The organism is Thalassolituus sp. UBA675 (assembly GCF_002297765.1).
In the GTDB taxonomy this organism is placed as follows: Bacteria; Pseudomonadota; Gammaproteobacteria; order Pseudomonadales; family Oceanobacteraceae; genus Thalassolituus.
Window position 1 is genome coordinate 1 of the sequence record NZ_DBNJ01000001.1, and the last position, 57,671, is coordinate 57,671.

The following is a 57,671-nucleotide window of genomic DNA, read 5'->3' on the forward strand; positions in this document are numbered from 1 at the left end:
AAAACTGTGGGACAGCAGTGCCGCCGTTACGGCTTTTATAGTCGGATAAACTCAGTGCTTACCAAGCTTCTCACGGATCTGATGACCACTGTACGCCGGTCGCAGCTCAGCTGCGTTTCAGCAGACATAAAAAAACCCGCCGGAGCGGGTTCTTTGTGATCCGATAAAACTCAGTGTTTACCAAGCTTCTCGCGGATCTGCTGAATCGTACGCAGCTGTGCTGCCGCTTCAGCAAGCTGAGACATTGCGCGGGAGTAATCAAAGTCTGCACCCTGATTTTCCATCGCCTGTTCAGCGTGTTTCTTCGCCTCCAGTGCCGCGGCTTCATCGATGTCGTTTGCACGAACAGCGGTGTCGGCCAGGATGGACACTGAATTTGGCTGTACTTCGAGATAGCCGCCAGAGACGTAGACAATCTCTTCCTCGCCGCCTTGCTTAACAATGCGGACAGGACCCGGCTTGAGCGGAGTCAGCAGGGCTGCGTGGCCAGGCTCAATACCCAGGTCACCCAAAGCACCAGCCGCGATTACTCGCTCGACCAGACCAGAGAAGAGCTTCTCTTCAGCGCTGACGATATCGCAGTGGACGGTCATTGCCATGTTCTATTCCTCTGTTCAGAGGAGGCAGAGCGCTGCACAAGTACAGCGCCTGCCCGCCCATTACATGTTGTTGGCTTTCTCGATGGCTTCGTCGATAGTACCGACCATATAGAACGCTTGTTCTGGCAGGTTATCGTAGTCGCCATTCAGAATGCCCTGGAAACCACGGATGGTTTCTTTCAGAGACACGTACTTACCAGGCGCGCCTGTGAAGATCTCTGCCACATGGAATGGCTGAGACAGGAAGCGCTCGATCTTACGTGCACGGGCAACCAGCTGCTTATCTTCGTCGGACAGTTCGTCCATACCCAGAATCGCGATGATGTCTTTCAGCTCTTTGTAGCGCTGCAGAACACCCTGAACGCCACGAGCGATGTCGTAGTGTTCGTTACCGATAACCAGTGGGTCCAGCTGACGAGAGGTGGAATCCAGTGGGTCGATCGCTGGGTAAATACCTTTAGACGCGATATCACGTGACAGTACAACAGTAGAGTCAAGGTGCGCGAAGGTGGTCGCTGGAGACGGGTCAGTCAAGTCATCCGCAGGTACGTATACCGCCTGGATCGAGGTGATCGAACCAGTCTTAGTAGAAGTAATACGCTCCTGAAGAACACCCATCTCTTCTGCCAGTGTAGGCTGGTAACCTACCGCAGATGGCATACGACCCAACAGTGCAGATACCTCAGTACCAGCAAGGGTGTAACGATAGATGTTATCAACGAACAGCAGTACGTCTTTGCCTTCGTCACGGAACTTCTCAGCCATGGTCAGACCAGTCAGTGCTACACGCAGACGGTTGCCTGGTGGCTCATTCATCTGGCCGTATACCATGGCTACTTTAGACTGTGCTTTGTCGTCCAGGTTTACAACACCAGACTCAGCCATCTCGTAGTAGAAGTCGTTACCTTCACGAGTACGCTCACCAACACCTGCGAATACAGACAGACCGGAGTGTGCCTTCGCAATGTTGTTGATCAGCTCCATCATGTTTACGGTTTTACCAACACCGGCACCACCGAACAGACCAACTTTACCACCCTTAGCGAATGGGCAGATGAGGTCAATAACCTTGATGCCGGTTTCCAGCAGGTCAGTGCTGTTCGCCTGCTCATCAAAAGATGGAGCATCACGGTGAATTTCGTAACGCTCTTCTTCGCCGATCTCACCACATTCATCGATCGGGCGACCGAGAACGTCCATGATACGACCCAGAGTTGCATTACCAACTGGTACACGGATAGGTGCGCCAGTGCTAGTTACTGGAAGGCCACGCTTAAGACCTTCAGTGGAGCCCATCGCAATAGTACGGACAACACCGTCGCCCAGCTGCTGCTGAACTTCGAGGGTGGTCTCAGTACCATCTACGGTCAGGGCGTCGTAGACCTTAGGTACATCTTCGCGTGGGTATTCCACGTCGATGACGGCACCGATGATCTGTACGATACGTCCGCTCATTTTCGGTTCCTCTTAACTTAAAACCTGTTCGCTGCCCGGCTTATACTGCCGCGGCACCGCTGACGATTTCTGAAATTTCCTGGGTAATAGCCGCCTGACGAGCCTTGTTATACAGCAAGTTCAGCTCGGTGATCATGTTGCCGGCGTTATCGGTGGCGTTTTTCATCGCCAGCATACGCGCAGCCTGTTCACAGGCATTGTTTTCTACTACACCCTGATAGACCTGAGATTCTACGTAACGCACCAGCAGACCTTCGAGGATCTCTTTGGCGTCTGGTTCGTAGATGTAATCCCAGTGACCTTTCAGTTCTTCGTCCTTTTGTGCCTTGAGTGGCAATAACTGCACCGCTTCAGGCGATTGGGTCATGGTGTTCACGAAACGGTTGTAGATGATGTAGAGACGATCGATCTTACCTTCATCGAACGCTTCCAACATTACCTTCACCGCACCGATCAGGCTGGCCAGCTCTGGAGCGTCACCCAAGTGAGACTGGGAGGCGACAACATTGCCACCGAAGCTGTTGAAGAACAGAGATGCTTTTGAGCCGATTGCACAGTAATCAACTTCAACACCCTTTTCTTTCCACTCTCCGGCTTGCTGGGCGAGGCGCTTGAACATGTTGTTGTTCAGGCCACCACACAGGCCACGGTCGGAAGACACCACGATATAGCCAACACGCTTGACGTCGCGGTCCTGCAGATAACGATGACGGTATTCAGAAGTCGCATTGGCCAGGTGACCGATCACATCACGGATTTTATCCGCATATGGACGGCTCTGTTCCATGCGCTGCTGAGCACGACGCATCTTACTCACAGCAACTTTTTCCATTGCTGAGGTAATTTTCTGCGTGCTTTGTACGCTCGAAATCTGCTCTTTAATTTCTTTACCGACTGCCATAATGCAACCTTGTTAACTGAGTGAATCCAGCTGGCGATTCATAGAACCGCCAGCACCGGACTTACCAGGTCTGAGTGCTCTTGAATTTCTCAATACACTCTTTCAGACCTGCCGCGATCTCGTCATTGAAGTCGCCCTTCACGTTGATCTTCGCCATCAGTTCAGCGTATTCGCTGTTGGCGTAGCTCAGCAGAGCAGCTTCGAATGCCTGAATCTTGGTCACTTCTACGTCTTCAAGGAAGCCTTCAGTAGCAGCAAAGATCGACAGACCCATGTCCGCAGTAGACATTGGAGCGTACTGACCCTGTTTCATCAGTTCAGTAACGGCTTTACCGTGCTCCAGCTGCTTACGGGTAGCTTCATCAAGGTCAGATGCAAACTGTGCGAATGCCGCCAGTTCACGGTACTGAGCCAGTGCCAGACGGATACCACCGCCGAGCTTCTTGATGATCTTGGTCTGTGCAGCACCACCTACACGGGATACAGAGATACCCGCGTTCATCGCCGGACGGATACCGGAGTTGAACAGGTTGGTTTCCAGGAAGATCTGACCATCGGTAATGGAGATCACGTTCGTAGGTACGAACGCAGATACGTCACCACCCTGAGTCTCAATGATCGGCAGAGCCGTCAGTGAGCCAGTCTTACCTTCAACACCGCTGACCTGCTTAACGTAGTCAGCGTTTACGCGACATGCGCGCTCAAGCAGACGTGAGTGCAGGTAGAAAACGTCACCTGGGTATGCTTCACGGCCCGGTGGGCGCTTCAGCAACAGGGAGATCTGACGATAAGCCCAAGCTTGTTTCGTCAGGTCATCGTATACGATCAGAGCATCTTCACCGTTGTCCAGGAAGTACTCACCCATCGCACAACCACCGTATGGAGCCAGGAACTGCATTGCTGCAGGATCAGCGGCGCCAGCGGCTACGATGATGGTGTGCTCCAGGGCACCGTGTTCTTCCAGCTTACGTACAACGTTAGCGATAGAAGACTGCTTCTGACCTACGGCAACGTAGATACATTTAACGCCAGTACCTTTCTGGTTGATGATGGCATCGATCGCCATCGCCGTTTTACCAGTCTGACGGTCACCAATGATCAGCTCACGCTGACCACGGCCAACCGGAACCATGGAGTCAACAGCTTTGTAACCAGTCTGCAGAGGCTGATCAACACCCTGACGTGCAATTACGCCTGGTGCAACGCGCTCAACAGGAGCGGTGGTATCAGTCTCAATAGGACCTTTACCATCGATTGGGTTACCCAGTGCGTCAACCACACGACCCAGCAATGCTTTGCCAGTAGGTACTTCAAGAATACGGCCAGTACACTTCGCAGTCTGACCTTCAGCCAGACCTTTGTAGTCACCCAGTACAACAGCACCAACAGAGTCACGCTCCAGGTTCATTGCCAGGCCGAATACGCCGCCTTCAAATTCAATCATCTCACCGTACATAGCGTCGGCAAGACCGTGGATTCGAACGATACCGTCGGATACAGATACGACGGTGCCCTCGTTCTGGGCTTGAGAAGTAACATCAAGGCTTTCAATACGCTTCTTGATTACTTCACTGATCTCAGATGGATTCAGTTGCTGCATGAATCGTCCCTCAAACTAGGATTTCATCGCTTCGGCTAACTTTGACAGTTTGCCAGTTAAGCTACCGTCTATAACCAAGTCCCCGGCACGGATAATGGCGCCACCGATGAGAGACTCATCGACTTCGCTGGTTACCCGTACGTCACATTGCAATTTGGCTTTTAAGGCAGCTGCCAGTTTCTCTGCCTGGGCATCGCTCAGCTCGTATGCTGAAGTGACGACAACATCTACTGCGTTCTGCAGTTTTGCCTTCAGTTCTTCATAGAGTTCAGCGATTTCAGGCAGTAATGCCAAACGCTTGTTTTCGGCCAATACGGCCACCAGGTTTTTGGCTGCTTCGTTCAGCTTGTCGCCACATACGTCAATAAGTGCCTGTGCCTGCTGTTCAGACGTCAGGGAAGGATGCACCAGTACCTTCGCCAGATCGGCGTCGGCTGCGAAAGCCGACAGGGTTGCCAGGTCATCAGACCAGGCGTCCAGTGCACTCTTCTCACTTGCTTCAGCAAACACTGCCTTTGCGTATGGCCGAGCGAGAGTTGTTAATTCAGCCATGGAAAACCTCGCTTAGAGTTCTTTGGCCAGTGAATCCAGCAGCTCATCGTGAGCTGTTGCATCTACTGATTTGCCAAGGATTTTCGCTGCACCGGCTACTGCCAGTTCAGACACCTGCTTACGCAGAGCTTCTTTAGCGCGGTTTGCCTCTTGCTCAACTTCAGCTTGAGCAGCAGCTACGATGCGCTCACCTTCGGAACGAGCATTATCTTTTGCTTCGTCCACGATCTGGTTCGCACGTTTGTTCGCCTGTTCGATGATTTCAGCAGCTTTCTCTTTTGCTTCACGCAGCTGGTCCGCGGCTTCTTTCTGAGCCAGTTCCAGATCACGTGCAGCGCGGTTAGCTGCGTCCAGACCATCGGCAATTTTCTTTTCGCGTTCTTGCATAGCCGTCAGCAGGTGAGGCCATACAAACTTCATGCAGAACCACACGAAGACGCCAAAAGTGATGATCTGGCCGATCAGAGTCAAATTTAAGTTCACGCCAGAGCCCTCATGTTCGTTGATTAAGGAAGTTCGTTAAGAAATGAACCCTTAAGCTGCGAACATCAGGTACAGGCCCAGACCAACGCCGATCATAGGTACGGCGTCAAGCAGACCAGCGATCAGGAACATTTTACCCTGAAGCATTGGACCCAGTTCAGGCTGGCGAGCAGTACCTTCCAGCAGACGACCACCCAGCAGACCAAAACCGATAGCTGTACCCAGAGCACCCAGACCAATCATCAGAGCCGCAGCCAGGAATACCAGACCTTGTTCCATAATTTTCTCCAAATAGAAGTTAAGTTAGTTAAGTGAATTTAAGGTTTAAAAATTAATGATCTTCGTGCGCCATGCTCAGATACACGATGGTCAACATCATGAAAATGAACGCTTGCAGTGTGATCACCAAAATGTGGAATACCGCCCAGGCCCACTGCAGAACACCAGCCATCAGGCCCAGTGCAATACCCGCAGAGAACATCAGTGCGATAAGAATAAAGATCATCTCGCCGGCGTACATGTTTCCGAACAGACGCAGACCCAGAGAGATAGGCTTAGCGATCAGGGCAACGATCTCCAGGAAGAAGTTCACTGGGATGAAGATGGCCTGAACGACAGGATTTTTAGCGCTGAATGGCTGCAGCGTCAGCTCAGCAACAAAGCCGCCGATGCCCTTGATCTTGATCGAGTAGAAGATCATCAGAGCGAATACGAAGATTGCCATACCCAGCGTGACGTTAACGTCAGTTGACGGTACGACCTTCATGTAATCGATACCCACGGCCATGGCCAGAGTAGGCAGAACGTCAACCGGGATAAGGTCCATGAAGTTCATCATGAAGACCCAGGTAAAGATGGTCAGAGCCAGCGGTGCGACGAGCGCGCTGCGGCCGTGGAAAGATTCTTTTACGGTGTTGTCGATGAATTCAACAATCATTTCAACGAAGTTCAGGAAGCCGCTTGGCACGCCTGTGGTCGCTTTCTTAGCCATACGCCAGAACAGGAACATAATCAGGGCGCCCAGACCAAAAGACCAACCCAGTGAATCAACGTGAACCGCATTGAAACCCATTGCAGACGCTTCAGCGCCGCCGTGAGCGAAAGTCCAGGTTGCTTCAGTCAGCTCAGTGGTTGTGCCGTCTTCGTTTTCACGAACATAGCCTGCTGGCAGCTTGCCATAGGTCAGGTTCGTAAGGTGGTGCGAAATATACTCTTGGGAGTTACCAGCCATCGTACACTCTCAGATTTTAAGGTTTATAAATTGGCGATTCTTGCTGAGGCGATGTGCCCCAGCTGCACTGTTATGAAACCAGCAAACAGTGCCAGAACATTCAGAGGCTCAACGCGTTGGAAGATGACACCAAAACACAACGCTGTGAGCACAAACTTCCAGGATTCACCCTGGTAAAACGATTGCACCACCTGAGTGGCTGCCCTTGCACCGGTGTAGCGGAACGCTCGCCAGATAAAGTAGGCATTCGGGAGGGCGCATGTCAGTCCTCCGAGCAATGCCGATTTGGCGGCCACATCGCTGTGAATCCAGGCCAGAGCTGCAGCTATCAGGGTCAGGACCAGCTGTAAAATAATGATCCTGTAAACCGGTGGACGCGGTATCGAAGACAACCTGTGCTCCACTTCTTTGATGCTGAATTTGCAACGCTCTGTTTGAGCAACCCATTTTCAGGGCGCGAGGATTATAGGGGCTACGGCCCCGCGCATCAACAGCAAGCAGGCCGATTCAATGAGATATTTGTAAGACAGGGCCGACATGGCCGCAGATGATGGGCTGACTGCTGAAATCAACCCCTATAACCGCAGTTAACGAGGGGTGATCTGCACAGAAACCCCTTTCGACGGTAAGGGCATTGAGGTAGGAATAGATCCCGGAGTCACTACCGGAAGCTCACTGCGCACATCTGGCTTCGGCGCTGCGCCGGTTTCCGACTCTTCTTTACCGGTTTCTTCATTCGTTCTCTGTTGTTCCAGACCGGTAAGGTAGTCGACCCGGGTGTTACCCAGAGACGAATCATCGAGCATCATCATGGGGCGTGGTGTCGCCACCGCGGTCGCCGAAAGCAGCAGGGCGCTGCACATCAGAATTTTCATAGGCAAGTCCTCTGTTACTAACAAGTTTAGTAAGCAGAGGCTCGCCTGCAGGGAAGTGTCAGTTAAGGCACGGCATTTAAGGCCGACCGTGGCGTTTACTGAATGTGATCGAGAATACCGTCCAGCTCATCAAGGCTGGTGTAGTTAATGACCAGCTTACCTTTGCCTTTCGCTGAGTGCTGAATTGCCACTTTTGCCCCAAGGCGTTCGCCTAACATACGTTCGAGGCGCTGAATATCCGGATTCACCAGCTGCTTACCGTCGGCTTTCTGGTCTTTGCCATCCAACAGATTACGCACCAGAGCTTCGGTCTGGCGTACAGTCAGAGCACGGGCCACAACATCGGCTGCAGCGCTGCTCTGTTGCTCAACGGGCAAACCAAGCAGCGCTCGGGCGTGACCCATTTCGATATCGCCGTGCTCAAGTAATACTTTGACGTCGTCGTTAAGATTCATCAGGCGCAGCAGGTTGGCCACTGTCGCGCGGTTTTTGCCCACGGCTTCTGCCACTTCCATCTGAGTCAGTTCAAACTCATGCTGCAGGCGATGCAACGCCATAGCCTCTTCCATCGGATTGAGGTTTTCACGCTGGATGTTCTCAATAAGCGCCATGGCGATGGCTGCTTCATCGGGTACGTCACGGATCAGCGCCGGAACCCTATCCAACTGCGCCAGCTGACTCGCGCGCCAGCGACGTTCACCGGCGATAATTTCGAAACGATCAGTCTGCCCAGGCAGCGGGCGCACAACGATCGGTTGCATAAGGCCCTGCGCCTTAATAGAAGCGGCCAGCTCTTCCAGTGCTTCTGGCTGGATATCACGGCGTGGCTGATAGCGGCCCGGCTGAATCCACTCGACCGGAAGGTGGCGCAACTCACTCTGAGCAGAAGAGCTGCCCGTTGGTGAGCTGGCTTCGCTGTTTTCAGCTGTGCCGACCTGCTCGTCTGCTTCTACCGAGTCACTGACAGGGACTGCCGCACTGTTGGAGCTTGCCAGCAGTGCATCGAGACCACGGCCTAAGCCACGTTTTTTCTTTGTTGCCATCTATCGTTTCCATCTGCCCTGAGGGCGGTAATTATTTGCTCGCGGTCATACGCCGGTTAAGTTCACCCGCCAAAGCCAGATAGGCCAGAGCGCCTTTTGATGCCTTATCGTACATCAACACCGGCAGACCATGACTCGGCGCTTCCGCAAGGCGCACATTGCGCGGAATAACGGAGGTAAAGAGCTTATCGCCAAAGTGTTCTGTCAGCTGATCAGATACATCTTTGGTCAGGCTGTTGCGCGGATCGTACATGGTGCGGATCAGACCGGTAATCTCGAGCTGCGGATTTGGACCAGACTGAATCGAGGTAATGGTCTGCATCAGTGCGCTCAGTCCTTCCAGTGCGTAATACTCACACTGCATCGGAATCAGAATGCCCTGCGCGGCGACAAGCGCATTCAGCGTCAGCATATTCAGTGAAGGCGGGCAGTCGATCAGGATATAGTCGTACTCTGGAAGCAGCGCCTTGAGCGCGTTATTCAACTTCTGCTCTCGTCCAGTCACTTCCATCAGCTCAACTTCTGCCGCCGTCAGGTCGCCATTCGCAGGGAGCACATCGAAATTGGCTTCTGGCGCCGAGGTTAATGCCTGCCCAGCACTGCAGTTAGACACCAGAACGTCGTACATGGAACGTTCGATTTCGTACTTATCCACACCACAACCCATGGTGGCATTTCCCTGCGGATCGAGATCAATCAGCAACACCCGGCGCTTAGTCGCCGCCAGCGACGCTGCCAGGTTGACCGCCGTCGTCGTTTTACCAACACCACCTTTCTGGTTAGCAATAGCAAAAATGTGAGTCACGCTGTTGATCCTTATGAGACAACCGGTAGCAGGCGCAGCAGATGACGCTCGCCGTCCACGCCCGGTATTCGAAGTTCGGTGACCTGAGTAACCTCAAACTGGCCTTTCAGGTCATCTATTTCCTGCTGTGGATATTGTCCTTTCATGGCCAGAAAACAACCATGGTCAGCACGCAGATGCTTACACCAGCCGGTCATATCAGCGAGTGAAGCAAAAGCACGGCTGACAATCATATCGAAAGGTTCAGGGGGATGATATGCCTCGACTCTGTCATTGACGATAGTGACATTTTCGAGTGACAGAGAGGTCTTTGCCTGAAACAGGAAGCGCGTCTTTTTGCCGTTGCTGTCGAGCAGGGTAAACCGTTTCTGCGGATTCATAATCGCCAGAACGATACCCGGAAGGCCCGGGCCGGTGCCTACATCAATAATGTTATCCGCATCCTGAACCGCCGGATGGACCGCCAGACTGTCGAGCAGATGCAGCGCCACCATGCCGGACTCATCGCGGATGGCGGTCAGGTTGTAGGCTTTGTTCCACTTTTGCAGAAGCGACAAATAGCCGAGCAGGGCAGTGAACTCTGCATCGGTTACGGCAATGCCGAGCGCGTCAGCGCCAGCACGGAGCTGCTGTTCAGATGTACTCATGACCGGTTTATTCAGCAAGGAAGAAAGGGCGCGAGTTTATCACAGGTTAGCGATCAGTCAGACTGAGCAATGATAAATCCGGACGAATGAGCAATGCGCTTACTTGCTGTGCACGCAGCCACTCCTCTCCGGCTTCTTCCTTCAACATGGCGATGGTCGAGAGTGTACCCGCCAGCAGGCAGGACGGCGCAACCACAGTCACAGATGCCCAGTAATCCACCGGAAACCCACTTTCAGGATTAAGAAGGTGACAATAGCGCTTGCCGTCTTTTTCGAAGAAGCGCTCGTAGTCGCCGCTACTTGCCATACCGCCCTGATATACGGGCAAAGATGCGATCGCGTTTTCCGTGTCACGCGGATGACGCACGCCCAACTGCCAGGGGCTGCCATCTGCATGCGGCCCGAGAACGCAAAGATCGCCACCCAGATCGACCACACCGCGGTTAATGCCTGCCTCGCGAGCGATCGCGGCTGCGGCATCGACTGCGTACTCTTTACCGATACCGCCAAGATCCAGCTCCATATCAGGCGGCATCGTCAGGTGCGCCTCTGATATTTCAATGCGGCTTAGTCCGATCCGCGGGAGTAACCGCGCCAGCGTGGCCTCTGAAGGTAACTGCCCTGCGCGGAAATCCCAGGCCTGACGCAGAACCCCAGAAGAAATATCAAACAGGCCATCACTCTGCTCGAAGCAGGCACAGGCATAGTTAATCAACCAGAGCGTTTCGTTATCCAGGCCCACTGTCTGGCCTGCGCGCTGGTTAATCTCCGAAAGAACGCTGTCATCGCGATAGCGACTGTATTTGGCTTCGATACGACGGACCTCTGCCTCCATGGCGTTGATCACATCAGTTGGTGTGCCGGCCGGGAGATGGAAGCAGCAGGGCGACGCCATGGCACGAAACTCATGTGCCAGATAGGTCGCTCTGGCGTCAGAGTGTTTTGTACTCAATCCCAAGGCTCACTATTGAATAGTCCACCAGCGCCGGCGCTTCGTCGTCAGGCGTCTGCAGCAACATCATATCTTCGGATGACATGTATTGCTGAATGTCGCCACTGATCTGCCAGCGCCCATAACCCACACTCGCTGCAAGACCGACGTTAAATGCGCCGTAGGAAGACAATCGATAATCCGAACTACTGTATTCACCGGCTTCAGCGGGCGTCAGCCGATAAAAACTGGCCTGCGTTTGCCGGTAGTAGCGTAACGAAGGGATCAGTTTAAAACTGAAGCGCCCGGCGTTCAGTGCCTGCGCCCAGCGGGTTTCCAGCGTGTTGGAATAAATGCCCCAGCTGTCGGTGTAAAAGCGATAATCAAGATGCAAAGCAGCACCGCCCCCCACCGCAAAGTAATGCCGCGCACGCGCATCAATCAGATACTGAGAGCGCTCACCCGGGCGGTGATCGTCCAGCTTATAAGGATCTGACAGATATCCGGAGAGTCGGGTGAATCCAGCGCCAACCTGTAAAGCCAGATTCTTATTGATCACCTGAGATACGCCCTCGTAAAGAGAAACGCTACGTTTCACCCGGCCATCGGCTCTGCGTCTGGCTTCTGACAGAAACTCATCCGTCGGTGCCAGTACGTCATACGACAAGGTCAGTGAACCCATCAGAGTCGTGTGTTTGTTCATCAGATTGAGGGAGCCTTCTGCGCCAACGGCCACCGAGTCGTAGTCATTCTCAGTCGAGATCGCCAGTAAGCCCCCCAGGGTGCCATCAACACTATCTTCGAAGTAGCGGGTAGGAGCGAGCTTCAGGTCAATCCTACTCTCATCAATGCTGGCACCGCTCATCAACACAGCACTCTGGCCTTCCGAGTTTTTGTAGGTCTGCATGGGCGATGCGCCTGACATCGTCTCATACTGCAGCTCGCTGTTCAGATACCACTGACCGGCTAATGGCCGGCGGTAGCCGAGCTGGTGAATATCAATACTGTACCGCGCCGTTTCATCAGAAAAGGTTCGCGACTCAGGTATATCGACTTCCTGATACTGGCTGAACCGATAACTTACTGCCTGCTCTGTAGGTACTGGCTCGGCCTGTCCTGCAAGTGGCGCCGCTGCCGCTGCCAGGGCCGCCAGAGAATTCATAGTTTTCTTCATCAGTTACAGCCGCAGCCGCCTCCTGCCGCTGCGCCCCCGCCGGACGAGCCTTCCTTAGAATGGTGAATGTGATTATCGAGTGAGGCTTTCAGCGGGTCGGCATCCCAGGCCATCACATCGTGCGCGAGGCGCCCGCGATCCCAGGGCTCAACGGCAGAGCAGCCCGAAAGAACAGGTAACAACATAGACAGCAGACCTGTAAACAACAGCGGCTTCATCCAAATATCCTGAAGTCAGGTACGTTAAGTGGGTAATTGTCAGCCAACGAGGAGCTGCCCACGCCCATCAGATTTCGTATGGCACGGTTAACATGCTGCGGCGTGAGAATCTCGCCTGCGGCATCCGGCTGCCCCGTCGTAAGATTCACCGGCTGAGACAAAAACTCGGTGGTTGATGCACCAAACACACGGCCGCCGCTCGATTCAGGCCGCAGAACCAGCATACTGGTCACTGGCCAGTGATCCTTCCCGTTACCTGAGTTGTAATAGGGCGTCCGGCCAAAGTCAGAGCCGACAACGACCGTCGTGCGATCGGCAATACCGGCGTACTGCAATGCCACCATCATAAAGTGAATGCCTTCGAGCAGGTCACCGAGGTCTGGGTAGGCATTGGCATCGTGGTTTCCGTGCGTGTCAAAACCACCAAAGTTCAGGTTGGCACTGGCAGTCAGACCCGCAGCCATTGAGGCAACGACCACCTCGGCCTGGCTCTTGAGACTGTTGGCGCGGTTAGTGTTCCAGTGATCATCGCGCAGGACATTCGCCTGAAGATCATCCAGACGCACCGTCAGCTCACCGAGATTGCTGTCAGTATTACGGATACCAAACAGCTGCTGTAGCTGTTTACGTCGTAATGGCAGTGGCTCGCTATCCAGCTGACGCTGTATGCGTGCCCGCTGTGCTGCCTCAATATGGGAATACTGATCCACCCCACGGTTAGCGGTACGGAAGTGAAAGCCGCGGTCATCGTAGTAGCTGTTCGGGTCAGCAACTTCACTGACAAACCCGGCGCTACTGGCACGGGCTCGTGCAACCAGTGAGTCTGTAAAGTCATACCCACCGTTACTGATATAAGCCATCGGCAGCGTCGGTGCGACCGATGCCGCGAAATACGCGGCCAGGCTGGGGTAGCCGGTCTCATCGTTACCCGACCAGACGAAACGGTTGCCCGTATCGTGATTGTTGGTACCGGTATCGATGCCGTTAATCACCGTCAGCTTATCGCCATGCGTGGTGAAAAAATCGTCGAACTGATCATTGATGCGCTGACGCACCAGTTCATCATTAGAGACCCCTTCAGGAATGGCGCTCCACTGAATATTCCCGAAGGTTTTATTACTGTCGAGATCAACCGAATTGGTTGAGCCTTCGTAGCGGTCTGAGCGATCCTGATAGGCTTGATTAAGCCCCTTGGGGTCGCATATCGATGTCGGGTCCCAGCCACCGCTGGCATTCACCACAATCAGAAAACGATCAGGCGCCGCCGCCTGTACTTTGGGTGCCCACAAAGGTGCCTGTGCAGTCAGGCCCGCGGCCGCCATCATCTGCAGAAAATTACGACGTTTCATAGCGGCCTCCTTATTCGTACACGAAACGGTAGTCAGACATGAGATAGGTCAGCACCGCCATCCAGGCACGGATGCTGTAGTGCTCATCCTGCTCAATGCGTTCTTCTGATGACAGGTCGCCATCTGTACGCCCGTCAGCCTGACGAAGCCAACGCGCCCGACACTCCCATTCAAGCCAGTCACTCGGTTGCGGATCATACTGCTCCCGGTTGGCCAGCATGGCCTGACCTTCATTCAGTACCGCCAGGAACAGGTCGTAAGTCGCCTGTTCTTCAACACTTCCCGCACTGATGTCTTCACCCAGTAGCACCCAATGCAGATAGCGGATGTTTTCTTTGATGCGATCAACGGCTGAGGGGTTAGCCGCTCCCTCGAGGTCGAAAGGCAGCGTCTCAATTTCTACATGCGGAAAGAGACGGCGTTGCGAGGACGCATTAAGGAAATCATACGCCGTTGAGCGGCACGCCATCTCGGTCGCCATACGATTCTGAATCGCGATAATCAGGCCGCCCGGCTCACGAATCCGCTCCGTCACGCTGTCCGAGTCCATACCACCGTACATAATGCGGTTATCTTCCCAGCGCAGTTCGTCCCAGCCAAAACCAAAGATCGCCTGCAATTTGGTCTGCATCTGTTCCGGACTGATGAACTGACTGGCACCAATATGATCGTTCACCGCCAGCTCTTCCGCATTAACGCTCGCGGCACGGTAGTAAGGGCTCATGATCAGGGCTTTTACTGCGGCCTTGATATCCCAACCATCCGCGACCATGGCATCCGCCACACTATTGAGAATGGCGCGCTGACTGTTATACGCCAGCTTTTCATCGTCGGACGCATCGGCCGACGGTGCGGGGAGCACCTCCTGGCCAATCATGCCTTCATAGAGCGTGCGTACCGTTGCGCGGGCAAATCTGGGATCGGCTGCAATCTCATTGCCCAGCCATTGCAGTAAAGTGCGGAACTGGCCTTCTGACCCTGAGAGTGGTGCCTGTTTGCCACCCAGCCCCGGTGGCTCAATATCCGAACCATCCCAGTCATTCACCGAAGAGCTGCCCGTTACGATATATCGCCCACGGTCTGTCCAATGCTGGAATGAAGAAGACACGGGGTCCATAACCTGATGGCAGGCGTAACACGCCGGATCGAGGAGAGTCGGGTTGCTGACGCCAGAACCAATACCGTCCTCAGGGCGATCCCCCTCGATGGCCAGAATGTCGGTATCCAGGAAGTAATCGAACACGATACGCGCGCGATGACGGTTTCGGTTGGTTCGCGTCGTCGGGTAGCGGTTCAGAAACATTGGAGAGGTGAGAACACCGGCATGAGGAATCCCCCCTAACTCGTATTCAAGCTGCTTTGTAACACGAGCAGGGCGGAAGTCACTCGGGTCATAGTAAATCTGCACGCCATCTTCATCACACACGGGCTCAGCCAGCTGACGGAATTCGCCGGACTCAACCAGCTCTGCTTCATACACCTGCTGACTGTACCAGTTCACCATCATGAAATCGGCGGTCATATAGAGAGTATGAGGAAGGTCATTCATCGCTGCGTATCGGATAAGCTCCAGAGGTTCGCGAGCCACGGAATCGTTGGTCACATTGCGCACGCAGCGACGGATACTGCTCTGCTCGTCCGCGGCATACACATCGTTGTACCATTTACGGTTCGGGTAATCGTCGCTGTCGAGCAGGTTGATGCCGCCTTCATTCAGATTACTGGAAAGGTACTTGTCAGTGAGAAGCTGCTCATTAAAAAAGCCCATCAGGTTGTCGTAAAAACCAGGCTCCAGCTGCATAGCGTCTAACGAGGTACTGAGACCGGTATCTGCACTCTCTGCAACCTGAGCTAACTCAGTTCCAGTAGGCAAACGCCCCACCAACTGAAGTGATGCTTTGCGCAAAGTCAGTGCAGCAGACTGGTTTTCCACACCCTGAATGGTGGCCAGCGCATCCGCGAGATTCTGGCCATTGAAAGCGTACAGGATGTATTCGGCGGTGTCCGAAGCACAGTCATCGACGCACGCTTCGACATCACCAATAGGCATCGTACGGCTGATTTCATCCGTTAACACCGAAAAAGAAGAGCAGGTCGCGCAGCCGACCAGAGAGGGGCCGACAGAGGTACCGTTACCATCCAGCCCGTGACAGGACGCACACATCTGCTGATAGTGTGCATGCCCGGCGGCGTTGTAGCCATCATCGGCAAGTTCACCGCTGTAGTTTTTATCGCACCCGGCCAGCCAGAGAATCGCCACCCCGACTGCCAATAATTTTAGGAGATTCATATCGTGTTCCGCGAGGCGTGCGCCCAGTTCCTGTTAACCGCCCGATGTTATAGCAGTGGCCCTGCCGAAAAAATGTGACCCGCTACGAAAAACCCTGTTTAGCACAGGGATACTTACTCTCCGATGACACAAATGCGCCAATCGCATCGATATGCCGTAATCCTGAGACGAATTACGCCGCTGGTAAGTTGAATAATGAACAGTGTGTTCATCCAAAGTCGGGATGCTCAGCCCAGGGCGCATCTATATACTGTCGGCCTTAGTAATGAGGACCGCCATGTCAGCCCGCAGCCCCTTCTGGCCTCTTGTCGCCGCCGCCACCACCCTGATCGTCGTTCATGGGTTTGGTCGTTTTATTTATACCCCTTTGATCCCACTGTTAGTAAGTGATGGTTTACTTACTCTTCAGCAGGCAGCACAGCTGGCTACCTGGAACTATGTCGGCTACCTCGCGGGCGCCATGGTCGCACTTTTTGCGTATCAGAGTGGTTGGGGACGGAGCGCCCTGCTTACCGGCGTGCTCGGCAACGCAGTCATTACACTGCTGCAGGTCGGCGGCGATTACTTCCCATATATGGCGGGCCTCCGCCTCTTCAACGGCATCACTAACGGAATTGTTTTTGTACTCGCGCCGGCACTGGTGCTGGAATGGCTGGCGGTGCGCAACAAGGCGACGTTAAGTGGTCTCATGTACCTGGGTGTTGGCGCAGGCCTGTTGCTCAGTAACCAGATCGTTGAAAGTACCGCTATCTGGCTACAAGGCAACGACCGCTGGATACCCGCCGCGATGATCAGTATTCCGCTGGCGCTCTGGTCCGGTATTTACCTGTTCCGCCTCAGCTCAGGCGATGCACCTGTCAGCCGCGATGATCACTCTGCTTTATGGGATAAACAGAGTACGCCATTGTTTTTATCCTACTTTGGTGCGGGTCTGGGCTACATATTACCGATGACCTTCCTGCCTGCGGTTGCTCAGGAGTGGAGTATCGACGTGACGCCCAGCCCCTGGCTGATCGCCGCGATCGCATCCGTGCCATCGATCTTTATCTGGAATTCTCTGGGCAATCGCCTGGGCGACCGTAACGCCCTGATCCTCAATTACGCAGTTCAGGCCGCGTCGATTATGGCGATTTTTATCCTGCCTGCGAGTGAAATGGGCCTCTGGCTATGCGCCGCATTAATGGGGGGCAGCTTCCTCGGCGCCGTCTTCCTGACCCAACGACTGGCCCGTGCAATGCACCCACATCAGGGGCCACGATTGAGCGCTGCCCTGATTGCACTGTATGGCGTTGCTCAGCTGCTCGGGCCTATCGTTGCCGAAGCGGGGATTCATATGGGAGCGACCTTATCGTCGACCTTTATCTGGGGCCTGGGCGCCTGTGTGTGGGCATTATTGCTTATGCTCAGAGTTCCGGTGCAGCCTCGCTAACCCCAACTGCAGCCCAAACAGTTTCAATAATTGGTTAACCGTCTGAATCGTCGGATTGGCTTCATCGGACTCAATCGCAACAAGGGTTCGCCTGGAAAGACCACATAGCTTCGCGAATTCTGCTTGATTCTGCTTTGCAATATTGCGGCGTAGCACCCGTATTGCGCCGCCCAGCGACAATTCACCAGCACCAACCGAGGTTTCAACCCAGTTCAGAACCTCTGTACGTGACATCGTTTTAAAATCGGGAATATTTTTTGTCATGACAAAAAAGTTCTCATAGCAGTCCCCAGCGCTTCAGGCGGTCAGGCACCGCATTCAGATTGAGGGCGTGTCGCTCAATGTTCATCACCTCTGCAGGCACTCCTGATTCACTGGCATACACAGGCAAATCGAAGAGTGTTAAGGCAAAATCTCGCAAACCAGCCCATAATCGTGCTGCGTTGAGATTGGTTGCAGCGGCTGCTTCGTCGCAGATTTCCCGCCAGCGAAAATTACCACCCACTTCATTGTCCACATGCCAACGGCTGGTACGGGTAATACCTGCTTCATCAAGTACCATAGGCGCAAGATCGTATACCGGAGCAAGGTAGACCCCGGAATTCTGCCGTAGCACAGACGTATTGCGACCGTGGTTATCACTATTGCCCAAAACCACATTGAGCAGGTCTCTGCGCAGGTATTCCTGCACCATGCTCTCTACTTCATCCGTCTGATCGTACTCATTCCACAGATGCGCAAGCTGCTTCAGGTAGGTCGAGTGCGCCACTGTCGCGCCCGGCTCAATTACGCCGGCGATAGAATAAAGAGATTCCACCGCACATCTTTCCATTCCATCGTGGCCTACAACCCGATCAAATCTCGGCATCCACAGGCTCGCTGTTTTGCTCTGAAGTCGACCCGATTCAACATATAAATCCGACGAGATAACATCGAATCCTAACCGTCCAGCCACTTGATAGTAAGCATGTTCGGTCTCCAGAATCAGGCGGTCGCTTTCCAGAGAATTCCCCTGCCTTGAACTGCGGCGCGGGAATTTTACAAGAAAATGCTCTCGAGCCTGCTCATCCGGCAGTGAACCATCGGGATAATAAAGACCGTCACTAGCGAGAGTCAGCTGGTATTTAGGCGCATCACCGCCGGCACCGGTAGCTCCACCCACCGCTGCTCCATACGACCTGGCGTAATCAAGAAATTCTGTTGCCTGCTCAAGCACTTCAGACATAGGAAATCCGATCAGTTGAAAATCAGAAGTGTCGGTCACGCTTTCTTTAATACGCAGATTGCCGACTGGGGCGCGGGTACAGTTGGCTAATAACTGAAAATCATATCCGGGCTGCTGGATGTCCGGCAGGTTGAGCTGCTGCCCCCAATAACGGCGGGCGGCTCCCATAGGTATAATATCCAGCAGAAACGCGGGCCAATGGGATGTCTCATGCGGGAAGAAGTCGAGCGGAAAACGGGCGCTAACCAGTGCAGCAGGGTTTCCCTGAAATCGTGCAACATATCCGGCGTCGTATTCCAACGTAACCGCACCATGACGGCCAGCCTCCGGATCACTAAAATAGAGTTCGCACGCATCCTGCCAGGCACCACTCAGATAGGTCTGAACTGTTAGTTGCGACATATTTCACCTATCCACAATGAGCATGATAATGCACTATTAATACAGAACCAGCATTAAATGTGCAATATATGACTCATTTGGTCCATTAGGCGCAGATAATGTGAATTATAGTGCTCACCATACTTATGCACTGTGTCATCCCAGCATATTCTCCTTCCCACACATAGGAGAAGACGTCGAAACTGATCAACAGAACAGCTGAACCGCAGGAGCATCCTGATGCTCCACGATCCAAGTATCATAAGTCGCGTGAAGGTTAATCCACAAAGCAACACCGGAGTTAACCCACCCGCTGAAGTCGCAGGCGATTAACACCGGAGGATACGAAAGAGAGGTGCAAGCTAAGCGCCCGGTCAGGCGCTCATTTTGCCTGCGAGATTACGCTTCTTCAGATGAATCAGAATCTGGCTGATCGCTGCAGGCGTAATGCCCGAGATACGTGATGCCACGCCCAACGTAGCGGGGCGCACGGTCGCCAGCTTCTGCTTCACTTCGTTCGAGAGACCACCGATAGCTTCATAGTCGAGGTCTTCTGGCAGCAGGGTGTTTTCGTAGCGACGCAGCTGCTCGATTTCTTCCAGCTGCCGGTTGATATAACCGTCGTATTTAGCCTGAATCTCAACCTGTTCTGCGACCTGAGGGTCAGCAACGGCGTCACCCTTAAGAGGCGCGACCTGTGAATAAGTCAGGCCCGGACGCTTGAGCAGATCGTGCAGATTGTATTCGCGGCTGATGGCCGCTTCGCCCATGCCTTCCAGCGCAGTAGCTTCTTCTGTCTTTGGCTGAACCCAGGTGGTTTTTAAACGCTGAGCCTCGGTTTCGATGGCTTCACGCTTGGCAGTGAACGCCGCCCAGCGCTCATCATCCACAAGACCGAGATCACGGCCAATTTCGGTTAGACGCAGATCAGCATTATCTTCACGCAGCACCAGACGATATTCAGCGCGGGAGGTGAACATGCGATACGGCTCTTTGGTACCCATAGTGATCAGGTCGTCGACCAAGACACCGATGTAAGACTGGTCACGACGCGGTACCCAGGCGTCTTTCTCGAGTGCGCGCAGTGCCGCATTAGCACCGGCCAGCAAGCCTTGCGCACCGGCCTCTTCATAACCCGTGGTGCCGTTAATCTGGCCCGCAAAATAGAGGTTATTCACAAACTTGGTTTCAAGGCTGTGTTTGAGATCCTGAGGGTCGAAATAATCATATTCAATGGCGTAACCCGGACGGGTAATGTGCGCATTCTCGAAGCCCGCCATGCTGTGGATAAGATCCAACTGCACGTCAAAGGGCAATGACGTCGAAATACCGTTCGGGTACAGCTCGTTGCTGTTCAGGCCTTCGGGCTCAACAAAAATCTGATGACTGGTTTTATCCGCAAAGCGCGTAACTTTATCTTCAATCGACGGGCAGTAACGTGGGCCGACGCCTTCAATCACGCCCGCAAACATGGGCGAACGGTCCAGATTCGCGCGGATAATGTCGTGGGTACGCTCGTTGGTGTGCGTGATGTAGCAGCTCACCTGTTCTGGGTGTTCATCCACAGAGCCCATAAAAGACATCACTGGCAGCGGTGTATCGCCCGGCTGCTCCTGCATCACAGAGAAATCCACAGAGCGACGATCAATGCGCGCAGGCGTGCCGGTTTTCAGGCGACCCACATTAAACGGCATTTCACGCAGACGTTTTGCCAGCGCAATCGCGGGCGGATCACCGGCACGGCCACCTGAGTGGTTTTCCATACCAATGTGGATAAGTCCGCCAAGGAAGGTACCCGCAGTCAGAACAACGCTGGTCGCATGAATACGCATATTGGTATTGGTGACCACACCCGCCACGGTCGAACCCACACCGTCACCCTGCATAATCAGGTCGTCACAGGCGGCCTGGAAGATATCCAGGTTCGGCTGGTTTTCCACAATATGGCGGATCGCACTGCGATACAGTGCGCGGTCAGCCTGGGCACGAGTAGCACGCACGGCCGGGCCTTTGCGGCTGTTAAGTGTACGGAACTGAATACCGGCTTTGTCGGTAGCACGCGCCATGGCACCACCCAGAGCATCAATTTCTTTCACCAGGTGGCTTTTGCCGATGCCGCCAATGGCCGGGTTGCAGGACATCACACCCACGGTGTCGGTGTTGTGGGTCAGCAGCAGTGTCTTCGCGCCGGTACGCGCCGACGCCAGCGCCGCCTCCGTACCTGCATGGCCACCACCAACAACAATCACGTCATAACGAACGGGATAATCCACAACACACCTCAATTCAGTTGTTCACATCTGCCGGGCAGATGAAAAAGGGCGCGCATTGTAACACCACTACACACCAGCCGATAGATACTGTTTGAATTTTAACCAAAGAGTTTATTCACACCGTACAATACCGCTGTATAGAACGGGATAAGGATTTCCACAGGTCAGGAATAATTTGACAAAACCCAGCAATAGCAAGGGTTATCAATGTGGATAATCCTGTACATTAATGTGGATATTTATTGAATGATTTATCAGATATTTTAGTTATCCAGAAGATTAAACATCTTTTCCTGAAACTTTATTCAGGTTTTCTACAGACTTATTCACAGCTACTCGGTGGGTTCAGCTGTCTCGTCGGTTGTTTCATCCGTTGCCGTATCAGTCGTGGTATCGGTAGTCGCTGTTGCCGAGGTGTAGCGCGCATACAGAAGCTCTTCTTCTTTGCGTATGAACAACTCCAGCTCGCCATTGGCGTTAACCGAGGCATAGCCCGGCGCGTTGGTGACGTTAAAACCGGGACAATTCTTACGCTCTGACAACTGAACGGTGTAGAGGTTAACCTCTTCATTGAGAATCCGGATCGTCCCACGCGTCGTGCAACCGGTTGCCGGGGTTGCAACACTGACCTCACGGAATGAAAGCTCATCGCCCACCTCTGTCAGGTAAAGCTCATAGCCGGTCGACATCCACTTGCCACGCAAGGTCGCCAGCCGCGAGTTCGTATCCCAGGTACCGTCGTTACTCAGTGTAAAGCCGCCCGGAGCCGTGTCGCTATCATAGTCACCAACAAGCGTGTCATCGGTTGTCGTCGTCGGATAAAGCAGGCCAGAAAGCGTGAAATCTTCCGGCGCGCCCCCTGCAACAAACTGGTTCGCTGCAGTGTCACTGGTGGTGTAGGAGTAACCACTCAAGGTCATTGTCGCTGTAGCACTATCGTTATCGAGTGCCACTGTGCCGTAAAATGCGATGGTTTCATCAAAGCCGAACACATTGCCGTTATACATCAGCATCCTCAATGCCCCGGCCTGATCAAGCTGACCATTCCACAAACCGTTCAGCCTCAATGTCGGATCAGAGACGCTATCGCCCTGATCGTTAACAATGTCGTCCGATTCCTCTTCCTCCAGGCAGCCAGTCGCAAACAGAGGTAGCAGTATGAAAATAAGCACGCGTAACATGGTCAGTCCTGATCGAGTCAATCTCACCAAAGCTTAGTTCATCTGCCGGATTTTTCCGGTAAAGAACGGGAGACAGGGAGGCACCATGTCCGAGACGCGCGCCCAGCTGAAACATATCGCTATCGACCAGATTCAACAGGCGAATCTGGCGGCAGCCAGCTTTCGTGAACTCGGCAAGGCAGCGGGCATCAAGTCCAGCTCTGTGCACTACCACTTTCAGAGCCGCGAGCGACTCCTCACTGAGCTACTGCAGGATTACGACCTCAAGTTCTTCAGCGAATTGGATGCTGCCACTGCAAGTACGCATCGCCCGCGCCAGCGTCTGGGCGCACTGATAGACGTGTTCGAGAGCTATCATAAACACCGTCGCCAATGCATGAGCCTGGCCTACGCCGCGTCACCTCATGAGCTCAGCGACGCCAGCCTTGGCGCTGTGAATACCTTCCTGGAGCACATGGAGCGCTGGGTCGAAGACGCCCTGCAGAAAGCCAGCCTGTTGCCCATCCCAAAAGACGAGCTCGCCTGCGTTATCGTTTCAGCACTCGAGGGCTCACTACTCTTCGACCGCCTGAGTGATAATCCACGACACCTCCACGCTGCACGCAGCTGGATTGCCTCACTCAGCAGCTACTGACTCTTTCTGGCACTTTTCGTGGCCCGAAACGACACATAAAACAGGGCAACTTTGTCCGAAGTCCACCTGTCACAAGCCTTATACAGCGACTATCGTGGTTAACAAATGCACAGATAATCACTGAGCTAACCGCAGTAAGGCAGGTAAATCATGACTAAGACAGCACGCGAAATCAGCGCTGATATTGAGTTTCCTGGCCGCAAAATGGACTTTGGCTTCGACTTTAAAGACTTGCCTCGTTACTGGAACGATAACGACGCATTCAAAACGCATTTTATGAACGCGCTGTCCTGTCTGTTTCTGGAAGGCGAGCGTATGTTCATCGATGCGGTGCGCGACAGCCAGCATCTCGTCAAAGATGAAAAGCTCCTGTCTCAGGTGAAAAGCTTCATCAAACAAGAAGCCATTCACGGACATGAGCACCACAAATTCAGTGAATATCTGGACTCCATGGGCTATCCGGCGACCAAAGTGGAAGACTTTGAGCGCAAAGAGAAGAAGCTCATGCGCAAATACATGCCTGCGCGCCGTCGACTGGCGATTACCTGTGCCGTTGAGCACTTCACCGCCATTCTGGCGCATCAGGTACTGACCAATCCGGAAGCCACTGAAGGCATGGACCCACGCTTCAAAGAAATGTGGACATGGCACGCCATCGAAGAAACCGAGCACAAAGGTGTATGCTACGACGTTTACGAACAAACCGGCGGCGGCTACTGGCTGCGCGTCTTTGCCATGTTTAACGTCACCTGGATGTTCCTGCTCCGCACAGCCATTGTGCAAGGCATCTTCCTGTGGAAAGACGGCAAGCTGTTTAAACCGTCTACCTGGAAATCAGGCTTCAACTTCTTCTGGAAGAAGCCCGGGCTGATCCCGAGCATCTGGAGCGACTACAAAGATTACTACCGCCGCGACTTTCACCCATGGGATCACGACAACCGTGAGCTGCTGGGTGAATGGCAGGCGGGCCACGATAATTATAAGACTGTATAAAACTATGACTGATAAACAAGCGACCGCCCGCAATGTGAGTGCGGGCATTGAATTTCATGGCCGTAAAATGGACTTCGGATTCGAATTCGAAGATCTGCCGCGTTACTGGTTCGGCAATGACGCCTTTAAAAGCACCCTGATGAACGCGCTTTCGTGCCTGTTTCTGGAGGGCGAGCGCCTGTTTATCGATGCAGTCCGTGACAACGAACACCTGGTGAAAGACGAACGCCTGCAGAAGCAGGTGAAGAATTTCATCAAACAGGAAGCGATTCACGGTCACGAGCACCATATGCTCAGCGAATACCTCGACACGCTCGGCTATCCGGCGACAAAGGTAGAGGCTCAGGAACGCGCAGTAAGACTCTTCCTCAAAAAACACGTCCCGGCGAAAGACCGGCTGGCCATTACCTGTGCGGTAGAACACTTCACCGCCATGCTGGCGCATCAGATGCTCACCAACAATGAGCTGACCGACGAGATGGACCCTCGCATCCGCGAAATGTGGAAGTGGCACGCCATCGAAGAGACCGAGCACAAAGGCGTCTGCTTCGACGTGTATGAAGCCATTGGCGGAGGCTACTGGAAGCGGGTTTTCCACATGGCCACCATCACCATGACCTTCGTCATGCGCCTCAGCACAGTACAGGCGTACTTCCTGTGGAAAGATAAGCAGCTGTTCAAATGGTCGACATGGAAATCCGCGTTCCGCTTCTACTGGAAAACGCCTGCGCTGATCCCGACCATCTGGAAAGAATACAAAGACTACTACCGTCGCGACTTCCACCCATGGGAGCACGACAACCGCGAACTGCTCGAAGGCTGGGAAGCCGAGCACGACAACTACAAAGCGGTGTAAATCAATTCGGCGGCTACCTCAAAGTGGCCGTCAATGTCTTACCTTATTTGCCTTTACCAGACACCCGTTTTAGACTCGCTGCAACCGGGCCAGAACCCGGCACCTCACATGGAAGTATGGATATCCCAGCGTCATGGCCGATTTCGAACTAGAAGACCTTCAGGGCAACCGTTACCGACTCCGACGCGGCTCAGGCCCCGGTCTGTACCACCCAGAGAACCTCTGCACGGGTGGCAACTTTGATGCCGAACGTCTGCTTGGCCACTTCAGCACAAGCAATATCGACGACAGCTTTAATCACTTCTATTTTGACGTACTGTCAAAGTTGGATGACCGTCCGTCATGCCCGCGGCAAGCGCTGACCAAAGCCATCGCGGCCAACTACCTGACGCTCGAAAAAATCGATACCGCTCGCGCAGTCGACGACGAAGTACCCGATGATCGTCCATTCCTGCGTGTGCAGATAGAAAACGCCCTGCGTCAGATCGTCGAAGGCGAACGCCGTGAAGCCGCCATGCACCAGCGCCAGATGGATAAAGAATCCACCGTAATGAAAGGCCTGATCTACACAGGCGCCTTCATGACTGGCATCGGCTCATCCGCCTGGGGCCTCGCAGTACAGGTAAAAGAGCTCAGCGACGTCATCAACCCATTTAAGAAAATGGAACACCATGCCAAAGCACTTCGTGCCGCATGGGAGTCAGATGACTTCGCAGATACCTACGCCGAAACTTATCTGAGCGGCGAAAAACGCGAACTCGTTGAAGCCATCGGCTTCGACCCAAGCCAGATCACCCAGCAACAGATCGACGAAGCCATCGCCATGACCGATCTGGTGCTCAACGACGAAGCCCTGCGCGACATTTTATATCGCTTCGTCAAAGACTACGCCGAAGCCCAACACGCTATCGAAATCACCGAAGTCGCAGGCTCCGGCGCCTTTGAATTAATCCTGACCATCATCGTTGCTGCCGTCACCGGTGGTGCAGGTGTGGTTGCCGCCGTTGGCAGCAAGATGCACCTGGTGCGTAAGTTCAACAAAGTCGGTGACCTGTTAGCTGATTTTGCGAAAGCAACCAAACGCATTAAGAACCATAAAAAAGCGTTCAATGGAAAGAACACCGGCCCAGGCAAGCTGGAATCCGTCGATGGTTCGGTGAAGAAGACCGATGCGCATGGGGCGGAAAGCGGAAATAGCAGCCACGCTGATGCCGAAGCGGCTAAGTCATCCCCGGATGCCGAAGGCGCAAGTCACACTGAAGCCAGTAAAACCTGCACCAATGGTTGTCCGATCAGCATGGTTAATGGTGAAGAATTACTGGAACTGGTCGACTTCGAAATGGCAGGCCCGATTCCTTTCACCTGGAAACGTGTCTACCGCAGCAGCAATCTCAAACAGAATAATGGCCTCGGCTATGGCTGGAGCTCACCATTAAATCGCCGCTTATTTGTAGGCCAACAGGATATTCAGTACTTCGATGACCAGGGTCGATCTATTAATTTCAACCCGGTAAATGTCGGCGGCAGTTGTCGCAACAGAACTGAAAAGTTAATCCTGACCCGCACAGCAGAAGATGAATATCAGGTGGCCAATGCCAACGGCCAGGGCATTACATACCATTTTTCCTCAGGCGCTGCGCGCGCTACCTATCGTATGACGCGCTGGACGGATAACAGCGGCCATCAGGTGAATTTTGAATACCAGAATAATCTGGTTAAGCGCATCACGACCTCTGAAGGCGAAGAGTTACAGCTGACTCACGATAACAAAGGTCATGTAACGGCCGTAGATCGCGTATTCCGCCCTGAAAGCCGCCCACAATATGTGAGCCGTCAGGTTGCCTATGAGTTTAATGAAAGCTCAGATCTGATTACCTCATTTGATGAAATGGGGCATACCCAGCACTTCCGCTACGAGCAGCACCTGATTCAACAGCGTACGCTTAAGTCTGGCTTCAGTTATTACTTCGAATGGACGCATATCGGTCCGGATGCACGCTGCCTGCGTAACTGGGGCGACAAAATTAATGGCGAGCACGTCTACGACTATAAATTCGAGTGGGATCTGGATAACCGCACCAGCCATGCGACCGACTCCCGTGGTGGCCGCCTTTCTTACAAATTTAACCGCTTGGGTCTGCCTGTCTGGATTCGTCAGCCAGAAGGCGACGAAACACGTTACGAATACGACCGCAGCGGTAACCTGATCAAACTGACTGATCCGGCCGGCAACACAGAGCTGTTCCAGTACAACCACAATGGTCACCTGATCAGTCACACCAATAAACTGGGTTACACGCAGAATTTCCGCGTTAATGGTACTGGCCAATTAATCGAAGCCAAAGATCCGACCGGAGCAACATGGCAGCGTAAATACGACGCGCAAGGCCGTCTGATCAGTACCGCTGATCCAGCCGGGCGCTCCGTGCGAATGGATTACACCCCAGAAGGGCTTCTTGCGGGTGTCACAGATGCTGACGGCAACAAAACCAGTTATGTCTGGGATAACCACCGCCGTATTACTGCCGTGCGCAATCCATTGGGTTCGCATACCCGTTACTCCTACAACGAACGTGGACAGGTTACGCGGGTGGTTTACCCGAACCAGCAATCGCAGAACTTTGAATATAACGATGCAGGTCAGTGCATTGCGGTAACTAACAGCGACGGCAGCCAGACCAATTACCAGTACACACCACACGGCCAGCTCGCGGCTGTGTCAGATCATACGGGTCGAACCACCCGCTACGAATACGACTGGCTATCTCAGGTCAGCCGTCGTGTAGACGCCAGTGGCCAGGCGTTTAATTACCACTACGATGCTGAGCGGAACCTTGTTGGTTTAACCAACGAAAATGGCGAACGTTACCAGCTGAAATACGATGGCAACGAGCGCCTGATTGAAGAAATTGGCTTCGACGGCCGGGTACAGCGCTACCAGTACGATATTGCGGGCCATCTGATTCAGAGCGAAGAATACCGCTACATAAACAGCGAAATTCTGCCGGTAACCCGTATTGCCTACCGTCGTGATGCCGAAGGTAAATTGCTGTCTCAATGGCAGGAACTGGGCCGTGGTCAGGCTGTAAATCAACTGATTGCCGAATACGATTACGACCCGGTAGGCCGACTGCTCAGTGCCAATAATCCGCACCGCCAGCTTAGCTGGGCCTACAGCCCGACGGGGCAGGTGATCAGTGCGATGCAGGACAAGCACGAGCTGATTCATAATTACGACAGCTCCGGTCGTCGCAGTGCGACGCAATTGCCGGGTGGTGATGCCATCCATTACGGCTTTAATCCGTTAGGTCAGACCGCATCGGTTCACTGGAACGACCAGCTGATCGCAAGCTTCACTCACGACGATGCGGGCCGCGAAGCGCTGCGTCAGTTAGGTAATGGCTTACAGCAAACTCAGAGTTTTGATCCGCAGGGGCGTTTACAACAGCAGACCCTGATGAAAGCCGGTGCCACCGACGGTCACCAGCAACCACTGAACAAACGTAGCTACCACTACAGTGCAGCAGGGCAGATCAGCCAGATCGACGACCAACTGCGCGGCAGCACCCAATATCATTACGACCAGATAGATCGCCTGATACAGGTCAGCGGCCCGCAGCCAGAACAATTTGTACATGATCCTGCGGGCAACCTGCTTGGCTCACCGGACGAAGTAAATGGCCAGAGCCGCAGCGGGCAAGTCACCGGTAACCGCCTTAACTTCCAGGGCGACCGTCATTATAGCTACGACGACCAGGGTAACCGCGTTGAAGAACGCCGTGGTAAAGACGGACGCCAGACCACGCGTTACCGCTACGATTATCAGAACCGACTAACCGGCGTCGCTAAAACCATTGGCGACACCATGCGCATTACTGAATATCAGTACGACGCACTGGGCCGCCGTATCCGTAAGGTAAATAAAGACGAATCAGGCAACGTCATCGGCGGTACTGAATTCTACTGGAATGACGACGTACTCCTGAGCGAACAACCGGCAGGCATCACCGCTGAGCAGCAAGGCAACAGCAAGGTGTACGTTTTCGAGCCGGGCACCTTTAAGCCACTGGCGTTTGTTCAAGGCAGTGAGATCAACCACTACCACCTTGACCACCTGGGCACACCACAGGAAATCACCAACGCCAATGGCGAACTGGTCTGGACCGCACAATACAAAGCCTACGGCTCGTTAGCGCTTGCCGCTGTTCAGCAGGTCGAGAACAATCTCAGATTCCAGGGGCAGTACTACGACGAAGAAAGTGGCCTGCACTACAACCGCCACCGTTACTACGACCCGGAATGCGGCCGGTTTATAAACCAGGACCCGATTGGGTTATTGGGTGGGGATAATAACTACCTGTATGTGCCGAACCCGGTTACTTGGGTGGATCCGTTGGGGTTGAGTTGTAAGGAAGATTGTGACTCTAAAATAACAGGGCTAACTGCAGAACGAGCAAATAAAAAGATTCTTGACTCGATCGCAAAATTGAAAACTTTGATTGATCGAAAGATAGAAAGCTTAACTGCATGGGATGATAAAGCTAAATCAAACTTTAAAACATGGTTTGGAACAGACAGTGATGAAGCAAGAGACTTGATTGCAGAAAGGCTTAAAAAGACTAAAGAGAAAGCTGATAAGTTAACTCTAGATAACTTTTTAAGAGCTGAACCCGGAGAGGATGAACCTGGTTTGTATGCTTATGTTTATCCAAATGACAATTCGAAAATATATCTTGGGCAAGAGTTTGGGCATGCTCCAGTTTCTGGTTATGATTCGACAGCTGGTACTTTGGCGCATGAAATATCTCATTTCAACGATGTCGGAGGAACCGATGATCATGTTTATGGCCAAGTGGGCGCAATCAGATTGGCAGATCAGAGTTCTGATAAGGCTCTTGATAATGCTGACAATTATCAGTATTTCATTGAAAGCGATAGCAGAGGTGAGTGAGGTTTCTATGCGTATTGATATTGAATACAATTCGATTACGGGGTTGCTTGATATTAATTACCATAATGTAGGGAGTTCTACCTACTTTTTGGATAAGAACCTCGCTTTTGTTGATGGGAAATACCGAACCGATTGTCTGGAGGTTACATCTGGCGAAAGTGTCATACAGAGAGTTAGAAAATTTAAGATGGTTGCCTCAGATTACCCTGATGGTTACGTGGAAATCGGTCCGAATGAAAGCTTTAGATCAAGTCTAGATTTATCAAAAAACTTCCTCATTCCTGATGGTCGAATTGTGTCTGTGAAGTACGATGGATTTAATTTTAATCCGATAGCTAATGAACTCGAGCATTTGATATCAAATACTATTTCGGTTGATCTTAGAAATCATGATCTTTGAGTTAGTGACCACTCCATTGGACATATATAGACGATCACGCGGTGTCAAGGGATGATTCGGCCCTGGCACCTACATCCCCCTGATTATCCCGCTTACTACTAGTAAGACTACTACTAAGACAGTCACGGTTAGAGAGAGTAGCTGGTTTCCGAGGCGTAAAACTTACCGATAGAAAAAAGGTTGTGGACAGCTAGCCTGCTGGAAAATTTTTGTGTCTTATTAGGCAGAAATCGCGAATTGGAAGCGAGTGAATGTCCCAGAGTTCTCTGATGATCTTACGTTGTGAGGAGTTACTTCAGGAAAGGCGCAATTTACAGGCGGCAATGCCAGCAGCCCGCCTTCGCTCCCGCTGATCATCCCAGAATTGGCTGAGTTTTGATTTTACTTCGTGCGCGGCACCTACAATACCTTTGAACTCCGATTCGAAGTTTTGGGTGATGTATAGCCAGTGTTCAGCATCAATACCCAAGCGATCCATGATTGCCGGTTCAGCCTCAGAGATTGATCCTCGTTTATTTTCTCTGATCTGTCGTCCTGTCCAGTCTACGAGCTCCAGGTAGTCTGTCAGACGCATCTGTATACCTTCAGGCATGTCTTGGCGAGGGTTCCCAGCAAAGGGAAGTAATCCATATGCTTGCTGTTTGAGGTGATTTGGTGAATAGGTTTCTTTCGCTTTCTGAGCGCGTTTTTTAACAGAAGTGTGCTCTGATTCTTCCGGAGTTTTAGCCATCGCAGCACGTACGGGATTCAGATCGACATAGGCCATGCAGGCCGCTAGCGCCTTTTCATCCAGTAACGCTTGAGACTTAAACCGGCCTTCCCAGAAATGGCCGGTACACTGATCTTCTTCGTTGGCAAGCCTAGCTACCGTTTCGTTCAAGCGTCGCATGAACCAGCTGATACTCATCAGGCGTTCTCGCCATTCATCAATACGTTCATCCAGTATGGCTTGCTGTGATGCCGACAGGTCTTCGCCTCGCTCGAATTTCTTTGACAGTAACGTTCCTTGATATAGCTGGTGCCAGCGTTGAACGACCTCCAGGCTGGTTAGGCTTCTGGCGCGCTGTTGGCTGACATGGAGAATCACATGGAAGTGGTTCGACATCACTGCATAAGCGGCGATATCAATACAGAAAATTTGTGACTGATCCAGGATGAGTTTCTCAATCCAACCACGACGATGCTCGAATGAGCGTCCTTCAGAGTCGGTTCCGCATAGAAATGCGCGGCGTACGCAACGGGCAACACAGTGGTAGTAGGGCGTAGCTTCCATAGAAACCAGCTGCTTCCTTGGCTTTGGCATAGAAAATCAGGCATTCTTCTTAGACTCTTAGGACGACTGTCCAAGACTCTAAGAAAACCGATGCGCATGGGGCTGAGACGGGAGAGGTGAGTAAGCCTGAACCCGCAAAAACACCCGACAATACAACGGAACTAGAACCCGGAGAAAAAGGTAGCTGGAATAAAGCGCTCAATGGTGAACTAAAACCGAACCATAAATACAAAGTTGGTGAATATCTGTATGAAACAGATAGCGAAGGCCGTGTAACTAAAGTCAGCGGTAAACTGGACTTAACTAAGCGTGATCGAAATAAGTACCAACAAGGGAAGGCTGGCAAAACTGCGGGAATTAAAGATGGCCTCGACAAGGATGAGGGTGGCCACCTGATTGCATCCATATTCAACGGCCCTGGCGAGCAGGTTAATTATGCTGCAATGGATGGCAATCTAAACAAAGGTGCGTGGAAGCGGATGGAGAATCAGTGGGCAGATGCTTTAAAGGCAGACCCTCCTGAAGTTGTTGAAGTTGAAATTAACATTGTATATGAGAATGGATCAAAAAGACCTGAAGCATTCGATATATTTTACGAAATCGATGGCGAAGAGTATGCTAAATCTTTCACAAATTCTCATGGGGGAATATAGAATATGACAAAATCAATTGATGAGCTATATCTAAGCATAGCAGATAATATTTTAGGGAATGTTCCGGATGACTGGAAGGAAGCTACCTTAAATGTGGAACGTGATGCAGAAGATGCAATCGGTGTTAAAGGTGGATTTATCGATAATTCTAATGAGTTCCATACTTTTAAATTCAGAAATTTTGATCGTCGAATATTTTCAGACTTCCATGAGATACACTCTATCACGACGCAAAATGATAAAAGTAACTGGAACCGAGCAAAATACACGCTGATGCCATCCGGAGATTTCACTATAGACTTTGAGTGGGATCAGAGCATAGCTGATGAAGTCGAAGCCAACTCCTGAGTAAATTCGGGCAAAATACTTCGTTTTGCCCTCTCTCCCGGTTATCTCATCTACTCACTCAGCGACCTCGCCAACACATTCGTAAGAATGCACCACTTCTCCAGAACACTTCGCGCCGCATGGAAGTACGATGACATCGCTGGTACCAAACCTATTTAGATGAAGAAAAGCGCAGACTTTTTGAAGCTAAGTTAGACTGTGCACTCAGGCAAACTCTCACCGGTATAAAGAAAGGCTCAGGGTTCTGAAGGTGCTGCAGCTCGCTTGGCAGATGATGATGGTGGCCATATTGTTGGTCATAGGTTCATGTCAGACCAAGGCGAAAAGAACCTATTTCCTCAGAAATCAAATCTCAATCGTGGTGCCTATAAGTCCAAAAAGCAGTTTATACTGACGGAAGCAAAAGGCCAGATAATTTCATTGTTAGAGAAACAATCGATGTGAAAACCTCGAAGAAGATATTTAAAAATAAACCTGGTGGATAGTTATGAGTAGAACAATCGATGACATTTGCCTAGAAATAGCTAAAGGAATTTCTGACCAAATTGATGAAAACTGGGATCAGGCCTGTATAGACGTTGAGTTTCTGGGAGACTATGGAAGCTTCGAAGGCGAATTCATAAAAAACAATGAATCACAATCGTTTGAAGTTGCAGATGAAGCATTTGATCTTTTTGAAGAAATCTACGACATCACTCAAGAAAATCCAAATAACAAATGGAACCGAGCAAAATTCACACTAATGCCATCTGGAGATTTTACTACAGACTTTGAGTGGGATCAGAGCTTAGCTGATGAAATAGAAGCCAACTCCTGAGTAAAGTCGGGAAAAATGTTTCATTTTTCGCTTCCCGACCATCATCGTTCGAAGTTATATATCGCATAGGAACAGGCAGGCCAAATCTTACCAACTTTAAAAATCAGCCTGTAGGTTAAATAAGTATGTCTATTGACGATTTATATCTTTCGATAGCAAAAAATATTGTCAATGCCATTCACAATGATTGGGATGAAGCAGTTGTTGATATTGAGAGGCCTGCAGAAGATGTAATTTCATTTTCAGTGAGTTATTTTTTGAATGGTGATGAAGAGTACTTGGACTTTGACGATATTGATACTCAACAGCTAACTCCAGACGGTAATAAAATGAGTCAGTCATATACGAAATCTAACCAGAAGTTATTTGACGGTTCAGAACAGGAATTTTTTTCAGAAAATTACAAGATGAATATTTCAGATTCATTGAAAATATCTCCTAGTTCTCTTGCTCCTCTCTCTAGGCTAGTGAAATTTAGACCTGACGATGTTACAGTGGTTGTAGGGGGCCGAGTAATGTCCTTCGATAATGAAACACTATACAGAGGGACCAAAAAGGGTACCGATCTATATTACTTTGCTCCAAATGAAGAAGAAAATTTATACATATTCTCTCTCGGAGAATTTCAGCCGGGTAGGTTTATCTGTATATATAATGGAAAAATTTTTTCCGGCTAGGTAACATCAATTCTATTTTGGTTTGGCTTGCTATGAATAATAAAAGTATCCAAGAATTTTCTTTAAAGATATCAAACCTCGCTAGCCAAGGCCTTTGGTTTCCCAACAGCTCAGAAAAAATGTCTGGCGTTGCTGTCGAGCCCGAAGTCACTGAAATTCAAACTTATATTAACGCCAGAAAGGGGTTTGACCGAGGCCTAATCGATGAAAATCGTCTAAATAACCTCCCCGGCAGTTCACTTAAGCACTCTATTTCTGATCGTGCACGTGGTGCTCTGATTGGTACAGCCGTCGGGGATGCTCTCGGCACAACTATTGAATTTTCTACACCAGGTACCTTTGAACCAGTTACCGAAATTACTGGCGGAGGCCCCTTCAAATTAAAATCTGGCGAATGGACTGACGACTCCAGTATGATGCTATGTCTCGCACACAGCCTGACGCGAAAGGGTACGTTTGATCTAAAAGATCAGATTGATTTGTATGTAAAATGGTGGAAAGAAGGCGCATTTAGCGTTACAGCCAGCTGCTTTGATATCGGCATGACGGTCCAGTCTGCGTTACAGGAATATCAACAAACAGGTAATCCAGAAGCTGGCCCTGACGACCCCTACAGTGCAGGAAATGGTTCTCTTATGCGACTGGCTCCGATCCCCGTCTTCTTTCATAGCAACTTTGAAGAAGCTGTATATTATTCAGGAAAGAGCTCTTTAACTACCCATCGTGCTACTGAGGCGGTAGATGCCTGCCGCTACTTTGGAGGATTAATATGGGGAGCACTCAATGGTGCATCTAAAGATGAATTGCTGGATGACCTTTATACTCCTGTTCCCGGTTATTGGGATAAAAAGCCTTTGTGCGACTCCGTGGCTGATCTTATCCGCAACGAAAATTATAAATATAAATCAGCATCAGAGGTTCGCGGGTCTGGGTATGTCATGCACTCGCTTGAAGCAGTTTTATGGGCCTTTTCAACAACGGACACTTTTGAGGAAGGCCTGCTAAAAGCTGTCAACCTTGGTGAAGATGCCGATACAACAGGTGCAATATTTGGTCAGATTGGTGGGGCATATTATGGTGAACAGGGAATACCTCAGCGCTGGGTTTCTAAAGTAAAACATAATTATTTTTTCTACATGAAGGCTGATGAGCTAATAAAGATCAGCTCTTAAGCTATCTAGTAACTGGGAAGTATAGAAGTAGTTGAGCAGATGACATGGAAAATTTTACTGTTTATATAGTGAATCAAGATGAGAGTACTTTTTCTCCAGTTCTGACCAAGGCGAAAGGAAAAGATGAATTTTGTATTACTGCATCTACTGAACCAAGCAGAGTCAATTTCAAGAACTTCTCTGTATTTGAAATAGAGTTTAGTGAGCTTCAAAAAATGACACCGGAGAACATTGGCATACTCTTAATCACTGAGAACGGCGGAAAGTACTTCTCCCCGCAATCCTAATGAAATTAGCTTTCTGCATCTTATGTAGTAGATTTTTATGACTTCAAAGCATCACCAGGCCATCCATATTTCTGCACAGTTCGCCGTCGATGAGCTTAAAAATTACCTTCGCGATAAAGAAAGTTTTCCATGGGCTCTATCGGTCCTTAAACAGCTTGATTTTATAATTCTCCACGCAAGAAATGGGATAGATCCTGCTGAGAAGCTAGAAGGTCGACCCTTCAACTTCGGCATCATCGCTTCTCGTAATCTTGCCTCACCAGAAGAACTGATACTTCAAGACAAGCTTTATCAGGTGTCGCAACTTCTCATCAAACTTCATACGACTTCGTGATACGGCAGTATTCTACATAGCGGCTTTCGCGATACGGTTAGGAATAGCACTGCCATTTGGCAACTTGAGTTCGGTAAATAAGTTCATTTCGATCACCTCGGTTCTGGTAGATGAAATGACCTTAACCTTAAAGAGAACTTTAAGGTTAAGAGCTTTGAAATATCTCTTTTCGGTGATGCTGAATGAACTCCACATCGGGGTAGTGCTCTTTGGGTAGAGACAAAGAACGGCCTTCATATTCTAGGAATTTCTCCATAACAAAGGTCGAGCCACTTTTCTTCAAGAAATCGCAAATCAAGATTTCACCGTGGTCGGAGAGGGTCCAAAAGCCTTGATCAAAGGCTCGATCATGGATAGATGAAAGACATAACCCATTTCGCGGATTTAGACGTATATCTTCACGATCAGCCCACGGAACAATGTGACTTGCAACAAGTAACTGTGGAATATCTACACCAGAAAAACAGCACTTACCTTGATAATTTTCGAGAACCATTTTTCTAAAAATAGATTGTCCAATTCGAATTTTAACAACTGATTTTCGTTCGGTTTTTGTTGCTCTATTTTGAGTTTTAATATCATCCGAACTTAGAACATCCTCGTCAGAAATTTCATCCAGTAATTTCTGAGATTTTTCCTGAAATTCTTTCGGGTTTTCTATATGCCAAGCCCAAATTTCTCGATCTTTTTTAGAAACATTGGACAAGCCTTTACGACCAGACTCATAGATTACAGGGTCAAGGCTTGCGAAGTTACAAAGCTTCATAGAAACAGACCCCGGAGTCCTATCCATTTGGGCTGCTAATGCCTTTATCTCTGCAGTCGTTTCACTAAGCCTACCGAAGGGAAGCATGTGATACAGATTCAACGCTAGGATTTGATCGCTATCTGTCCAGTTTTTTCTCATCTTCCTTGATCCTATTCCTAATCACTTCCCAATACAGAAGCTTCCAAAAATCTCACCCAACAAATCATCAGCGGTAAACGCGCCAGTGATTTCATTCAGCGCATTCTGGGCCATGCGCAGATCTTCAGCGAGCAGTTCGCCTGCGCCCATACCTTCAAGTTGCTGGCGACCGTAGGCTAGGGCGTCTTTGGCGCGATTAAGGGCGTCGATGTGGCGACGGCGGGCAAGAAAGCCACCTTCGTTGGCTGCGTTGTAGCCCATCACGTCTTTGAGGTGTTCGCGCAAGGTATCTACGCCGGCGTTCTGTTTTGCAGAAAGCGTGATGGTTGGATAGTTGGCGTTTGAGCCTTCGGTCGTATCCAGGCCAATGTTCTCAGTCGAGAGATCGGCTTTGTTGCGGATCACGGTAACGCGTCCGCTGGCGAGCAGGTCATCAGTCTGCTGTTCGAGTCCGCGTTCATCGTAGAGGGCGTGCAGGAGCTTCTCAGGGTCGGTTTCGTCTGTGGTTGAGTCGATCATCAGCAGAATGCGATCCGCCTTGCTGATCTCGTCCCAGGCACGCTGAATACCTATGCGTTCAACTTCATCGGGTGCATCACGCAAACCTGCGGTGTCGATGATGTGCAGCGGCATACCGTCGATATGGATATGTTCTTTCAGTACATCGCGGGTGGTACCAGCGATGTCGGTCACGATGGCGCGTTCCTGGCCAGCCAATGCATTCAGCAGAGAAGATTTACCAGCGTTCGGGCGCCCAGCGATCACGACGTTCATGCCTTCACGAAGAATGGCACCCTGATTTGCCTCGCGCAGTACTTTTTCTAACGCCTGTTCGACGTCAGTAAGCATGGCTTCGACTTTGCCATCACTGAGAAAGTCGATTTCTTCTTCAGGGAAATCGATCGCGGCTTCGGTATACATCCGCAGGTGTATCAGTTGATCGAGCAGTTCATGTACTTTCTTTGAGAATTCACCCTGCATAGAGCGCAGCGCACAACGTGCCGCTTGCTCAGACGCTGAGTCGATCAGGTCGGCGATGGCTTCAGCCTGAGCCAGATCCAGTTTATCGTTTAAGAAAGCGCGCTCTGAAAATTCGCCGGGGCGGGCCATCCGACACCCAAGTGCCACGACTTCCTTCAAGAGCAGATCGAGCACCACAGGCCCACCGTGGCCCTGAAGTTCGAGCACATCTTCGCCAGTAAAGGAATTCGGATTCGGGAAGAAGAGGGCGATACCTTCATCAAGCACAGTGCCATCAGCGGCCTTAAAGGGTCCGTAATGTGCGTAACGGGGTTTTGGTTCATAACCCAGAATGGCGCTTGCCACATACCTGGCCTTTTCACCTGACACGCGAATAATGCCGACACCGCCGCGCCCCGGGGCAGTTGCGATGGCTGTAATGGTGTCCTGGTGTACCTGGGTCATGGTCTGGCCTTTTGTTTCTTGATAGTCCTTATCTCTCTAAGACCATCATGACATCGGAGTGTCGTGTGTAAATGCGCCCATTTTAAGGCAACAAAAAAGGCGCCGCAGCGCCTTTTTAAGATTGGTCAGAGCGTCAGCTCTTCTCAATCTGTTTGGTAATGACGTACTGCTGTGCAATCGAGAGTACGTTGTTCACTACCCAGTACAGTACCAGACCTGCAGGGAACCACAGGAAGAATACTGTGAAGATCACTGGCATCAGCTGCATAACACGCGCCTGCATCGGGTCTGGCGGTGTTGGGTTCAGCTTGAACTGGATGAACATAGATGCGCCCATCAGTAATGGCAGGATGAACAGCGGATCTTTGATCGACAAGTCTTCAATCCAGAGGAAGAAAGGCGCCTGACGCAGTTCTACCGATTCCATCAGCACCCAATACAGCGCGATGAATACTGGCATCTGAACCAGGATCGGCAAACAACCACTGAGTGGATTGATCTTCTCGGTCTTGTAGAGCTTCATCATCTCCTGACCAAGTTTCTCGCGGTTATCACCGTAGCGCTCTTTGATTTCCGCCATTTTCGGTGCAACTTTGCGCATATTCGCCATTGAACGGTACGACATCGCCGACAGCTTGAAGAACACAAGTTTAATCAGAACAGTCAGCAGGATAATGGCAACACCCCAGTTACCAACGAAGTCGTGGATGTTATCCAGCAACCAGAACAGCGGCTGCGCTACCCACCAGAGGATGCCGTAGTCGATCACCAGGCTCAGGTTTGGTGCGATTTCTTCCAGACGATCCTGAATCTTAGGGCCTGTATAGAGCTGAGCACCCATGGTCGCGGTTTCACCCGGAGCCACGCTAACGGAGTTATCGTAGAAACCAAAGATGTAGTTTCCTTTCACGTAACGACCGTTGTAGGTGTGCTGCTGATCCTGTGCAGGAATCCACGCAGATACGAAGTAGTGTTGCAGAATGGCAGCCCAGCCACCTTCTTCAACACTTTTGAATTTGCCTTCTTCGAGGTCATCAAAACCTACTTTCTGGTAACGCTCTTCACTGGTGGTCAATGCGGCACCCAGATACGCCTGCATACCCATGCTGCTTGACTGAGAAGGGTCATCAGAACCGTCGCGCTTCAGCTGTGCATAAAACGCACCCTGCCATGGCTCCTGCGAGATGTTGCGTACTTTGTAGCGCACATCCATCAGGTATTCACCGCGCGTGAAGGTGAAGATTTTTTCTACGTACGCTTTTTCAGACTGGTGAGTCAGCACAACTTCGAGTGTGTCTTCGCCTTCGTTCAGCGTGTATTCAGTATTTTCCGTGCTGTACAGCGCACCGTTGTTTTTGTCGATGCCGTCACGTCCAACCAGGCCGCTTTGTGCGATAAAGAGACGACTGTTGCTGTTTTCAAGCAAGGTAAATGGAACGTCTTTTTGTTTAATCGACTTTGAATACTGAGGTAAACGAACCGAAACAACCTGACCGCCCTTAGGATTGATCTCTACGTTGAGAACATCGGTCTGCACTGTGATGACGTCACCCGTCGGTGGGGCAACTTCAGGCATATCAGCTGCGCTGACCGCTGGTTGATCACTGACATCCGGTACGTCTGCATCTACGGCATCGGAAGTGTCTGGGGTATCAGAACCAAAATCTGGTGCTGATTCGTTGCTGGTTTCAGCAACTGGGGTCGTAACGTTCTCAGTTCCGTAATCCTGATTCCAGGCAAGAATCAGCATATAAGAGGAGATCGCAAGTCCTGCATAAATGACTAAACGGCGGATATCCATGATCAGGGTTTCCGTTGGCAACAATGAGTTGAATGAGTGTGTGTTTCCAGATCTGGTACCAGATCGACACCGTGACCACCCCATGGGTGACAACGGCCAATACGACGAAGTGCTAACCAGCCTCCACGAAGGATTCCGTAACGACGGATGGCTTCTTCAGCGTATGAGGAACAAGTGGGGTAGTATCGACAACGACTGGGAAGCATCGGACTGATGGCATACCGATATACAGAAATCAGCGTCAGGGCTATCCTGGCTACAGGATTAACGCCGCGGTTTGCGTTTTCTGCCTTGGTGTTTGCCATGGGGTTTCTTCAGTCTGAACCAGAGGCTGTCGATCATCTCACGAATCTGCTGATTGTCCAGCTGAACGATTCCCGAACGTGCCAAAATGACAAAGTCATGGCTGGCGAGATCATGCTGATGCTGTCGGAAAGATTCGCGTACCAGGCGTTTAACCCGGTTGCGATCTACCGCTAGCTTGAGCTGTTTTTTCGCCAGAACAAAACCGACACGAGGTCGGTTCAGTTCGTTGGGAGCAGCCAGTACCAGAAGGTGAGGCGTGCTACCGCGCAGAGCTGTGTTATCGAAAACACGTTTGAATTCTGCCGGTCTCAGCAGCCGTAAGTCTTTACGGAAGCAATGGTCCGGCATACTTCTCTCTGCGCAGATAAGTTACAGCAATTAAGCAGCGAGGCTGTGACGGCCTTTAGCGCGACGACGTGCCAGAACCTGACGGCCGTTTTTGGTTGCCATGCGGGCACGGAAACCATGAGTACGCTTGCGCTTCAGTACGCTTGGTTGAAATGTACGTTTCATATCATCACCCAGTCAGTGTGAACAGGCCCAGATAATCAGGGCAATTTTTAGGGCCGGGAATTGTATGCAAAAGAAACACTTAACGCAACGCTGAGATCGCTTTGTTTATGAACTTTCTGAAAAACGTGAAGACCGGTCATTCTGATGAATATTTATGTTTTAAGTACTGATGATGTTTGATGAAGAAGAGAAGAAATCTGAAGTTATTATTAAAACGAGCGCTTAATTCTGTTGATAACTCAAAAAACTCTATTATTTTCAATGGATTAGACTAGAAATAAGTCTGCGGATAAACGAGGTAAAGACTGTCCGGAAGTTGGGTTCATCTGGTGGACGAAACCATGGGTTATACACAGTGATGACCGGATCGCGAGTTGTTCACAATTTCATTCACCCCTTAAAAGACAAGCTGTTAAGAGACTTATCCACAGGTCAGGTGGTAACTTTGTTCATCAGAATGACGTATTTCTGTGGATAACCAGCACTTCCTCGGGTAGTATGTCCGTCTTCTTTATAGCTATTCATTTCGACGTCAGGATTCAGAGGTGCATGTGACGGGTTTGTGGGAAGACTGCCTGGGGTATCTGCAGCACGAGTTACCCGCACAGCAATACAACACATGGATTCGTCCTCTGACCGCCAGCGCTGATAATGGACAGCTCGTCCTGAGTGCGCCTAACCGGTTTGTAAAAGACTGGGTAAGAGATAAGTACCTTCAACGTATTCAGGAAATCATCTCAGATCTTAATGGCGGCTTGCTCACGCACGTTAATATAGTCGCGGGTGAGTCCCGTCCTATGTTTCAGCGTCCGACGACACCGCCGCCTCGCCCAGAGCCTCGTTCTATAAAAGACGATACGATGAGCTTTGCCGCGCCGCGAGAACCCGCATCTAAGATAGAAACTGCGCCATTGGGCGGCTCTTACAGTGCTGAACCTATGGCGTTTGCTGAAGATCCTGGCCCGTCAGCTGCTGAACTTGCGGTGGTTGATCCGGTAACTGAGCCCGCGCCGGTTGCACCGACTCCGCCACCTAAAAGAAAGGTGCAGGTTGAAGGTGGCTTGCAGCATCAGAGCTTTCTTAATCAGAACTTCACTTTCGATACCTTTGTAGAAGGTAAGTCGAACCAGCTGGCGCATGCCGCTGCGAAGCAGGTGTCTGATAATCCTGGTGGCTCGTACAACCCACTCTTTATATATGGTGGTGTTGGTCTGGGTAAGACCCACTTGATGCACGCGGTTGGTAACTACTTACAAACCAAGAACAAGAACGCCCGTGTACTTTACGTGCACTCAGAGCGTTTTGTTCAGGATATGGTGAAAGCACTCCAGTTGGGTGCGATTAACGAATTTAAGCGTTTTTACCGTAGCCTCGATGCCTTGCTGATTGATGATATTCAGTTCTTTGCAGGCAAAGAGCGCTCGCAGGAAGAGTTCTTCCATACCTTTAATGCCTTATTAGAAGGTGGTCAGCAGATGATTCTGACCTGTGATCGGTATCCGAAAGAGATCGCGGGTCTGGAAGAACGTCTGAAGTCACGTTTCGGCTGGGGTCTGACGGTAGCGGTTGAACCACCTGAACTTGAAACGCGTGTGGCGATTCTGATGAAGAAGGCCGAGCAGACAGGGATGAATCTTCCGGATGATGCTGCTTTCTTTATTGCTCAGAAAATTCGTTCTAATGTGCGTGAGCTGGAAGGGGCACTGAAGCGTGTCGCTGCAAATGCTCAGTTCACTGGCAGTGAAATCACTCTACCTTTTATTAAGGAGTCGCTGAAAGACTTGTTAGCGCTCCAGGATAAACAGGTCAGCATTGAAAATATTCAACGTACGGTCGCAGAGTATTACAAAATCAAGATGTCTGATTTATTATCTAAGCGCCGTACACGCTCGATCGCGCGACCTCGTCAGGTCGCCATGGCATTGAGCAAAGAACTGACAAATCACAGTTTGCCTGAGATAGGCGAATTGTTTGGCGGCCGGGACCATACAACGGTCTTGCATGCGTGCCGCAAGATTAAAGAATTGCAGGAATCCAGTGCTGATGTGCGGGAAGATTATAAGAACCTGCTGCGCTTACTGACAACCTAACGCCTGTTAGCTCAGGCTCCGGACCGAGTGGAGAACCATGAAATTCGTAATATCCAGGGAAGCCCTTCTGCGCCCACTGCAATTGGTAGCAGGTGTTGTAGAAAAGCGTCAGACTCTGCCAGTACTTTCAAACGTACTGCTTGAAATTGAAGGTCAGCAGCTGTCGCTCACAGGTACCGACCTTGAAGTTGAGCTGGTAGGCCGGGTCACTCTTGATGAAGTCGGCCAGGAAGGTTCGATTACGGTTCCAGCGAAAAAGCTGATGGATATCTGTCGCTCTCTGCCGGATGGCGCTCAGATTGAGATCGAACAGGATGAAGCGCGCGTTAATGTTCGCTCAGGTCGTTCGCGCTTCACGCTTTCTACTCTGCCTGCGACGGAATTCCCGAACGTGGATGCGATTGCCGACGAGCAGTCTTTCTCTCTGCCACAAGCCAGCCTGCGTCATATTATTGATCGCTCAAGCTTTGCCATGGCGCAGCAGGACGTTCGTTACTACCTGAACGGTATGCTGATGGAAGTTACCGCTGACAGTCTGCGCGCTGTTGCTACCGACGGCCACCGTCTGGCGACCTGTGTTACAGAAGTCTCTGGTCTGTCTGAAACACGTCAGATCATTCTGCCGCGTAAAGGTGTTCTGGAGATGGCGAAACTGCTGACTGATCCAGAAGCCAGCGTAAGCCTGTCGCTGAGTGCCAACCATCTGCGTGCTCAGACTGAAGAGTTTACCTTCACTTCGAAACTGGTCGACGGTAAGTTCCCGGATTACAGCCGTGTGATTCCTAAGGGCGGTAATAACGTGGTTCTGGCTGATCGTACAGATCTGCGTCAGGTGTTTAACCGTACTGCGATTCTTTCTAATGAAAAGTATCGTGGTGTTCGCCTGGTGCTGGGTACCGATACGCTTCAGGTATTCGCGAATAACCCAGAGCAGGAAGAAGCCGAAGAGACGACAGCGGTTGAGTATCAGGGCGATGCGCTTGAGATCGGCTTCAACGTTTCTTACCTTCAGGATGTTCTTGGCGTTATTTCAACCGAACAGGTTAAGTTCACACTGTCGGATGCAAACAGCAGCGCATTGATTGAAGAGCCAGACAGCTCTGACGCTATGTACGTTGTTATGCCGATGCGTCTGTAGTCTCAGGCGTTTCTGATTTATGCCAGTCAGGCATCTCAGGATCAGTGGTGTGCGTAATCTGCAGCCACTGATCTTTGATCCCCATCCCCACGTCAATTTCATTTACGGAGATAACGGCTCCGGCAAAACCAGCATTCTTGAAGGAATTGCTGTAATGGCCTCCGGTAAGTCATTCCGTACTAATCAGCTTAAGCATGTGCTTGCCCACGATAATGATCGGATGGAAATGCGTTTTTCTATTGAAGATCCGGATATGGGTGCATGCGAAATGGAATCTCTGCGTTTGAAGGCAGGGGACCATCTTCTTAAGTTGAATGGTTCTGTTCTGACAAGCCAGGCTGAAGCAGCGCATTGGTTGCCGGTTCAGATCATTGAGCCGAATACCTTTAAGTTGCTTTCGGGTTCGCCGGAAGAGCGCAGGGCGTTTATTGATTGGGGTGTGTTCCACGTGGAACAAAGTTTCATGGAACAGTGGAAAACCTTCAGAAAGCATCTCAAACAGAGAAACGCCGTACTGAAGCAGAAGGAAGAAGAGTGGCTGGATGTCTGGAACGCTGGCTTTATTGAGGCCGCTGAGCACATCGATAATGAACGCCAGGCGTACCTTAAGCGCTTTAAGCCAGAATTTGAGCGAATATTGAACGAGCTAGATCCTTCAATATCTGTCACACTGGCTTACTATCCGGGGTGGGAGAAAGACTCTCGCCTGGCGGACGTTTTGAGCCGTCAGCAAGAGCGTGATATGACGCTCGGATATACCCAGTCAGGTCCTCACAGGGCCGAGCTTCGCATTAAGTGCGACAAACAACCGGCTTCTGAGATTTTGTCTCGGGGGCAACAGAAAACAGTGGTCTCAGCGCTTAAGATTGCGCAGGGATCGCTCTTCCAGCAGGAGAGTGGGCGCCGGACTATCTATCTTGTGGATGATCTTGCGTCAGAGCTCGACGAAAAGCACCGTTTTGCTTTATGCAAGCTGCTGGAAGATTTAAAATGTCAGGTCTTTATAACCAGCATCGACAAAGAAAAACTAACCGATGTCTGGCAGCCAGTCGCCAGTAAAGTGTTCCACGTGGAACATGGCAAATTAGAGGAATGCACCGAATGAGTGATCAGAGTTACGATTCGTCCAGTATTAAGGTTCTTAAAGGCCTCGATGCGGTACGGAAGCGTCCAGGGATGTATATCGGCGATACCGATGACGGTACCGGCCTCCACCATATGGTGTTCGAGGTGGTCGATAACTCCATTGACGAGGCGTTGGCTGGTCACTGTGACACAGTTGAGGTTGTTATCCATCAGGACAACTCAATCACGGTCTCCGATAACGGTCGTGGTATTCCTACCGAGCTTCACCCGGAAGAGGGCGTATCGGCTGCAGAGGTTATTCTGACGGTACTCCACGCGGGCGGTAAGTTCGATGACAACTCCTACAAGGTATCCGGCGGCCTGCACGGTGTAGGTGTCTCGGTAGTAAACGCGCTGTCTGAGAAGCTGAAGTTGACCATTCGACGCGGCGGTAAGCTGTACGAGCAGGAATACACGCATGGTGTGCCTGATTACCCATTGAAAGAAGTCGGTGTATCTGACACTACGGGTACAGCGATTACCTTCCTGCCGTCGAAAGAGACCTTCACCAAGACCGAATTCAGCTACGACTATTTGGCAAAGCGCCTGCGTGAACTGTCGTTTTTGAACTCAGGTGTGCGGATCCATATGAAGGATGAGCGCTCTGATAAAGAAGATATTTTTGAATTTGAAGGTGGTCTGGGCTCGTTTGTTGGCTTCCTGAACGAAGGCAAAACACCCGTCAGCGAAGTCTTCCACTTTTTAACTGAGCAGCGCGACGATGGCATCGGTGTCGAAGTTGCAATGCAGTGGAACGACGGTTTCCAGGAAAGCATTCACTGCTATACCAACAATATTCCACAGCGTGACGGTGGTACGCACCTCGCGGGCTTCCGCGCCGCGCTGACACGCTCTCTGAACTCTTATATCACTCAGGAAGGCCTGGATAAGAAAGCCAAGGTATCGACCACAGGTGATGACGCTCGTGAGGGTCTCACGGCGATTATTTCGGTGAAAGTGCCTGATCCTAAGTTCAGTTCACAGACCAAAGATAAGCTGGTCTCCAGTGAAGTTAAGCCTGCCGTTGAGCAGGAAATGGGGCGTCAGTTCCAGGACTTCCTTCTGGAAAACCCGCAACAGGCGAAAGAGCTTGTTGGCAAAATGATTGACGCGGCCCGCGCACGTGAAGCGGCGCGTAAAGCTCGTGAGATGACCCGTCGTAAGGGCGCGCTCGATATCGCAGGTCTGCCGGGTAAGCTGGCAGACTGTCAGGAAAAAGACCCGGCACTCTCCGAAGTGTACCTGGTGGAGGGTGACTCTGCGGGTGGTTCTGCAAAGCAGGGCCGTGACCGCCGGACTCAAGCTATTTTGCCACTCAAAGGTAAGATCCTTAACGTAGAAAAAGCCCGCTTCGACAAGATGCTGTCTTCTGCCGAAGTCGGCACACTGATTACTGCACTGGGCTGTGGTATCGGTCGTGAAGAGTTTGATCCGGATAAGTTGCGCTATCACCGTATTATTATCATGACGGATGCTGACGTCGATGGTGCGCACATCCGTACGCTGCTGTTGACCTTCTTCTTCCGTCAGATGCCTGAAATCATTGAGCGTGGTCACGTCTACATCGCTCAGCCGCCACTGTACAAGATTAAGCGTGGTAAGCAGGAGCAGTACATAAAAGACGAAGAAGCGATGGAGAGCTATCTCACTCATATAGCACTCGAGAAAGCCGCTCTGCACCCTTCTGAGGGCGCCCCAGCGATCTCTGACGAGGCGTTTGCCCAGATCGTTGATCAGTATCGCTCTGCACAAGAGACGGTCGATCGTATGTCGAACGTTGTGCGTAAAGAGATTCTGCACCTGATGCTGACTCTGCCACGTGTTACCACCGATATGATGACCAGCGAAGCTGCCATGAATGAATGGGTTGGTAAGCTGCGTGAACAGCTCCCGGATGCAGGCCGTAGTGGCTCACACTTCGAAGTTGCGACGGTTAAAGATCCAGAGCGTGACAACTACAACGTCGACGTAAAAGTGATCACCCACGGTATGGCACGTGACTACATCCTCGATGTCGACTTCTTTGGTGGCAATGGTTACAACAAGCTCGCGAGCATGAGCGAGAAGCTGGCTGAGACCCTGGAAGAGGGTGCCTACATCCAGCGTGGCGAGCGCGTTCACATGATCAATGACTTCTGGGACGCGGTTAAGTGGCTACTTCATGAGGCTCAGAAAGGCTTCAACATCCAGCGCTATAAAGGTCTGGGTGAGATGAACCCTGAGCAGCTTTGGGAAACCACCATGGACCCAGAGACCCGTCGCATGCTTCAGGTCAGCATCGAAGATGCCATTGGCGCTGACAAGATGTTCACGACACTGATGGGCGATGATGTAGAGCCACGTCGAGCCTTTATCGAAGCGAACGCCTTGAACGTAGCCAACCTGGACTTCTGATCCGCTCTGTCCCTTTGTGTTCCACGTGGAACACAGGGAAAGTCGATACGATAAAAACCTCTAAAAAAGCCCCGGCTGATATGTGTCAGTCGGGGCTTTTTGTTCAGTAAGGAAAGTATAAAAAATGGAAATAAGTTTCGGGAGATGCGTCCGCTGCAAACACAGCATGCGTAATAGAATTGGAGCGCTGAACTTCCGCTGGAAGCAAGGCGGGGGAGTCAGGTGCCCTCACTGTAAACTTGCTTATGCCTCTGGGTACGACTTGCCTTTCCCTATCGGGGCTATTTACTGGCTATGCTGGGCCGGTCTTTTCTTTGTATTAAACGTCGGAGGTTTTATTGGGATGTTGCTGTTCATTTCGGTATTCCTATTGATACAGCTATATCTTTCCCCAGTAGTGTCCTATCGATCTCTACGAAAGTGATACGGCTATTTGATATCTCGTACTCCTCCCGCCCTCGGGTAACCTCTGAATACACCCTTTTGCCACAAGGTCAGCAAGATGCCTGGTGGCAGTGGCTTTACTTACCTTGGCGACTTTCTGGTACTGAGCCGCACTGATACCATGTTCGAATCCTTTGGGCCCGCCATCTAACAGGCGGTTCAGCACCCTACGTTGTTCGGCAGACAGTGGCATATCACGAAAAGTCTGCCAGAACCTGGCTTTGACGATTGTGCGGTCAATCTGGTTTATGGCGTTGTTGACTGAGGTCAGTAAGGTTTTGAGGAACCACTGACACCATTCGGTGATGTCTGATCCCCGTTCGTCGTCGCGGTGCCATTGAGCCGTCTCAAGAGCGTTGTAATATTCTGAGCGCATATCAAGTATTGCTACCGACATCGCGAACAAGCGAACGCTCTGTGAATCTGACTGAGCCAAGGCCATATCGGTAATAGCGCGGGTCAGGCGGCCGTTGCCGTCGTCGAATGGGTGCAGGGTGACAAACCAGAGGTGTGCAGTGGCAGCTCGCAGAAGCGGGTCAGTGTCCTGACAATCAGCGCCTTGGTTAAACCAGTCACAAAAGTGTTGGAGTTGTGACTCAAGGCCATCTCTGGGCGGCGCTTCGAAATGCACTTTCTGGCGATCAAGGCGGCCGCTGACAACTTGCATAGGTTCCGGGCCTCTTAGCTGTCCGACTCTGATTTTCTGAGTGATTGATAACACGGACTCAGGGAAGAGAAGTTTCTGCCAGTAACACAGACGTTCCTGCGTGAGGGGTGAATCCAGATTCGTGAGCGCATCTATTAATAGTTCAGCCAACCCTTCCGAGCGATCACTGACGGGGTAGGGCTCCGCTTCGCTGATACCAAGATGTCGTGCCAGCGAGGAACGCACGGAGCTTGCATTCAGCTCTTCGCCCTCGATGGCAGATGATGCCAGAAGGTTCTGCAGCAGTGTGTCCAATGCCTGGTCTTCGGAGTTACTGCTGACACTTTGTTTGCCTTGTAGCAGACCAATGCGTTTGTGGCACTCGCGCAGCAGCGGCTGAAGAACATCGTTGTCCCAGTAGAATTCGGTCCATTGGCTGTTCTGCCATATCCAGCGTTGATTCATTGCCTGCTCACTGTTGTATCAATACTTGCCGATGAGCTGATTATATACTTTATTCGGCTCATAGTATGAGCCGAATAATAGAGCCTATTCGGCTCATTGTCATGCTCCGAGGTATATTCAGGAAATAAGATGAACCCACAACGTCCGCAGTGGCGCGTGAGGACATGCCTCAGCCATTGAGAAAATCGCCGTCCTCAGTAATGATGAAGGCAAGCAGGCGGGCCTGTATGGCCGCTGAACGGGTTTTTAAAGCAAAGGAGTTGTCGTATGTGCATTCAGTGCAGTGTTGGCGCTGGCGGCGTAAATATGAAGTCTGATGTACGTATCGTGCAGGCGGCGTTGAATCAGGCTCTCAGCCCGGAGAATCCTTTAGTAGTTGACGGCCTGATTGGCCCGGCAACCATCAGTGTGATTGATGCTTTTCAGCGTGGGGCAGTGGGGCTTAATCGCCCTGATGGACGGGTCGACCCTAACGGTCGCACGTTACGTACTTTGAAAGGCCTGCAGCCGAAGGCGTTTTCCAGTGATTGCCTGGCAGCAGTTATGCCGACCGCACCTTTATCAAAGATCGAAACCTATTTTCCGCTGATGCAGACTGCCGCTGAACAGACAGGGTGTGTTTCTGGTGCTCGCCGCCTGGCGCACTTTCTCGCTCAGATCGGACACGAGAGTCTGTCGCTCTTCTATACCGAAGAGCTGGCTTCTGGACAGGCTTACGAAGGGCGCTCTGATCTGGGCAATACCCAACCCGGTGACGGTGTTCGCTTTAAGGGTCGTGGGTTAATTCAGCTGACAGGACGTTATAACTACGAGCAGTACGCAGAGTACGCTGGGATAGATACGTCGCAGCCGGATTGGCCAGAATTACTGTCCACCCCTGAGCATGCGTTAAAGGTGAGTCTCTGGTTCTGGGAAACCCGGCACCTGCAGGAAAAGGCCGATCAGGATGATCTGTTGGGTATTACCCGCAGGGTCAACGGCGGCTATAACGGCCTCTCTGATCGGCAGGCGTACCTGCAGCGGGCGAAGTTCTTTCTGGAATAAGCTCGGCTGTCGTCTGGCTGGCCTGACTGTTAACCCGTGCTTAGCCAGCCCGGTACGCTTCAATTTCGGCTTTCCACTTTTCGACCAATGCACGATTGTCGTGGTCTTCAGGGTGGAAGTCTTCGCGATAGAAATCTTTGAATGGCGCTTTGATGCAGGTGAACATGCCGTCTTCACCAAAGAGCATGCCCCAGGCTTCCTTGATCTGAACCCAGCTGGGCATCCGTCGAGCGGCCCACAGAAGGTAGATGGTGCGGCCAATGGTGAGGGTGGGAAACAGTACCGCAATGGCGCGCATGATACGCAGCAGAGTCTTACGCTGACCGCCGGTGGCCATGTACACATCAAACGCGACGGACTTATGTTCGATCTCTTCGATGGCGTGCCAGATCATCATATATTTAATGGAAGGGTGCATCCCCTCAAGCTGTTTGGGGTGAGTAAGTACATACTCAGCCACAATTGCAGTGATGTGCTCAAGGCACACTGTCGCCGCCAGACGTTCCCGTTTTGAACGTTTGGCATTGAGTAATGCGATGGCCTTTTCGACACGCTTTTCGATCTTCTGCGCTTTCCAGCCCAGCGATTCCAGCTTCTCATTGGCGAGTTTGTGCTGATTCGTGTGGTGGGCTTCCTGGCGGGTGAAGTCTTTGACGTTCTCTAATAGCTGCGGATCAGTCACACGGTCTTTGTAGTTGCGCACAGACTCTATAAACATCTGCTCGCCCGGCGGGAAGGTACCTGAGAGTACCGCTATGAAGGCAGTAAGGATCGGATTGCCACGGTACCAGTCCATGGTGTCGACCTGATCAAAGCTGAAGTCCATGCGGCGGACTTCAATGCCATTGGTCGATTCTGTCTGGGACATGCTGATATCGGCGGTGGTACTCATGGCCTTCTCCTGCGCAGATAGTTAAAGTCTCGTACCAGTTATAGCCAAGATGGCAGCAGTGCCACAATGACTTAATAGCCTGAGACTAGCGGCAATATGGCCACTCAGGCTGAACCCAGCGCGGATTTTCTGGTCGATAACTTCATAATTTTGTTGGAGAAAACTATGCGTTTACTGGCTGCGTGCCTGTTATTACTGTCGTCATCTTTGGTCTGGAGTGTACCTGCTTCTCCTGCATCATCCGGGGGCACGAGCGATGGTCAGGCGGTTGATCGTGAGGCCGTTAAGAATCTGATTGGCACGCTGGAGAGTGAAACAGAGCGGCAGGATCTGATTCAGAAGCTGGAACTGATGTTACAGGCAGAACCAGAGCCAGAGCCCGAGCTGGCTTCAGTTTTTGGTCTGGACGATACAGGTTCAGGCGTGCTGAGTGAATTTATGGCGCTGACAGATAGCTATGGCCTGCCTGAGAACATTGTGGGCGATGTGCTGGCGTTTGGTGTGACGACGTTGCTGGTTCTTCTGGGTATCTTCCTGAACGGGTATCTGAGCCGGTTCTTAGATAAACGCATGAGCCGTCTGCGTAGACGTTTACATTGGGATAAAGAGCGCTTCAGCTCAATCTTCACGATACAACGAGCTATCGGTTATGCCGTGGGCCTGATTCTTGTTGGCTATGCGGCTCTCGATGTCGCAGCTGTGTACTTTGGTGAGGAGAGCATGACAGGGCTGGGGAGTCTGTTGGGCACCGTGCTGTCGGTTTCAGTTGCCGGGCTGGTGTTTGCTTCCATCTGGGAGGGTACCAATGCCTTATTGGAGTCGTTGATGTTCCGTCACGAACGACTGAACAGCTCGCGCTTCCAGACTATCACTCCAATCATTCGCAATATTCTGCTAATCACGCTGTCGCTTCTCTCGGTGATGGTGATTCTCTCTGAAATAGGTATCAACATTATGCCGTTACTGGCTGGTGCTGGTGTTCTGGGTATTGCTGTGGGCTTTGGTGCTCAGACTCTGGTGAAGGATTTCCTGACCGGGCTGACAGTGGTGTTTGAGGATCTGCTGCAAATTGGTGACGTCATCAAGATCAATGATCATTTTGGTCTGGTAGAAAAGATCACGCTGCGCAAGATTCAGATGCGTGACCTGGACGGTACTGTGCACACGATTCCATTCGGTGAAGTATCGATCATCTCGAACCTGACCAAAGACTTCAGCTACTACCTGATGGATGTGGGCGTAGCGTATCGTGAGAATACAGACGAAGTCGTTGCGATTATGCGCGAGGTTGATGAAGACCTGCGTTCAGACAAAGACTTCGAAGATCTGATTCTTGAGCCCCTTGAGGTGCTGGGTGTCGACCAGTTTGCTGACAGTGCCGTGATGATTAAGGCGCGGATCAAGACTAAGCCGATCCAGCAATGGAACGTAGGCCGTGAGTTTAACCGCCGGATGAAGATTGCCTTTGATGAGCGGAATATCGAGATTCCATTCCCACACCAGACTATTTACTTTGGTGAAGACAAGCAGGGCAAGGCACCGAACGCCAATGTTCGCTTGGTCGAGGAAGTGGAAAAACGTGCTGAAGAAGCTGCGGGTAAAGAGCGCGCACTTAAGGATGCAGGCGGCTCGGGTACACCAAGTGCCAGCTCCAGCTCAGACAGCGGCGATAGTTAAGCCGCTGTCTGTGTAAAAACCTTAACAGAACCCTGAGTTGGTCAGCTGACCTTGGGTTCACGAGGACCAAAGAAATACCATGCAATCAGGCCTGCGACAGGCAGTAGCAGGATTGCTGCAATCCAGGCCGCTTTTACGCCCAATGTGGTGCGTGCCTGCACGGTGTTAAGGATGGCGTAGATATCGCCAACCAGAATCAGAATGCCAAAAATACCACCCACTTCAATCACCATAGTGTCCCCCCTGTGAATCCCCCGGTAATAGCGGCAATGATCATATCATGCAGAGTGTTGCAGTTATCAGAATCGTTTTCCGCTGGTGAGTTCAGTAATCACAGTACCCTGAAAAGGCGTTGCAGAAATCTCGTCGACGCGATTATTGATCCACTCTTCACATTGCTGATGAAGAAACTTAGTTGGTAAGTCTTTACTATCGAGCGGAGCACCTATAACGACAGTAATTGTGCCTGGGTAGCGTATCCAGTGGTGGTTCGGCCAGAAGTCTCCGGCGTTATGGGCAACCGGAATCACGGGTGCCTTGACGCGGCTGGCGAGCATACTGCCCCCCTTAGAAAACGCTTTGCGTGCGCCTGCGGGGACACGGCTTCCTTCGGGGAATATCAGTACATGAACGCCATTGTTCAGGCGTTGTGTTCCCTGCTTAACGAGATCTTTGAGCGCTGTCGTGCGTTGTGTCCGGTCGATCGTAATAGGGCCCATCATGGCGAGGTACCAGCCAAAGATCGGAATACGCGTCAGCTCTTTTTTGATGACCTGAACCTGCGGCGGCAATAGTGCGGGCAGCATAAAGGTTTCCCAACTGCTTTGGTGCTTAGCCATAATAATCGAAGGCCGGGCGGGGAGTTCGCCCTCGTAGATGACGTTCCAACGCAGGCCCAGAATCAGGCGTGCAGACCAGACGCAGGCGATGCAGAAAGGTCGGCCAATAAGACGGTGCCGGGCAGGCAGGTCCATTAATGGCGAAATAATCAGAGCGGGAAGAATCCAGATCAGGGTGAGGAAGGTCATCCAGGCCATAAAAACGATGGTGCGGCAGGCGGCGAGTGATGTAGAGCGAGCGGTGGTCTCAGGCAATCGTTTACCCCTTCGGAGTGTGACTAGCACTGTATTCAGAGTACGGCGAAAGCCGCCTTCTGAAAAGTAGCGATTTGCTATCTGGCTCTGGCTTTGTCAGGGTTATAGAGGCACGCCGCGCTGAGACGGGGTGCGCTGGACCATACAAACCGGAGTGTTGAATGAATCTCGAACGAAAAGGCCTTCAGGCAACGTTACTTATGCCTGTTGCTGTCCCCACCATTATTGCCGCGGCTCTGTTGATTATCGGCACGGTCAGTAACCCAGAAGCAGCGGGCAATCTGTTCAGCAGTATGCTGGGCTGGATTACCCAGACGTTTGGCTGGTTCTACATGTTAGCGGTGGCGATCTTTCTGATTTTTATTCTTGTGGTTGGCTTCAGCAGTTGGGGCAACATCCGATTGGGTTCTGATCATGCGGAACCCGAGTATTCGTTTCCGGCCTGGTTCGCAATGTTGTTCTCAGCAGGCTACGGTATCGCACTGCTGTTCTTTGGTGTGGCTGAGCCCGTACTTCATTATTCGACGCCTCCGGCCGGTGCCGCAGAGACTGTGCCCGCGGCAAAAGAAGCCATGCAGATTGCCTATTTCCACTGGGGTCTCCATATCTGGGGGATCTACGGCCTGATGGGGTTAGTGCTGGCTTACTTCGCCTACAGGCATGGCCTTCCCTTATCTGTGCGTTCAGCGTTGTACCCACTCATTGGTGATCGCATTCATGGCTGGGCCGGGCATATCGTCGATACGTTCGCGGTGCTGGGGACTATGTTTGGCCTGGCAACGACGCTGGGGCTGTCGGTATCTCAGATCAATGCAGGCATCAATTATCTCTGGCCAGCGATACCGGTGAGCACGACTGTTCAGGTGATCGCCATTGCTGTGATTACTCTGGCTGCGACGGCTTCGGTGGTTGCGGGTATGGATAAGGGCATTAAGAACCTGTCGATGCTGAACATGGGGCTGGCAGTTTTTCTTATGGCCGTTGTTTTCGCCGTAGGTCCGAGCGTTCATATTCTTAATACCCTGTTGCAGAACACCGGTGCCTATCTGGGCGGCGTTGTCGAGCGCACCTTTAACATGCAGGCCTACACACACAGTGACTGGATTGGTAACTGGACGCTGTTTATCTTCGCCTGGACGATTGCCTGGGCGCCTTTTGTCGGCCTCTTTATCGCTAAGATCAGCCGCGGACGTACGATTCGTCAGTTCGTGTTTGGTGTCCTGGCGGTACCGACGCTGTTTACATTCCTGTGGTTCGCTATCTTTGGCGATACGGCATTGCACCTGATTATGGAGCAGGGCAAAGAGGCGTTAATCGGCGAGGTTCAGTCCAATCATGCGGTGGCACTGTTTGAGTTTTATGATCGCCTGCCGATGTCGTTTTTCCTTTCGATCATCACCGTCTTCCTGATCATTACCTTCTTTGTCACCTCATCCGACTCGGGTTCTCTGGTGGTCGACTCACTGGCGTCGGGTGGTTTACTAGAGACTCCGGTCTGGCAACGAGTGTTCTGGGCTTTCCTTGAAGGGGGCATAGCGGCGGCCTTGTTGTTGGCTGGCGGTTTAAGTGCATTGCAGACCATGACCATCGTGAGTGCATTACCATTCGGGATCATCATGCTGCTGGCCGTTGCCGGGCTCTGGCGGGCATTGGTCATCGAAGGTCATCGTGAGGGCTCTATCAATGCGATTACCCCAGTTCGCCCGCACAGCAATGGCGGAGACTGGCGCAAGCGCCTGAATGGTATGATGAAATTCCCCGGTGCTAACAAAGTCGAGAAATACATTGAGGGCGTTGTTACGCCCGCGCTGGAAGAAGTCAGTGAAGAGCTACGTTCTCACGGTTGGGATGTGCGTGTCAGTGGCGCGACGGGGGAAGTCTCCATGTCTCTCGTGAGAGAGGGCGTTGATGAGTTCTTTTATCAGGTCAAAGCCACCGAGCATGACGCGCCGGATTATCGGCCAGCGGGCGCAAAGTCGGCGACCTTCTGGCGTGCCGATGTTCACCTGAGTCATGGTTCGCTGGGTTACGATTTGTTTGGGTGCAGCAAAGAGGAAGTCATCCGCGACCTGGTGGATCACCTTGAGCAGTACCTAAACTTTATCGAGGCTGCGCCCGGCACCTTACCGTGGGAGCCGGTGAGCAACTAAGGTTGCTGGGCGATAAGCCAATCAACAAACGTGGCCAGGTCCTCAAATACGGGGGCATCAGCCAACGTGGGGTGAGAGGTGAGTTTGTACTCACTTTTCTCGCCTTTGCCGGTTCTTACAAGCGCAGTTTTGCATCCTGCTGCAGCTCCAGCCTCCAGATCGCGTATCGAGTCACCGACTATCCAGGCACCTTCTGCCGAGACCTTAAGCGCATCTTCGATCTGATGAATTAAACCAGGCAGTGGCTTGCGGCAGTCGCAGCCATCGTCCGGGCCATGCGGGCAAAACGCGATATGAGCAAACTCACCGCCCTCAGCCGCAGCGAGCCCCGTCATTTTGTCGTGCATGGCATCAAGATCAGCCTGAGAAAAATAGCCGCGTGCCAGACCACTCTGGTTCGTTGCGACAGCAACAGTGAAGTCGGCCTTGCAGAGTTTACCTACGGCTTCTGCGCTGCCCGGGATCGGCAGCCACTCATCAACGGACTTAACGTACGCATCGGAATCCTGATTCAGAACGCCATCGCGGTCGAGGATGATGAGTTGCATAGAGGGGCTCCGGGCTGTTGGAAAATAAAGCCCGAGTATAACGGAAGTCGTCAGGCTTCGGTGGCATTAGACACTGGCGGCCACACGGGAGGGAGGGGCGTACTACTGTCGCCACTGTCATATCCCGACACCTGACATGCCTGAAATCTCAGGTATCCATCAAGACACCTCTGCTAATCTGGGTTTCCCAACACTTCCCATCACAATTAAGGACGATGGATATGGATATAACAATGATAAAACGGCTTATGGCAGCGACCGTATGTGGCTCAGCATTGATGCTGGCAGCTTGCGGAGAATCCCCGAAAGAAAGCGTAGCAACCACCGATTCAACCAGGAATGGAACCTGTACAGGCACTTACCCAAGTTACTGGCAGGACCCGGCATTTCAGGATCAATGGGTCGGTCAGAAAACCAGCAACGTTCCCCCGGCTGACTGGACAGGCCCTGTGTATCAGCTGTCGGATGATTTCCCGCGCTCCCCGGTGGACGATGCGGCAAGTCAGAAATGGCGTGACAGCAAATTTGATGCGCTATTCGACGAAGGTACGTCTCAGGAAGAGAAAGCTAAGCTGGCGTACGACTACGGTTGGCTGGTGATGAAATATATTCAGGAGGGCAACGTTAACCAGAAAGATGCGGAAGACTGGGACGTGTGTAATAACAAGGTTCGTCCCTGGTACAACATTCCATTCCAGACCTACGATGCCATGAGCGGACGCGAGTTCACACACGGCCTGACACGAGAGGCGCCGGTAACGTTCTCAACACCCCAAGGCGATAAGCAAAGCACCATGTGGGCGGTGGGTTTCTTCAATGCCACGGCAGCTTATACATTGGGAACAGTGTGGCAGGCCGACGGCACCGCGAAAATTCCGCAGGACGACGTCAGCTTTGACGAAGGCGCGGTAATCGGTAAGCCGCTTTTCAATACGCTCAGCCCTGATGTGCTGCCAGTGATGGAGAATCTTCCGA

Annotated in this window: 55 protein-coding genes and 1 pseudogene (1 of these 56 running past the window's edge); 22 read left to right on the forward strand and 34 right to left on the reverse strand. The window is 51.5% G+C overall.

The genetic code is table 11. The features are described from left to right. Positions 1-170 precede the first annotated feature (170 nt). The 18 genes from B3007_RS00005 to B3007_RS00090 form a co-directional block, all read right to left on the reverse strand. On the reverse strand, positions 171-599 hold the full coding sequence (locus B3007_RS00005) for a F0F1 ATP synthase subunit epsilon (protein WP_068436747.1): 429 nt from the start codon (positions 597-599) through the stop codon (positions 171-173). Positions 600-659: 60 nt separating this feature from the next. Next, complete coding sequence (gene atpD, locus B3007_RS00010) at positions 660-2,054, reverse strand: F0F1 ATP synthase subunit beta (protein WP_273087981.1); 1,395 nt, start codon at positions 2,052-2,054, stop codon at positions 660-662. Between the two features lie 40 nt (positions 2,055-2,094). Then, on the reverse strand, positions 2,095-2,955 hold the full coding sequence (atpG, locus tag B3007_RS00015; RefSeq protein ID WP_068435183.1) for a F0F1 ATP synthase subunit gamma: 861 nt from the start codon (positions 2,953-2,955) through the stop codon (positions 2,095-2,097). Between the two features lie 61 nt (positions 2,956-3,016). Further along, positions 3,017-4,555 carry a F0F1 ATP synthase subunit alpha gene (gene atpA, locus B3007_RS00020; protein ID WP_068435185.1) on the reverse strand — a complete coding sequence of 513 codons (1,539 nt, stop codon included), beginning with the start codon at positions 4,553-4,555 and terminating at the stop codon, positions 3,017-3,019. Between the two features lie 15 nt (positions 4,556-4,570). After that, complete coding sequence (locus tag B3007_RS00025; protein ID WP_068435187.1) at positions 4,571-5,107, reverse strand: F0F1 ATP synthase subunit delta; 537 nt, start codon at positions 5,105-5,107, stop codon at positions 4,571-4,573. 12 nt (positions 5,108-5,119) lie between these two features. Beyond that, positions 5,120-5,590: a F0F1 ATP synthase subunit B gene (locus B3007_RS00030; protein WP_068435189.1), complete on the reverse strand. Its 471-nt coding sequence runs from the start codon at positions 5,588-5,590 to the stop codon at positions 5,120-5,122. A 51-nt stretch (positions 5,591-5,641) separates the two neighbouring features. Then, complete coding sequence (gene atpE / locus B3007_RS00035) at positions 5,642-5,869, reverse strand: F0F1 ATP synthase subunit C (RefSeq protein WP_015488783.1); 228 nt, start codon at positions 5,867-5,869, stop codon at positions 5,642-5,644. 52 nt (positions 5,870-5,921) lie between these two features. Beyond that, positions 5,922-6,821, reverse strand: a complete 900-nt coding sequence (gene atpB / locus B3007_RS00040; protein WP_068435191.1) for a F0F1 ATP synthase subunit A — start codon at positions 6,819-6,821, stop codon at positions 5,922-5,924. Positions 6,822-6,844: 23 nt separating this feature from the next. Continuing rightward, positions 6,845-7,213: a F0F1 ATP synthase subunit I gene (locus B3007_RS00045; RefSeq protein ID WP_273092219.1), complete on the reverse strand. Its 369-nt coding sequence runs from the start codon at positions 7,211-7,213 to the stop codon at positions 6,845-6,847. Between the two features lie 195 nt (positions 7,214-7,408). Then, positions 7,409-7,696, reverse strand: coding sequence for a hypothetical protein (locus B3007_RS00050; protein ID WP_301377730.1), 288 nt, complete (start codon positions 7,694-7,696; stop codon positions 7,409-7,411). Between the two features lie 95 nt (positions 7,697-7,791). After that, positions 7,792-8,739 carry a ParB/RepB/Spo0J family partition protein gene (locus tag B3007_RS00055; protein ID WP_301377731.1) on the reverse strand — a complete coding sequence of 316 codons (948 nt, stop codon included), beginning with the start codon at positions 8,737-8,739 and terminating at the stop codon, positions 7,792-7,794. A gap of 31 nt (positions 8,740-8,770) precedes the next feature. Continuing rightward, complete coding sequence (locus tag B3007_RS00060; RefSeq protein WP_068435200.1) at positions 8,771-9,544, reverse strand: ParA family protein; 774 nt, start codon at positions 9,542-9,544, stop codon at positions 8,771-8,773. Between the two features lie 11 nt (positions 9,545-9,555). Then, entirely contained in the window at positions 9,556-10,191 is a 636-nt protein-coding gene (gene rsmG, locus B3007_RS00065) for a 16S rRNA (guanine(527)-N(7))-methyltransferase RsmG (RefSeq protein ID WP_297533636.1), read from the reverse strand. A 46-nt stretch (positions 10,192-10,237) separates the two neighbouring features. Beyond that, positions 10,238-11,143 carry an FAD:protein FMN transferase gene (locus tag B3007_RS00070; protein WP_301377733.1) on the reverse strand — a complete coding sequence of 302 codons (906 nt, stop codon included), beginning with the start codon at positions 11,141-11,143 and terminating at the stop codon, positions 10,238-10,240. After that, positions 11,124-12,284 (reverse strand): DUF3570 domain-containing protein, encoded by a 1,161-nt coding sequence (locus tag B3007_RS00075; protein WP_301390997.1) that lies wholly within the window; start codon positions 12,282-12,284, stop codon positions 11,124-11,126. Before B3007_RS00075 ends, B3007_RS00070 begins: the two co-directional genes overlap by 20 nt. Positions 12,285-12,295: 11 nt before the next feature. Then, positions 12,296-12,514, reverse strand: coding sequence for a DUF4266 domain-containing protein (locus B3007_RS00080; protein ID WP_068441915.1), 219 nt, complete (start codon positions 12,512-12,514; stop codon positions 12,296-12,298). After that, entirely contained in the window at positions 12,511-13,863 is a 1,353-nt protein-coding gene (locus B3007_RS00085) for a DUF1501 domain-containing protein (protein ID WP_301377736.1), read from the reverse strand. Before B3007_RS00085 ends, B3007_RS00080 begins: the two co-directional genes overlap by 4 nt. A 10-nt stretch (positions 13,864-13,873) precedes the next feature. Beyond that, positions 13,874-16,153, reverse strand: coding sequence for a c-type cytochrome (locus B3007_RS00090; RefSeq protein ID WP_301377738.1), 2,280 nt, complete (start codon positions 16,151-16,153; stop codon positions 13,874-13,876). Between the two features lie 277 nt (positions 16,154-16,430). Between B3007_RS00090 and B3007_RS00095 the strand changes: the two genes are divergently transcribed. Further along, entirely contained in the window at positions 16,431-17,582 is a 1,152-nt protein-coding gene (locus B3007_RS00095) for a YbfB/YjiJ family MFS transporter (protein ID WP_301377740.1), read from the forward strand. Here B3007_RS00095 and B3007_RS00100 read toward each other — a convergent pair. From B3007_RS00100 to B3007_RS00115, 4 genes are all read right to left on the reverse strand, one after another. Beyond that, positions 17,544-17,846, reverse strand: a complete 303-nt coding sequence (locus tag B3007_RS00100; RefSeq protein WP_297533642.1) for a helix-turn-helix transcriptional regulator — start codon at positions 17,844-17,846, stop codon at positions 17,544-17,546. The two genes, B3007_RS00095 and B3007_RS00100, sit on opposite strands and share 39 nt — an antisense overlap. Positions 17,847-17,859: 13 nt before the next feature. Then, the gene (locus tag B3007_RS00105) at positions 17,860-19,209 is read right to left on the reverse strand and encodes a type II toxin-antitoxin system HipA family toxin (protein WP_301377742.1); all 1,350 of its coding nucleotides are present in this window, start codon (positions 19,207-19,209) and stop codon (positions 17,860-17,862) included. A 353-nt stretch (positions 19,210-19,562) separates the two neighbouring features. Beyond that, on the reverse strand, positions 19,563-21,461 hold the full coding sequence (gene mnmG, locus B3007_RS00110) for a tRNA uridine-5-carboxymethylaminomethyl(34) synthesis enzyme MnmG (RefSeq protein WP_301377744.1): 1,899 nt from the start codon (positions 21,459-21,461) through the stop codon (positions 19,563-19,565). A 332-nt stretch (positions 21,462-21,793) separates the two neighbouring features. After that, a complete protein-coding gene (locus tag B3007_RS00115; RefSeq protein WP_301377746.1) occupies positions 21,794-22,642 on the reverse strand; it encodes a hypothetical protein in 849 nt (282 codons plus the stop codon). An 85-nt stretch (positions 22,643-22,727) separates the two neighbouring features. Here B3007_RS00115 and B3007_RS00120 point away from each other — a divergent pair, with 85 nt between their 5' ends. From B3007_RS00120 to B3007_RS00140, 5 genes are all read left to right on the forward strand, one after another. After that, positions 22,728-23,276, forward strand: a complete 549-nt coding sequence (locus B3007_RS00120; protein ID WP_297533654.1) for a TetR/AcrR family transcriptional regulator — start codon at positions 22,728-22,730, stop codon at positions 23,274-23,276. 150 nt (positions 23,277-23,426) lie between these two features. After that, positions 23,427-24,269, forward strand: a complete 843-nt coding sequence (locus B3007_RS00125; protein WP_297533655.1) for a metal-dependent hydrolase — start codon at positions 23,427-23,429, stop codon at positions 24,267-24,269. 4 nt (positions 24,270-24,273) lie between these two features. Next, entirely contained in the window at positions 24,274-25,125 is an 852-nt protein-coding gene (locus B3007_RS00130) for a metal-dependent hydrolase (protein WP_068441939.1), read from the forward strand. 133 nt (positions 25,126-25,258) lie between these two features. Continuing rightward, the gene (locus B3007_RS00135) at positions 25,259-30,076 is read left to right on the forward strand and encodes a M35 family metallo-endopeptidase (protein ID WP_301377749.1); all 4,818 of its coding nucleotides are present in this window, start codon (positions 25,259-25,261) and stop codon (positions 30,074-30,076) included. Continuing rightward, on the forward strand, positions 30,027-30,476 hold the full coding sequence (locus B3007_RS00140; RefSeq protein WP_301377750.1) for a hypothetical protein: 450 nt from the start codon (positions 30,027-30,029) through the stop codon (positions 30,474-30,476). Before B3007_RS00135 ends, B3007_RS00140 begins: the two co-directional genes overlap by 50 nt. Before the next feature lie 295 nt (positions 30,477-30,771). Here the strand turns inward: B3007_RS00140 and B3007_RS00145 are convergent, their stop codons facing one another. After that, positions 30,772-31,779: a transposase gene (locus B3007_RS00145; protein ID WP_301377751.1), complete on the reverse strand. Its 1,008-nt coding sequence runs from the start codon at positions 31,777-31,779 to the stop codon at positions 30,772-30,774. Between the two features lie 86 nt (positions 31,780-31,865). Between B3007_RS00145 and B3007_RS00150 the strand changes: the two genes are divergently transcribed. From B3007_RS00150 to B3007_RS00180, 8 genes and pseudogenes are all read left to right on the forward strand, one after another. After that, positions 31,866-32,402, forward strand: a complete 537-nt coding sequence (locus B3007_RS00150; protein WP_301377754.1) for a DNA/RNA non-specific endonuclease — start codon at positions 31,866-31,868, stop codon at positions 32,400-32,402. Positions 32,403-32,405: 3 nt separating this feature from the next. Continuing rightward, positions 32,406-32,750, forward strand: a complete 345-nt coding sequence (locus tag B3007_RS00155) for an immunity protein YezG family protein (RefSeq protein ID WP_301377755.1) — start codon at positions 32,406-32,408, stop codon at positions 32,748-32,750. A 252-nt stretch (positions 32,751-33,002) separates the two neighbouring features. Then, positions 33,003-33,194 (forward strand): annotated as a pseudogene (locus B3007_RS15595) (DNA/RNA non-specific endonuclease); the annotation flags it as partial. Between the two features lie 43 nt (positions 33,195-33,237). Then, on the forward strand, positions 33,238-33,567 hold the full coding sequence (locus B3007_RS00160; protein ID WP_301377757.1) for a hypothetical protein: 330 nt from the start codon (positions 33,238-33,240) through the stop codon (positions 33,565-33,567). A 125-nt stretch (positions 33,568-33,692) separates the two neighbouring features. Further along, positions 33,693-34,244, forward strand: coding sequence for a hypothetical protein (locus B3007_RS00165; RefSeq protein ID WP_301377759.1), 552 nt, complete (start codon positions 33,693-33,695; stop codon positions 34,242-34,244). A gap of 32 nt (positions 34,245-34,276) precedes the next feature. Continuing rightward, a complete protein-coding gene (locus B3007_RS00170; protein WP_301377760.1) occupies positions 34,277-35,416 on the forward strand; it encodes an ADP-ribosylglycohydrolase family protein in 1,140 nt (379 codons plus the stop codon). A gap of 44 nt (positions 35,417-35,460) precedes the next feature. Beyond that, on the forward strand, positions 35,461-35,703 hold the full coding sequence (locus B3007_RS00175) for a hypothetical protein (protein WP_301377762.1): 243 nt from the start codon (positions 35,461-35,463) through the stop codon (positions 35,701-35,703). Positions 35,704-35,740: 37 nt separating this feature from the next. Then, complete coding sequence (locus B3007_RS00180) at positions 35,741-36,037, forward strand: hypothetical protein (RefSeq protein WP_301377763.1); 297 nt, start codon at positions 35,741-35,743, stop codon at positions 36,035-36,037. A 145-nt stretch (positions 36,038-36,182) separates the two neighbouring features. Here the strand turns inward: B3007_RS00180 and B3007_RS00185 are convergent, their stop codons facing one another. From B3007_RS00185 to rpmH, 6 genes are all read right to left on the reverse strand, one after another. Continuing rightward, on the reverse strand, positions 36,183-36,944 hold the full coding sequence (locus B3007_RS00185; RefSeq protein ID WP_301377765.1) for an HNH endonuclease: 762 nt from the start codon (positions 36,942-36,944) through the stop codon (positions 36,183-36,185). Between the two features lie 21 nt (positions 36,945-36,965). Next, complete coding sequence (mnmE, locus tag B3007_RS00190) at positions 36,966-38,369, reverse strand: tRNA uridine-5-carboxymethylaminomethyl(34) synthesis GTPase MnmE (protein ID WP_301377766.1); 1,404 nt, start codon at positions 38,367-38,369, stop codon at positions 36,966-36,968. A 133-nt stretch (positions 38,370-38,502) separates the two neighbouring features. Further along, entirely contained in the window at positions 38,503-40,170 is a 1,668-nt protein-coding gene (yidC, locus tag B3007_RS00195; protein WP_301377768.1) for a membrane protein insertase YidC, read from the reverse strand. A gap of 2 nt (positions 40,171-40,172) precedes the next feature. Then, positions 40,173-40,475, reverse strand: coding sequence for a membrane protein insertion efficiency factor YidD (gene yidD, locus B3007_RS00200; RefSeq protein ID WP_076514369.1), 303 nt, complete (start codon positions 40,473-40,475; stop codon positions 40,173-40,175). Further along, positions 40,435-40,824, reverse strand: a complete 390-nt coding sequence (gene rnpA, locus B3007_RS00205) for a ribonuclease P protein component (protein WP_273091328.1) — start codon at positions 40,822-40,824, stop codon at positions 40,435-40,437. The genes yidD and rnpA overlap by 41 nt, the downstream gene beginning before the upstream one ends. A gap of 30 nt (positions 40,825-40,854) precedes the next feature. Beyond that, positions 40,855-40,989: a 50S ribosomal protein L34 gene (gene rpmH, locus B3007_RS00210; protein ID WP_068435451.1), complete on the reverse strand. Its 135-nt coding sequence runs from the start codon at positions 40,987-40,989 to the stop codon at positions 40,855-40,857. A 551-nt stretch (positions 40,990-41,540) separates the two neighbouring features. Here rpmH and dnaA point away from each other — a divergent pair. From dnaA to gyrB, 4 genes are read left to right on the forward strand one after another with little or no spacing between them, the layout of a single operon-like run. After that, positions 41,541-43,079 (forward strand): chromosomal replication initiator protein DnaA, encoded by a 1,539-nt coding sequence (gene dnaA, locus B3007_RS00215; protein ID WP_301377770.1) that lies wholly within the window; start codon positions 41,541-41,543, stop codon positions 43,077-43,079. 37 nt (positions 43,080-43,116) lie between these two features. Beyond that, entirely contained in the window at positions 43,117-44,217 is a 1,101-nt protein-coding gene (gene dnaN, locus B3007_RS00220) for a DNA polymerase III subunit beta (protein WP_068435452.1), read from the forward strand. 19 nt (positions 44,218-44,236) lie between these two features. Further along, positions 44,237-45,322 carry a DNA replication/repair protein RecF gene (gene recF, locus B3007_RS00225; RefSeq protein WP_301377772.1) on the forward strand — a complete coding sequence of 362 codons (1,086 nt, stop codon included), beginning with the start codon at positions 44,237-44,239 and terminating at the stop codon, positions 45,320-45,322. Continuing rightward, the gene (gene gyrB, locus B3007_RS00230) at positions 45,319-47,736 is read left to right on the forward strand and encodes a DNA topoisomerase (ATP-hydrolyzing) subunit B (protein WP_068435455.1); all 2,418 of its coding nucleotides are present in this window, start codon (positions 45,319-45,321) and stop codon (positions 47,734-47,736) included. The genes recF and gyrB overlap by 4 nt, the downstream gene beginning before the upstream one ends. Positions 47,737-48,148: 412 nt before the next feature. Here gyrB and B3007_RS00235 read toward each other — a convergent pair whose 3' ends face one another. Further along, the gene (locus B3007_RS00235; protein WP_301377774.1) at positions 48,149-49,291 is read right to left on the reverse strand and encodes a Fic family protein; all 1,143 of its coding nucleotides are present in this window, start codon (positions 49,289-49,291) and stop codon (positions 48,149-48,151) included. A gap of 267 nt (positions 49,292-49,558) precedes the next feature. Between B3007_RS00235 and B3007_RS00240 the strand changes: the two genes are divergently transcribed. Then, on the forward strand, positions 49,559-50,335 hold the full coding sequence (locus B3007_RS00240; protein ID WP_301377777.1) for a glycoside hydrolase family 19 protein: 777 nt from the start codon (positions 49,559-49,561) through the stop codon (positions 50,333-50,335). A 40-nt stretch (positions 50,336-50,375) separates the two neighbouring features. On the opposite strand, the gene B3007_RS00245 is transcribed toward B3007_RS00240, so the two are convergent. Further along, positions 50,376-51,227: a metal-dependent hydrolase gene (locus tag B3007_RS00245; protein ID WP_301377779.1), complete on the reverse strand. Its 852-nt coding sequence runs from the start codon at positions 51,225-51,227 to the stop codon at positions 50,376-50,378. 165 nt (positions 51,228-51,392) lie between these two features. On the opposite strand from B3007_RS00245, the gene B3007_RS00250 reads away from it, so the two are divergent. Next, positions 51,393-52,904, forward strand: coding sequence for a mechanosensitive ion channel family protein (locus B3007_RS00250; protein WP_301377780.1), 1,512 nt, complete (start codon positions 51,393-51,395; stop codon positions 52,902-52,904). 41 nt (positions 52,905-52,945) lie between these two features. Here the strand turns inward: B3007_RS00250 and B3007_RS00255 are convergent, their stop codons facing one another. Then, on the reverse strand, positions 52,946-53,137 hold the full coding sequence (locus tag B3007_RS00255; protein ID WP_068442368.1) for a PLDc N-terminal domain-containing protein: 192 nt from the start codon (positions 53,135-53,137) through the stop codon (positions 52,946-52,948). A 66-nt stretch (positions 53,138-53,203) separates the two neighbouring features. Continuing rightward, complete coding sequence (locus B3007_RS00260) at positions 53,204-53,998, reverse strand: lysophospholipid acyltransferase family protein (RefSeq protein WP_301377782.1); 795 nt, start codon at positions 53,996-53,998, stop codon at positions 53,204-53,206. Positions 53,999-54,159: 161 nt separating this feature from the next. Here B3007_RS00260 and B3007_RS00265 point away from each other — a divergent pair, with 161 nt between their 5' ends. Further along, positions 54,160-56,148: a BCCT family transporter gene (locus tag B3007_RS00265; RefSeq protein ID WP_301377784.1), complete on the forward strand. Its 1,989-nt coding sequence runs from the start codon at positions 54,160-54,162 to the stop codon at positions 56,146-56,148. Here the strand turns inward: B3007_RS00265 and gmhB are convergent. Then, complete coding sequence (gmhB, locus tag B3007_RS00270; protein WP_301377786.1) at positions 56,145-56,696, reverse strand: D-glycero-beta-D-manno-heptose 1,7-bisphosphate 7-phosphatase; 552 nt, start codon at positions 56,694-56,696, stop codon at positions 56,145-56,147. The genes B3007_RS00265 and gmhB overlap by 4 nt on opposite strands. 233 nt (positions 56,697-56,929) lie before the next feature. Between gmhB and B3007_RS00275 the strand changes: the two genes are divergently transcribed. Then, positions 56,930-57,671: the start of a hypothetical protein gene (locus B3007_RS00275; RefSeq protein ID WP_301377787.1), read on the forward strand. 926 nt of this gene lie beyond the right edge of the window; only the first 742 of its 1,668 coding nucleotides appear in the window; it begins with the start codon at positions 56,930-56,932; its stop codon lies beyond the right edge, outside the window.

What these genes read in the sequence shown, in the direction of transcription:
- B3007_RS00005 (WP_068436747.1), bottom strand. Translation starts at nt 599, where the DNA reads ATGGCAATGACCGTCCACTGCGATATCGTCAGCGCTGAAGAGAAGCTC.
- atpD (WP_273087981.1), bottom strand. Translation starts at nt 2,054, where the DNA reads ATGAGCGGACGTATCGTACAGATCATCGGTGCCGTCATCGACGTGGAA.
- atpG (WP_068435183.1), bottom strand. Translation starts at nt 2,955, where the DNA reads ATGGCAGTCGGTAAAGAAATTAAAGAGCAGATTTCGAGCGTACAAAGC.
- atpA (WP_068435185.1), bottom strand. Translation starts at nt 4,555, where the DNA reads ATGCAGCAACTGAATCCATCTGAGATCAGTGAAGTAATCAAGAAGCGT.
- B3007_RS00025 (WP_068435187.1), bottom strand. Translation starts at nt 5,107, where the DNA reads ATGGCTGAATTAACAACTCTCGCTCGGCCATACGCAAAGGCAGTGTTT.
- atpE (WP_015488783.1), bottom strand. Translation starts at nt 5,869, where the DNA reads ATGGAACAAGGTCTGGTATTCCTGGCTGCGGCTCTGATGATTGGTCTG.
- atpB (WP_068435191.1), bottom strand. Translation starts at nt 6,821, where the DNA reads ATGGCTGGTAACTCCCAAGAGTATATTTCGCACCACCTTACGAACCTG.
- B3007_RS00050 (WP_301377730.1), bottom strand. Translation starts at nt 7,696, where the DNA reads ATGAAAATTCTGATGTGCAGCGCCCTGCTGCTTTCGGCGACCGCGGTG.
- B3007_RS00055 (WP_301377731.1), bottom strand. Translation starts at nt 8,739, where the DNA reads ATGGCAACAAAGAAAAAACGTGGCTTAGGCCGTGGTCTCGATGCACTG.
- rsmG (WP_297533636.1), bottom strand. Translation starts at nt 10,191, where the DNA reads ATGAGTACATCTGAACAGCAGCTCCGTGCTGGCGCTGACGCGCTCGGC.
- B3007_RS00075 (WP_301390997.1), bottom strand. Translation starts at nt 12,284, where the DNA reads ATGAATTCTCTGGCGGCCCTGGCAGCGGCAGCGGCGCCACTTGCAGGA.
- B3007_RS00080 (WP_068441915.1), bottom strand. Translation starts at nt 12,514, where the DNA reads ATGAAGCCGCTGTTGTTTACAGGTCTGCTGTCTATGTTGTTACCTGTT.
- B3007_RS00085 (WP_301377736.1), bottom strand. Translation starts at nt 13,863, where the DNA reads ATGAAACGTCGTAATTTTCTGCAGATGATGGCGGCCGCGGGCCTGACT.
- B3007_RS00090 (WP_301377738.1), bottom strand. Translation starts at nt 16,153, where the DNA reads ATGAATCTCCTAAAATTATTGGCAGTCGGGGTGGCGATTCTCTGGCTG.
- B3007_RS00095 (WP_301377740.1), top strand. Translation starts at nt 16,431, where the DNA reads ATGTCAGCCCGCAGCCCCTTCTGGCCTCTTGTCGCCGCCGCCACCACC.
- B3007_RS00100 (WP_297533642.1), bottom strand. Translation starts at nt 17,846, where the DNA reads ATGACAAAAAATATTCCCGATTTTAAAACGATGTCACGTACAGAGGTT.
- B3007_RS00105 (WP_301377742.1), bottom strand. Translation starts at nt 19,209, where the DNA reads ATGTCGCAACTAACAGTTCAGACCTATCTGAGTGGTGCCTGGCAGGAT.
- B3007_RS00115 (WP_301377746.1), bottom strand. Translation starts at nt 22,642, where the DNA reads ATGTTACGCGTGCTTATTTTCATACTGCTACCTCTGTTTGCGACTGGC.
- B3007_RS00120 (WP_297533654.1), top strand. Translation starts at nt 22,728, where the DNA reads ATGTCCGAGACGCGCGCCCAGCTGAAACATATCGCTATCGACCAGATT.
- B3007_RS00125 (WP_297533655.1), top strand. Translation starts at nt 23,427, where the DNA reads ATGACTAAGACAGCACGCGAAATCAGCGCTGATATTGAGTTTCCTGGC.
- B3007_RS00130 (WP_068441939.1), top strand. Translation starts at nt 24,274, where the DNA reads ATGACTGATAAACAAGCGACCGCCCGCAATGTGAGTGCGGGCATTGAA.
- B3007_RS00135 (WP_301377749.1), top strand. Translation starts at nt 25,259, where the DNA reads ATGGCCGATTTCGAACTAGAAGACCTTCAGGGCAACCGTTACCGACTC.
- B3007_RS00140 (WP_301377750.1), top strand. Translation starts at nt 30,027, where the DNA reads ATGCTGACAATTATCAGTATTTCATTGAAAGCGATAGCAGAGGTGAGT.
- B3007_RS00145 (WP_301377751.1), bottom strand. Translation starts at nt 31,779, where the DNA reads ATGCCAAAGCCAAGGAAGCAGCTGGTTTCTATGGAAGCTACGCCCTAC.
- B3007_RS00155 (WP_301377755.1), top strand. Translation starts at nt 32,406, where the DNA reads ATGACAAAATCAATTGATGAGCTATATCTAAGCATAGCAGATAATATT.
- B3007_RS00160 (WP_301377757.1), top strand. Translation starts at nt 33,238, where the DNA reads ATGAGTAGAACAATCGATGACATTTGCCTAGAAATAGCTAAAGGAATT.
- B3007_RS00165 (WP_301377759.1), top strand. Translation starts at nt 33,693, where the DNA reads ATGTCTATTGACGATTTATATCTTTCGATAGCAAAAAATATTGTCAAT.
- B3007_RS00170 (WP_301377760.1), top strand. Translation starts at nt 34,277, where the DNA reads ATGAATAATAAAAGTATCCAAGAATTTTCTTTAAAGATATCAAACCTC.
- B3007_RS00175 (WP_301377762.1), top strand. Translation starts at nt 35,461, where the DNA reads ATGGAAAATTTTACTGTTTATATAGTGAATCAAGATGAGAGTACTTTT.
- B3007_RS00180 (WP_301377763.1), top strand. Translation starts at nt 35,741, where the DNA reads ATGACTTCAAAGCATCACCAGGCCATCCATATTTCTGCACAGTTCGCC.
- B3007_RS00185 (WP_301377765.1), bottom strand. Translation starts at nt 36,944, where the DNA reads ATGAGAAAAAACTGGACAGATAGCGATCAAATCCTAGCGTTGAATCTG.
- mnmE (WP_301377766.1), bottom strand. Translation starts at nt 38,369, where the DNA reads ATGACCCAGGTACACCAGGACACCATTACAGCCATCGCAACTGCCCCG.
- yidC (WP_301377768.1), bottom strand. Translation starts at nt 40,170, where the DNA reads ATGGATATCCGCCGTTTAGTCATTTATGCAGGACTTGCGATCTCCTCT.
- yidD (WP_076514369.1), bottom strand. Translation starts at nt 40,475, where the DNA reads ATGGCAAACACCAAGGCAGAAAACGCAAACCGCGGCGTTAATCCTGTA.
- rnpA (WP_273091328.1), bottom strand. Translation starts at nt 40,824, where the DNA reads ATGCCGGACCATTGCTTCCGTAAAGACTTACGGCTGCTGAGACCGGCA.
- rpmH (WP_068435451.1), bottom strand. Translation starts at nt 40,989, where the DNA reads ATGAAACGTACATTTCAACCAAGCGTACTGAAGCGCAAGCGTACTCAT.
- dnaN (WP_068435452.1), top strand. Translation starts at nt 43,117, where the DNA reads ATGAAATTCGTAATATCCAGGGAAGCCCTTCTGCGCCCACTGCAATTG.
- recF (WP_301377772.1), top strand. Translation starts at nt 44,237, where the DNA reads ATGCCAGTCAGGCATCTCAGGATCAGTGGTGTGCGTAATCTGCAGCCA.
- gyrB (WP_068435455.1), top strand. Translation starts at nt 45,319, where the DNA reads ATGAGTGATCAGAGTTACGATTCGTCCAGTATTAAGGTTCTTAAAGGC.
- B3007_RS00235 (WP_301377774.1), bottom strand. Translation starts at nt 49,291, where the DNA reads ATGAATCAACGCTGGATATGGCAGAACAGCCAATGGACCGAATTCTAC.
- B3007_RS00240 (WP_301377777.1), top strand. Translation starts at nt 49,559, where the DNA reads ATGTGCATTCAGTGCAGTGTTGGCGCTGGCGGCGTAAATATGAAGTCT.
- B3007_RS00245 (WP_301377779.1), bottom strand. Translation starts at nt 51,227, where the DNA reads ATGAGTACCACCGCCGATATCAGCATGTCCCAGACAGAATCGACCAAT.
- B3007_RS00250 (WP_301377780.1), top strand. Translation starts at nt 51,393, where the DNA reads ATGCGTTTACTGGCTGCGTGCCTGTTATTACTGTCGTCATCTTTGGTC.
- B3007_RS00255 (WP_068442368.1), bottom strand. Translation starts at nt 53,137, where the DNA reads ATGGTGATTGAAGTGGGTGGTATTTTTGGCATTCTGATTCTGGTTGGC.
- B3007_RS00265 (WP_301377784.1), top strand. Translation starts at nt 54,160, where the DNA reads ATGAATCTCGAACGAAAAGGCCTTCAGGCAACGTTACTTATGCCTGTT.
- gmhB (WP_301377786.1), bottom strand. Translation starts at nt 56,696, where the DNA reads ATGCAACTCATCATCCTCGACCGCGATGGCGTTCTGAATCAGGATTCC.